General features: G+C 70.1%; 53 protein-coding genes (2 of these 53 running past the window's edge). 41 read left to right on the top strand and 12 right to left on the bottom strand.

Features of this window, described 5'->3' with window-relative positions; genetic code table 11:
• The 4 genes from ACFVBH_RS37510 to ACFVBH_RS37495 all read left to right on the top strand — a co-directional run.
• Positions 1-1,080, top strand: partial view of a ubiquinol-cytochrome c reductase iron-sulfur subunit gene (locus tag ACFVBH_RS37510; RefSeq protein WP_354991686.1) — the 3' portion only. 75 nt of this gene lie to the left of the window's left edge; the window shows 1,080 of its 1,155 coding nt (coding positions 76-1,155); its start codon lies beyond the left edge, outside the window; its stop codon occupies positions 1,078-1,080.
• Positions 1,077-2,699, top strand: a complete 1,623-nt coding sequence (locus ACFVBH_RS37505; protein WP_354991685.1) for a cytochrome bc complex cytochrome b subunit — start codon at positions 1,077-1,079, stop codon at positions 2,697-2,699. The genes ACFVBH_RS37510 and ACFVBH_RS37505 overlap by 4 nt, the downstream gene beginning before the upstream one ends.
• A 126-nt stretch (positions 2,700-2,825) precedes the next feature.
• On the top strand, positions 2,826-3,128 hold the full coding sequence (locus ACFVBH_RS37500; protein WP_379009203.1) for a hypothetical protein: 303 nt from the start codon (positions 2,826-2,828) through the stop codon (positions 3,126-3,128).
• Positions 3,121-3,465, top strand: coding sequence for a hypothetical protein (locus tag ACFVBH_RS37495; protein WP_379009201.1), 345 nt, complete (start codon positions 3,121-3,123; stop codon positions 3,463-3,465). The genes ACFVBH_RS37500 and ACFVBH_RS37495 overlap by 8 nt, the downstream gene beginning before the upstream one ends.
• Positions 3,466-3,562: 97 nt before the next feature.
• Here ACFVBH_RS37495 and ACFVBH_RS37490 read toward each other — a convergent pair whose 3' ends face one another.
• Positions 3,563-5,377, bottom strand: coding sequence for a DEDD exonuclease domain-containing protein (locus ACFVBH_RS37490; protein ID WP_379009199.1), 1,815 nt, complete (start codon positions 5,375-5,377; stop codon positions 3,563-3,565).
• A gap of 631 nt (positions 5,378-6,008) precedes the next feature.
• Here ACFVBH_RS37490 and ACFVBH_RS37485 point away from each other — a divergent pair.
• From ACFVBH_RS37485 to ACFVBH_RS37440, 10 genes are all read left to right on the top strand, one after another.
• A complete protein-coding gene (locus ACFVBH_RS37485) occupies positions 6,009-6,608 on the top strand; it encodes a C40 family peptidase (protein WP_354991844.1) in 600 nt (199 codons plus the stop codon).
• Between the two features lie 133 nt (positions 6,609-6,741).
• Positions 6,742-7,815, top strand: a complete 1,074-nt coding sequence (locus ACFVBH_RS37480; protein WP_379009195.1) for an NlpC/P60 family protein — start codon at positions 6,742-6,744, stop codon at positions 7,813-7,815.
• 25 nt (positions 7,816-7,840) lie between these two features.
• Positions 7,841-8,851, top strand: a complete 1,011-nt coding sequence (locus tag ACFVBH_RS37475; protein ID WP_379009193.1) for a peptidase MA family metallohydrolase — start codon at positions 7,841-7,843, stop codon at positions 8,849-8,851.
• A gap of 85 nt (positions 8,852-8,936) precedes the next feature.
• A complete protein-coding gene (locus ACFVBH_RS37470; RefSeq protein WP_379009190.1) occupies positions 8,937-10,082 on the top strand; it encodes a glycosyltransferase family 4 protein in 1,146 nt (381 codons plus the stop codon).
• A gap of 15 nt (positions 10,083-10,097) precedes the next feature.
• Positions 10,098-10,484, top strand: coding sequence for a polyketide cyclase / dehydrase and lipid transport (locus ACFVBH_RS37465; RefSeq protein ID WP_354990942.1), 387 nt, complete (start codon positions 10,098-10,100; stop codon positions 10,482-10,484).
• A gap of 65 nt (positions 10,485-10,549) precedes the next feature.
• Positions 10,550-10,987: an SRPBCC family protein gene (locus tag ACFVBH_RS37460; RefSeq protein ID WP_354990941.1), complete on the top strand. Its 438-nt coding sequence runs from the start codon at positions 10,550-10,552 to the stop codon at positions 10,985-10,987.
• Between the two features lie 38 nt (positions 10,988-11,025).
• Positions 11,026-12,423, top strand: a complete 1,398-nt coding sequence (locus ACFVBH_RS37455; RefSeq protein WP_379009187.1) for an ArsA family ATPase — start codon at positions 11,026-11,028, stop codon at positions 12,421-12,423.
• Positions 12,420-13,364, top strand: coding sequence for a hypothetical protein (locus ACFVBH_RS37450; protein WP_379009182.1), 945 nt, complete (start codon positions 12,420-12,422; stop codon positions 13,362-13,364). The genes ACFVBH_RS37455 and ACFVBH_RS37450 overlap by 4 nt, the downstream gene beginning before the upstream one ends.
• Positions 13,361-14,365 carry an ROK family glucokinase gene (locus tag ACFVBH_RS37445; RefSeq protein ID WP_354990938.1) on the top strand — a complete coding sequence of 335 codons (1,005 nt, stop codon included), beginning with the start codon at positions 13,361-13,363 and terminating at the stop codon, positions 14,363-14,365. Before ACFVBH_RS37450 ends, ACFVBH_RS37445 begins: the two co-directional genes overlap by 4 nt.
• A gap of 148 nt (positions 14,366-14,513) precedes the next feature.
• Positions 14,514-15,239: a lysophospholipid acyltransferase family protein gene (locus ACFVBH_RS37440; protein ID WP_354990937.1), complete on the top strand. Its 726-nt coding sequence runs from the start codon at positions 14,514-14,516 to the stop codon at positions 15,237-15,239.
• A gap of 61 nt (positions 15,240-15,300) precedes the next feature.
• Here the strand turns inward: ACFVBH_RS37440 and ACFVBH_RS37435 are convergent, their stop codons facing one another.
• On the bottom strand, positions 15,301-15,798 hold the full coding sequence (locus ACFVBH_RS37435) for a polyadenylate-specific 3'-exoribonuclease AS (protein ID WP_354990936.1): 498 nt from the start codon (positions 15,796-15,798) through the stop codon (positions 15,301-15,303).
• Between the two features lie 237 nt (positions 15,799-16,035).
• Between ACFVBH_RS37435 and ACFVBH_RS37430 the strand changes: the two genes are divergently transcribed.
• On the top strand, positions 16,036-17,424 hold the full coding sequence (locus ACFVBH_RS37430) for a class II 3-deoxy-7-phosphoheptulonate synthase (RefSeq protein WP_354990935.1): 1,389 nt from the start codon (positions 16,036-16,038) through the stop codon (positions 17,422-17,424).
• Positions 17,425-17,559: 135 nt separating this feature from the next.
• Here ACFVBH_RS37430 and pknB read toward each other — a convergent pair whose 3' ends face one another.
• Positions 17,560-19,548 carry a Stk1 family PASTA domain-containing Ser/Thr kinase gene (pknB, locus tag ACFVBH_RS37425; protein WP_379009178.1) on the bottom strand — a complete coding sequence of 663 codons (1,989 nt, stop codon included), beginning with the start codon at positions 19,546-19,548 and terminating at the stop codon, positions 17,560-17,562.
• A gap of 104 nt (positions 19,549-19,652) precedes the next feature.
• Between pknB and ACFVBH_RS37420 the strand changes: the two genes are divergently transcribed.
• On the top strand, positions 19,653-20,021 hold the full coding sequence (locus ACFVBH_RS37420; protein WP_354990933.1) for an Rv2175c family DNA-binding protein: 369 nt from the start codon (positions 19,653-19,655) through the stop codon (positions 20,019-20,021).
• A gap of 147 nt (positions 20,022-20,168) precedes the next feature.
• Here the strand turns inward: ACFVBH_RS37420 and ACFVBH_RS37415 are convergent, their stop codons facing one another.
• The 4 genes from ACFVBH_RS37415 to ACFVBH_RS37400 form a co-directional block, all read right to left on the bottom strand.
• Positions 20,169-21,146 (bottom strand): phytoene/squalene synthase family protein, encoded by a 978-nt coding sequence (locus ACFVBH_RS37415; protein ID WP_379009175.1) that lies wholly within the window; start codon positions 21,144-21,146, stop codon positions 20,169-20,171.
• A complete protein-coding gene (locus ACFVBH_RS37410) occupies positions 21,143-22,684 on the bottom strand; it encodes an alpha-(1->6)-mannopyranosyltransferase A (RefSeq protein WP_354990948.1) in 1,542 nt (513 codons plus the stop codon). The genes ACFVBH_RS37415 and ACFVBH_RS37410 overlap by 4 nt, the downstream gene beginning before the upstream one ends.
• Before the next feature lie 151 nt (positions 22,685-22,835).
• Positions 22,836-24,449 carry a phytoene desaturase family protein gene (gene crtI, locus ACFVBH_RS37405; protein WP_379009173.1) on the bottom strand — a complete coding sequence of 538 codons (1,614 nt, stop codon included), beginning with the start codon at positions 24,447-24,449 and terminating at the stop codon, positions 22,836-22,838.
• Between the two features lie 141 nt (positions 24,450-24,590).
• Complete coding sequence (locus ACFVBH_RS37400) at positions 24,591-25,730, bottom strand: polyprenyl synthetase family protein (protein ID WP_379009169.1); 1,140 nt, start codon at positions 25,728-25,730, stop codon at positions 24,591-24,593.
• 475 nt (positions 25,731-26,205) lie between these two features.
• Between ACFVBH_RS37400 and ACFVBH_RS37395 the strand changes: the two genes are divergently transcribed.
• Both ACFVBH_RS37395 and ACFVBH_RS37390 read left to right on the top strand, forming a co-directional pair.
• A complete protein-coding gene (locus tag ACFVBH_RS37395; protein WP_379009166.1) occupies positions 26,206-27,204 on the top strand; it encodes a methylenetetrahydrofolate reductase in 999 nt (332 codons plus the stop codon).
• Between the two features lie 136 nt (positions 27,205-27,340).
• On the top strand, positions 27,341-28,225 hold the full coding sequence (locus ACFVBH_RS37390; protein WP_379009164.1) for a hypothetical protein: 885 nt from the start codon (positions 27,341-27,343) through the stop codon (positions 28,223-28,225).
• Positions 28,226-28,254: 29 nt separating this feature from the next.
• Here the strand turns inward: ACFVBH_RS37390 and ACFVBH_RS37385 are convergent, their stop codons facing one another.
• The 5 genes from ACFVBH_RS37385 to ACFVBH_RS37365 form a co-directional block, all read right to left on the bottom strand.
• Entirely contained in the window at positions 28,255-29,412 is a 1,158-nt protein-coding gene (locus ACFVBH_RS37385; RefSeq protein WP_379009923.1) for a glycosyltransferase family 2 protein, read from the bottom strand.
• The gene (locus ACFVBH_RS37380) at positions 29,412-30,101 is read right to left on the bottom strand and encodes a DUF3153 domain-containing protein (RefSeq protein WP_354987309.1); all 690 of its coding nucleotides are present in this window, start codon (positions 30,099-30,101) and stop codon (positions 29,412-29,414) included. The genes ACFVBH_RS37385 and ACFVBH_RS37380 overlap by 1 nt, the downstream gene beginning before the upstream one ends.
• 102 nt (positions 30,102-30,203) lie before the next feature.
• Positions 30,204-30,995: a carotenoid biosynthesis protein gene (locus ACFVBH_RS37375; protein WP_379009915.1), complete on the bottom strand. Its 792-nt coding sequence runs from the start codon at positions 30,993-30,995 to the stop codon at positions 30,204-30,206.
• A gap of 253 nt (positions 30,996-31,248) precedes the next feature.
• Positions 31,249-32,823 carry a phytoene desaturase family protein gene (locus tag ACFVBH_RS37370; RefSeq protein WP_379009161.1) on the bottom strand — a complete coding sequence of 525 codons (1,575 nt, stop codon included), beginning with the start codon at positions 32,821-32,823 and terminating at the stop codon, positions 31,249-31,251.
• Entirely contained in the window at positions 32,820-33,431 is a 612-nt protein-coding gene (locus ACFVBH_RS37365) for an N-acetyltransferase (protein ID WP_354987296.1), read from the bottom strand. The genes ACFVBH_RS37370 and ACFVBH_RS37365 overlap by 4 nt, the downstream gene beginning before the upstream one ends.
• Before the next feature lie 384 nt (positions 33,432-33,815).
• On the opposite strand from ACFVBH_RS37365, the gene ACFVBH_RS37360 reads away from it, so the two are divergent.
• The 23 genes from ACFVBH_RS37360 to ileS all read left to right on the top strand — a co-directional run.
• Complete coding sequence (locus ACFVBH_RS37360; RefSeq protein WP_354987295.1) at positions 33,816-34,256, top strand: SAV_6107 family HEPN domain-containing protein; 441 nt, start codon at positions 33,816-33,818, stop codon at positions 34,254-34,256.
• Between the two features lie 124 nt (positions 34,257-34,380).
• Positions 34,381-34,806, top strand: coding sequence for a DUF3040 domain-containing protein (locus ACFVBH_RS37355; RefSeq protein ID WP_354987294.1), 426 nt, complete (start codon positions 34,381-34,383; stop codon positions 34,804-34,806).
• Between the two features lie 439 nt (positions 34,807-35,245).
• Positions 35,246-35,677: a division/cell wall cluster transcriptional repressor MraZ gene (gene mraZ, locus ACFVBH_RS37350; RefSeq protein WP_354987293.1), complete on the top strand. Its 432-nt coding sequence runs from the start codon at positions 35,246-35,248 to the stop codon at positions 35,675-35,677.
• Positions 35,678-35,927: 250 nt separating this feature from the next.
• Positions 35,928-36,914, top strand: coding sequence for a 16S rRNA (cytosine(1402)-N(4))-methyltransferase RsmH (gene rsmH / locus ACFVBH_RS37345; protein ID WP_354987292.1), 987 nt, complete (start codon positions 35,928-35,930; stop codon positions 36,912-36,914).
• Between the two features lie 103 nt (positions 36,915-37,017).
• Complete coding sequence (locus ACFVBH_RS37340) at positions 37,018-37,692, top strand: hypothetical protein (protein WP_354987291.1); 675 nt, start codon at positions 37,018-37,020, stop codon at positions 37,690-37,692.
• A 140-nt stretch (positions 37,693-37,832) separates the two neighbouring features.
• A complete protein-coding gene (locus ACFVBH_RS37335) occupies positions 37,833-39,632 on the top strand; it encodes a penicillin-binding protein 2 (RefSeq protein WP_354987290.1) in 1,800 nt (599 codons plus the stop codon).
• Between the two features lie 229 nt (positions 39,633-39,861).
• Positions 39,862-41,484 carry a UDP-N-acetylmuramoyl-L-alanyl-D-glutamate--2,6-diaminopimelate ligase gene (locus ACFVBH_RS37330; RefSeq protein WP_379009152.1) on the top strand — a complete coding sequence of 541 codons (1,623 nt, stop codon included), beginning with the start codon at positions 39,862-39,864 and terminating at the stop codon, positions 41,482-41,484.
• Complete coding sequence (gene murF / locus ACFVBH_RS37325) at positions 41,481-42,995, top strand: UDP-N-acetylmuramoyl-tripeptide--D-alanyl-D-alanine ligase (RefSeq protein ID WP_379009150.1); 1,515 nt, start codon at positions 41,481-41,483, stop codon at positions 42,993-42,995. Before ACFVBH_RS37330 ends, murF begins: the two co-directional genes overlap by 4 nt.
• Positions 42,992-44,068 carry a phospho-N-acetylmuramoyl-pentapeptide-transferase gene (mraY, locus tag ACFVBH_RS37320; protein WP_354987287.1) on the top strand — a complete coding sequence of 359 codons (1,077 nt, stop codon included), beginning with the start codon at positions 42,992-42,994 and terminating at the stop codon, positions 44,066-44,068. The genes murF and mraY overlap by 4 nt, the downstream gene beginning before the upstream one ends.
• Positions 44,069-44,132: 64 nt before the next feature.
• Positions 44,133-45,575: a UDP-N-acetylmuramoyl-L-alanine--D-glutamate ligase gene (murD, locus tag ACFVBH_RS37315; protein ID WP_354987307.1), complete on the top strand. Its 1,443-nt coding sequence runs from the start codon at positions 44,133-44,135 to the stop codon at positions 45,573-45,575.
• Entirely contained in the window at positions 45,572-47,128 is a 1,557-nt protein-coding gene (ftsW, locus tag ACFVBH_RS37310; RefSeq protein ID WP_379009146.1) for a putative lipid II flippase FtsW, read from the top strand. Before murD ends, ftsW begins: the two co-directional genes overlap by 4 nt.
• The gene (locus tag ACFVBH_RS37305; RefSeq protein WP_354987285.1) at positions 47,125-47,253 is read left to right on the top strand and encodes a hypothetical protein; all 129 of its coding nucleotides are present in this window, start codon (positions 47,125-47,127) and stop codon (positions 47,251-47,253) included. Before ftsW ends, ACFVBH_RS37305 begins: the two co-directional genes overlap by 4 nt.
• Positions 47,254-47,308: 55 nt before the next feature.
• Positions 47,309-48,808 (top strand): UDP-N-acetylmuramate--L-alanine ligase, encoded by a 1,500-nt coding sequence (gene murC / locus ACFVBH_RS37300; RefSeq protein WP_354987306.1) that lies wholly within the window; start codon positions 47,309-47,311, stop codon positions 48,806-48,808.
• Positions 48,809-48,814: 6 nt separating this feature from the next.
• Positions 48,815-49,660 carry an FtsQ-type POTRA domain-containing protein gene (locus tag ACFVBH_RS37295; protein ID WP_354987284.1) on the top strand — a complete coding sequence of 282 codons (846 nt, stop codon included), beginning with the start codon at positions 48,815-48,817 and terminating at the stop codon, positions 49,658-49,660.
• A gap of 324 nt (positions 49,661-49,984) precedes the next feature.
• Complete coding sequence (gene ftsZ, locus ACFVBH_RS37290) at positions 49,985-51,253, top strand: cell division protein FtsZ (RefSeq protein ID WP_354987283.1); 1,269 nt, start codon at positions 49,985-49,987, stop codon at positions 51,251-51,253.
• A gap of 183 nt (positions 51,254-51,436) precedes the next feature.
• Positions 51,437-51,832, top strand: a complete 396-nt coding sequence (locus tag ACFVBH_RS37285) for a hypothetical protein (RefSeq protein ID WP_379009140.1) — start codon at positions 51,437-51,439, stop codon at positions 51,830-51,832.
• A 63-nt stretch (positions 51,833-51,895) separates the two neighbouring features.
• The gene (gene pgeF / locus ACFVBH_RS37280) at positions 51,896-52,636 is read left to right on the top strand and encodes a peptidoglycan editing factor PgeF (protein ID WP_379009137.1); all 741 of its coding nucleotides are present in this window, start codon (positions 51,896-51,898) and stop codon (positions 52,634-52,636) included.
• Positions 52,633-53,406, top strand: coding sequence for a YggS family pyridoxal phosphate-dependent enzyme (locus tag ACFVBH_RS37275; protein ID WP_354987280.1), 774 nt, complete (start codon positions 52,633-52,635; stop codon positions 53,404-53,406). Before pgeF ends, ACFVBH_RS37275 begins: the two co-directional genes overlap by 4 nt.
• 104 nt (positions 53,407-53,510) lie before the next feature.
• The gene (locus ACFVBH_RS37270; RefSeq protein ID WP_354987279.1) at positions 53,511-54,311 is read left to right on the top strand and encodes a cell division protein SepF; all 801 of its coding nucleotides are present in this window, start codon (positions 53,511-53,513) and stop codon (positions 54,309-54,311) included.
• Positions 54,312-54,814: 503 nt separating this feature from the next.
• Positions 54,815-55,117, top strand: a complete 303-nt coding sequence (locus tag ACFVBH_RS37265) for a YggT family protein (RefSeq protein ID WP_181585602.1) — start codon at positions 54,815-54,817, stop codon at positions 55,115-55,117.
• Between the two features lie 73 nt (positions 55,118-55,190).
• Positions 55,191-56,015 carry a DivIVA domain-containing protein gene (locus ACFVBH_RS37260; protein ID WP_354987278.1) on the top strand — a complete coding sequence of 275 codons (825 nt, stop codon included), beginning with the start codon at positions 55,191-55,193 and terminating at the stop codon, positions 56,013-56,015.
• A gap of 97 nt (positions 56,016-56,112) precedes the next feature.
• A complete protein-coding gene (locus ACFVBH_RS37255; protein ID WP_379009130.1) occupies positions 56,113-56,316 on the top strand; it encodes a hypothetical protein in 204 nt (67 codons plus the stop codon).
• 285 nt (positions 56,317-56,601) lie between these two features.
• On the top strand, positions 56,602-57,671 hold the start of the coding sequence (gene ileS / locus ACFVBH_RS37250) for an isoleucine--tRNA ligase (RefSeq protein WP_379009127.1). The gene runs 2,101 nt beyond the window's last position; 1,070 of the gene's 3,171 nt are visible here — the first part of the coding sequence; it begins with the start codon at positions 56,602-56,604; its stop codon lies off the right edge, out of view.

The raw sequence follows: 57,671 nt of genomic DNA, 5'->3' as shown, positions 1-57,671 counted from the left end.
ATGTCGCGCGACGAGCTCGTCGCCCTCGGCACCAAGCTGGACGGCGTCGACGTCGCCTACCGCGCACCGCGCTGGCCCATTCCCGGCACCAAGGCCGAGAAGCGCGCCGAGCGTCAGGTCGCGATGTGGTTCGGCATCTCGGCGCTGGCCGGACTCGCCCTCATCGGCGTATTCCTGTTCTGGCCCTGGGAGTACAAGGGCCGGGGCGAAGAGGGCAACGCGGCGTACACGCTGACCACCCCGCTCTACGGCATCACCATGGGCATCGCGGTGCTGGCCATCGGCGTCGCCGTCGTCCTGATCCGCAAGAAGTTCATCCCGGCCGAGATCTCGATCCAGGAACGCCACGACGGCATGTCCTCCGAGGTCAACCGCCGCACCCTGGGTGCGCAGCTGTCCGACGCGGTGGAGACCTCCACCCTCGGCCGCCGCAAGATGATCACCCGCAGCGCCTCGGCGGGCGCGGGCATCCTGGGCATCGGCGCGATGCTGGTGTTCCTGGGCGGCTGCGTCAAGAACCCGTGGGCCAAGGGCGACAAGTCGCCGCTGTGGGTCTCGGGCTGGACCCCGGACTACGCGGGCCAGACCATCTTCCTGCGCCGCGACACCGGCCGCCCCGAGGACATCGTCCTGGTGCGCCCGGAGGACCTGGACGCCGGCTCGATGGAGACCGTCTTCCCGTGGAAGGAAGAATGGCGCGGCGACGAGCACGCCACCTTCCAGTCGCTGCGCGGTATCCGCAACGCGGTCATGCTGATTCGCCTGCGGACCGCCGATGCCGAGGCCGCCATCAAGCGCAAGGGCCAGGAGAGCTTCAACTACGGCGACTACTTCGCCTACTCGAAGATCTGCACCCACCTGGGCTGCCCCACCTCGCTCTTCGAGCAGCAGACCAACCGAATCCTGTGCCCCTGCCACCAGTCGCAGTTCCTGGCGACCGAATGGGGTAAGCCGATCTTCGGTCCCGCCGCTCGTGCGCTGCCGCAGCTGCCGATCACCGTCAACTCCGAGGGCTACCTGGTCGCCGTACACGACTTCATCGAGCCCCTCGGACCGGCCTTCTGGGAGCGTCGTTCATGAGTCCTAGCAAAGCGGTCCAAGCGGCCAACAATGCTGACGAGCGGTACCACGCCGCGGCCTTCCTGAAGCGGTCGATCAACAAGGTCTTCCCGACCCACTGGTCCTTCCTGCTCGGTGAGATCGCGCTCTACTGCTTCATCATCCTGCTGCTGTCGGGTGTGTACCTGACGCTGTTCTTCGACCCGTCGATGAGTGAGACCGTCTACAACGGCGCGTACCAGCCGCTGCGCGGTGTCACCATGTCGCGGGCCTACGAGACCTCGCTCAACATCTCCTTCGAGGTGCGCGGCGGTCTGTTCGTGCGCCAGGTGCACCACTGGGCGGCGCTGCTGTTCGCGGCGTCGATCATCATCCACCTGTTCCGCATCTTCTTCACCGGCGCTTTCCGCAAGCCGCGTGAGGCCAACTGGGTGATCGGCTCGCTGCTGCTCATCCTGGCCATGTTCGAGGGCTTCTTCGGCTACTCGCTTCCCGACGACCTGCTCTCGGGAACCGGTCTGCGCGCGGCGTTCTCGGGCATCACCATCGGCGTCCCGGTCATCGGCACCTGGCTGCACTGGCTGCTGTTCGGCGGCGACTTCCCGGGCAACCTGATCATCCCGCGCCTGTACGTCCTGCACGTGCTGCTCATCCCGGGCATCCTGCTGGCGCTGATCGCGGCGCACGTCGCCCTGGTCTGGTACCAGAAGCACACCCAGTTCCCCGGACCGGGCCGCAAGGAGACCAACGTCGTCGGCGCGCGCATCGTGCCGGTGTTCGCCGCGGACCAGGGCGCGTTCTTCGCCTTCACCCTCGGCATCATCGCCCTCATGGGCGGCGTGCTGCAGATCAACCCGATCTGGAACCTGGGTCCCTACAACCCGTCTCAGGTCTCGGCCGGTTCGCAGCCCGACTTCTACATGATGTGGACCGACGGCATGGCCCGCCTCATGCCGCCGTGGGAGCTGTACCTGGGCCGCTACACGGTTCCGGCCGTGTTCTGGGTCGCGCTCGTCATGGGCCTGGTCTTCACCGTCCTGATCCTGTACCCCTGGATCGAGAAGAAGCTGACCGGCGACGACGCCCGGCACAACCTGCTCCAGCGTCCGCGCGACGTGCCGGTTCGCACCGCCATCGGCGCCATGGCCATCGCCTTCTACCTGGTGCTGACCCTGGCCTGCGTCAACGACATCATCGCGCTGAAGTTCAGCATCTCGCTGAACGCGACCACGTGGATCTTCCGCATCGGTCTGCTGGTGCTGCCGCCGCTGGCGTACTTCGTGGCCTACCGCTTCTGCATCGGCCTGCAGCGCAGCGACCGCGCGGTGCTCGAGCACGGCATCGAGACCGGTGTCATCAAGCGCCTGCCGCACGGTGAGTACATCGAGATCCACCAGCCGCTGGGCCCGGTGGACTCGCACGGCCACCCGATCCCGCTGGAATACCAGGGCGCCCCGGTGCCCAAGAAGATGTCCAAGCTGGGTTCGGCCGGCAAGCCCGGCTCCGGTTCGTTCATGAAGGCCGATCCGCACGCCGAGATCGAGCAGAACGCCGCGCTGGCGCACAAGGAAGAGCACGACATGCTCGCCGCGCTGGCGAGCCAGCAGGACAACGTGGACGGCGACAAGCACGGCCACTGAGTTCGGTGAGAAAGGGAAGGCCCCGAGTCGATTACGACTCGGGGCCTTCCCCGTTTCGACATCACTGCACTTCGGACATAACGCCGACGGGCCTCATGCTGGTAGTCTCGGGAGTAGTCTCGCCCGGTGGCTGTCGAATGGTACTGGGCGTTGGCCCAGATGCTGGCGAAGACCGGCGTGGACATCAATGAGGTGTTCGACATGGTGAACGCGTGGCAGACCGGCACGCGCCGAGCACGGCTGGCGCTTGCCACGGATCCGGCGACCGGACTACGTGTGTTCGTGATTTCGGGACGGGCCGACAGCGGCCGGGCCGTTGCCGTGTACGCCCGCCACAATGGCCCGGACATCTACATTTTCGACGCGACCTATCTCACCCCAGAGCAGATCGCCGACTTCGCACGCTGGGAGGCGAACCACGATGACTGATCCATTCCATGACATGAGTCCCGACGAGGTCGCGGCGATCAAGGACCGCCTGGAACTCACCGGTGAAACCGTTACAGAAGCCGAACTGGGGATCACTGTCGGTCCCGGCAGCGAGCCGGTGTTCGTTCCTCGGTCGATCAAGATGCCCTACGAACTCGACCGGGCATGCAAGTCGAGGGCTCTGACACTGGGGTTGTCGCAGTCCGCCTACATTCGTTCGCTGATCGAGGCCGATCTCGCGACGGCCGGCGCCGGCGCGCAGCGACCGGCGTGGGTGCGTGAACTGCTGGCGGTGATCGCGCACCACGAGCACGACGATCAGTGCCGAGCATCCTGACTCGGCGTCCTCCACCGGTGGGGCGGCGGCTTGGGTCCCGCGGGAGTGGACTGGAGCGTTCGAGCGGGCGGGCCGGGATTGCTGGTGGCCTACATGCTCACGCTGGCGGGGGTGTATCTGGCTGTGGCAGTTGGGTGATCGGGTCGGGGTCGGCGGCGGCTTCGGCGCGGGCGGCCCAGGCGAGCCAGGGGCCCGCGCCGTGGCGGGGCTCGTGGTAGCCGTCGGTGGTGCGGACGATCCGGGTGCCGGGTTGTTCGAGCCAGCGGACCAGGAGGGCGGTTTCCTCGGGGAGGGCGCCGTGTAGTGGGGAATAGCGCGGCGGGTCGGGCTCGGGAGACGGGGATGAGATGAGTTCGGGCGCAGGGGGTTCGGGGGCGGCGGCGGGGAGCGGATTCAGGCGGGGCGGGATGACGGTTTCGGCGGCGGCCACCAAGCGGTCGACGGTGGGCATGGGGGAGATGCCGCGGGGAGCGTTGCCCGCGGAGGCCAGGCGGCCGTGGCGGATGACGGCGAAGTGCCAGCCGCCGGCGCCGTCGGGGTGGGCGGCGATCAGTTCGGGGATACGGGCCAGGGCCGAGAGGCGCTGGGTGCGGCGCAGTGCCCGGATCAGCGGGAGAGTGCGGTCCCGCAGGCGCGCGGCGGCCTCGAAATGCTCTGCGCGGGAGAGGGTTTCGAGCTTCTCCTGAATCGTTTCGAGAATCTCGGGGGAGTGGCCGGTGAACAGGACGCGGACACGTTCGGGAGCGTGCGCGTACTCCTCTATATATAGGGGGGTGTTCTCGGCGCTCGCGGGGCAGCCGCCGACCACCGCGGGCGGGCAGTCGTGCTGTCCGGTACGCGGGAGCCGGGTGGTGCAGGTGCGCAGGCCGGAGTTCTCGGCGACGGTGACGCCGATCTCGGTGGCCTCGGTGCGGGAATTGAAGGGGCCCAGCGCGTCCCGGGTCGGGGTGCGCGAGACGGCGAAGCGGGGGAAGGGCTCCTCGGTGAGGGTGAGCCACCACGCGCGCTGGGGGAACTTCGAGCGGCGGTTGTAGGGCGGGGCGTGCGCCAGCAGCAGACGCAGTTCGCGGACACCGGCCTCCAGGGCGTGCGCGCACTCCACATGATCGACGCGGGTGGCCAGCTGCACCATCTCGCGCATGCGCGGCCGGGTGTCCGATCCGGTGAAGTAGTTGCGCACGCGGCGGCGCAGATTCACCGCGGTCCCTATATAGAGGACTTCGTCCGACGGGCCGCGGAACAGATACACCCCGGGGGTGGCGGGCAGGTCCGCGGCGATCACCCGTTTGGCGCGCTGGCGGCGCGTCACCTCCGGCAGGTAGTCCAACAGCTCGGTGAGACTGTGCACGCCCTGATTCCCCACCCGTGCGATGAGCGCGTGCAATACGTCCACCGTGGCGCGCGCGTCGTCGAGCGCCCGGTGCGTCGGGCGGGTCTGCGCGCCGAGCAGTTCCGCGAGCGCCGACAGCTTCACCGAGGGCGCCTCGTCGCGCCCGAGGACCCGCCGGGCCAGCTGCACCGTGCACAGCACCTGAAAAGCGGGCCAGGGCACCTGCATCCGCGCCGCGGCGGCCCGCAGGAACCCGGTGTCGAAACGGGCGTTGTGCGCAACCAGCACGCATCCGGACGCGAACTCCAGGAATCCGGGCAGCACCTGCTCGATCCGGGGCGCGTCGTAAACCATGGCGGTGGTGATTCCGGTGATCTGCACGATCTGCGGGGTGATCGCCCGGCCGGGATTGACCAGGGTCGCGAACTCGCCCAGCACTTCGCCCCCGCGCACCTTCACCGCACCGATCTCGGTGATGGCGTCCCCATCCGGGCTGGTCCCGGTGGTTTCGAGGTCCACGATCACGAAAGTGGTCGCGTAGAGCGGGGTTTCGAGCTCGTCGAAGGCCAACTGTTCCGGCACGAGCCGAAATCGTAGGGCGGGGGTACGACACCCGGCACCCGTCCCGCCGCTACCAGCGGCGATACTTCTCCGGCCGGTCAGCGCGGCGGTTCGGGCCGCGCCTCGCCGCCCGGGACGAATCCGGGAAATGTCCGTTTATCTGCTCGAGATTCTCGAGATGCAATCCCCGGATTGCGAAAATATGCCAGTTTGTGACCAGGGTCACATTGATTCGGAAAGTGTATGAGTACCGACGGGTGTGGTGCAATCGCGATGACGATGGCGGGTGAGTGCTGTCTGAGAGGGCCCGCCTCGGTCCGGATGGCAAGTCGCCCGGTCAGAGCCTGATTATGCACGGCAGCGCTGAACTGCTGTTATAGGAGATCGTGCCTGCAAGGAGGGGTTGCCGCGCCCGGTAACTTACCGACGGGTAGCGGTTCGGACGCTCCTGGCAATTCGGGCGTTGTTATCTTTTCGTGATTGCTGTGACGTTTGTCGCAGCGAAATGACGGCGCCTAACAATTCCAGGCCATCCGGCGTTGGTCGCGGCTTTACAAAGCACCGTTATCGGCTCGTAATCTTCCTGAGACCTCGCGGAGTCCGACCCACCAAACCGGTGCGGCGTCGCGGGGCAGATTGGAAGTACCTCACCATGGCGACCAACACCGTCAAGCGGGCCCTCTCGGCCGGCGCCGTCGGCGCTGCCACGCTGAGCGCGCTGCTGCTGCCCGCTACGCCCGCCTCGGCGCAGCCGGTCACGATCCCCGGCGTCGGCACGTTCGATGTCCCGGACGCGGTCCAGCTGCCCCCGGGCATCCCTGGTGTGCCCGAGTCGATTCCGGTCACCATCCCCGCCATTCCCGGCGTCGAGATCCCCGGCGTCCCCGCCGCCCCGGCCGCTCCCCAGGTGAGCCCGCGCCAGGAAGTGGTCAACGCCGCGATGAGCCGCATCGGCTCGCCGTACGTGTACGGCGCCACCGGCCCGAACGCCTTCGACTGCTCCGGTCTGGTCAAGTGGTCGTACGCGCAGGCCGGAATCGAGCTGCCGCGCACCAGCTATGAGCAGCTCAACGCCGGTTACCCCGTGTCCGCCGACGCGCTCGAGCCCGGCGACGTGGTGTCGTTCTACGGCGGCGGCCACACCGGGATCTACGTGGGCGACGGCAACGTCGTGCACGCCTCGACCTCGGGTCAGCCGGTCAAGGTCGCCCCGATCTCGTCCATGCCGTTCGACGGCGCCCGCCGGATCTAGTACCAACCGCAGGTCTGTGACCTGCGGACGAAGCGGCGGCCGTAATGGTTCCGTGGCCTGCTGGACATATGCGGCCGCTGTTTCGTAATCTTATCGAGACCTTCTTTTCCGGCTTGGGGCAAGAGAACGGGACATGCCGACGGTGGCAGCGCAGCAGCGGAAGCAACGCACCAGACAACTGGTGGGTGGAGCCCTCACGGTGGGCGCCCTCGTGATCGGGAGCGCCGCGGCCGGGCCCGTCGTCGCGGATCCGGTGGCCGCGCCCACCACCGCGGGTGACGCCGTACAGCGACTGATCGACCTGTCCCGCCAGTCCGAGCAGCTCAATCAGGCCGCGCTGAACGCGCAGACCGATCTCGATACCAAGGTCGCCGCCGCCGAGGTCGCCGACACCGCCGCCGCCGACGCGGCCGGGGTGCTCGACGCCGCGCGCAACGAGATCAAACGCTTCCAGCCCGCGATCGATCGGGCCGCCACCGCCGCGCTCATGGGCAGCCGCACCAATCAGCTCACCTCGCTGCTGGTCAGCGATTCCCCGCAGCAGATGCTCGATCAGATGTCGGTCGTGGACCTGGTCGCCGCGCGCACGAACAATCAACTGAGCCAGTACAAGAAGGTGAGCGACGCCGCGGCCACCGCCGACGCCGCCGCCCGCGGCGCGGCCGATGCCGCGCGGGCAGCCTCCGCCGCGGCCGACGCGCTGCGCACCGATCTCGAACTCAAACGCTCGGAGCTGCAGGGCGCCATCGCGGGTGTCATCGCCGCGTGGGGCCAGCTGTCCGCGGGCGACAAGTCCGCGCTCGCCGGCTCGATGTTCCCGCCCGGCTTCGACCGCGACACCCTGCTGCGCGGGCTCGTGCCCGGCAGCGGAACCAGCGCCCTGGCCGCCGGTCTCACCCGCGTCGGCGCGCCGTACGTGTGGGGTGCGATCGGGCCCGATCAGTTCGACTGCTCCGGCCTGGTGCAGTGGGCGTTCAAACAGGTCGGCAAGAGCGTGCCGCGCACCAGTCAGCAGCAGTCGAATTTCGGCACGCCCGTGGCCGAACAGGACCTGCAGCCCGGCGATGTGGTGTTCTTCTACTCTGAGGTCTCACACGTCGGGATCTACGCGGGCAATGGTTTGATGCTGCACGCCTCCACTTTCGGAGTGCCGGTGCAGGTGGCGCCGATGGGCTCGACACCGTTCCATTCCGCGCGCCGGTACTGACGCCGCGCCCGAACACGAGGTGGCAATGAGCGCACTGCGACAGGTTCGCGGCTGGTTCTCGGCCAAGCGGCGTTTCGAGTTCTGCCTCACCCTCGTCATGGTGACCGGGCTGACCGCCGCCTGCGGTGCGCTGCTCATGCTGCCCAATTCGGTGCTGCCCACGTTGCGCGCGGTGGCCCCCGGGCCCGAGAGCGGCCAGGTCACCGCTTCGGATCCGCAAGTGCCGCAGGTCAAAAGGCTGATGGCGGGCTACGGGAAGGTCATCGCGGAATCGGTGACCACCGGATCGAACCGCAGCGGCATCGTGCTCGGGCACGCCACCCGCAGCGCCGACGTGGACGTGCTGGCCGGCGAACTCGCGGCCGCGACCGTCGCGGTGAGCGCGCTGTGGGGCGCCGACTGGTCCCAGGCCCCGGTGGTGGTCGTGGCCGCGAGCACCGCGGAGTTCGCGGCGCTGACCGGCTCGACCGGCGACGTGCCGGCGGAGGTTGCGGCCGTGACGGTTTCGGACGTGTTCCGGCCCGGCGACCGGCCCACCGGGCAGCGCGTGGTCTTCGGCCCGGAAGCCGGGCGCAGGCTCGGCGCCGACGGTCTGCGCACGGTGCTGCGCCACGAGCTCACCCACGTCGCCACCCGCGCGGTGACCGCCGAGGGTTCCCCGCAGTGGCTGCTCGAGGGCTTCGCCGAATACGCCGCCCATCGCGGGTCGGCCGACACCGTCGCCGAGATCGCCCCGGCGCTGACCGCCCGCGCCCGCACCGGCGCGCTGCCCGCGGAGCTGCCCGCCGACGCGGTGTTCGAACCCGCGAGCGGGCAGGCCGCCCTCGCCTACGAACAGGCCTGGTCGGCGTGCGCGTTCCTGGCCGATCGCTTCGGCGAAGGCCGATTGGTCACGCTCTACCGGGAATTGGCGCGCGGACCGCGCGATCACGCCGCGATGGACGCCGCGTTCCGCGAGGTCATCGCCACCCCGTACGCGGACTTCCTGACCGACTGGCGCACCTGGATCACCTCCCGCACCACCGAAGGCGCCTGACCGCACGGCGCCGCGCGCACCCGGACGGGGGTGCGAGGTTTCGGGGCGGGGATCGCGGTGCGCGCGGGTGCAGTAGGTTGGGCGTATGGGGCGAACCTTGCTGGTTACCAATGATTTCCCGCCGCGGCCGGGAGGTATTCAGTCCTACGTCCACGCGCTCGCGATGCAGCTGCCGCCCGATGATCTGGTGGTGTACGCGCCCCGCTGGAAGGGCGACAGTCACCGCAGGTTCGATGCCGAACAGCCGTTTCAGGTGGTCCGCCACCCCACCACGCTGATGCTGCCCACACCCCTGGTGATGCGGCGCGCGGCCAAGCTGATCCGCGACGAGCAGTGCGAGCAGGTGTGGTTCGGGGCCGCGGCGCCGCTCGCGCTCATGTCACCGCATCTGCGCAAGGCCGGGGCCGAGCGCATCGTGGCCTCCACCCACGGGCACGAGGTGGGCTGGTCCATGCTGCCCGGCGCGCGGCAGGCGCTGCGGGCCATCGGCGACGACACCGATGTCATCACCTACGTCAGCAAGTACACGCGCCGCCGGTTCTCCGCGGCGTTCGGGGTGAACGCGGCCCTGGAATACCTGCCCCCGGCGGTGGATTCGGAGGTCTTCAAGCCGGATCCGGCCGCCCGCGCCGCGCTGCGCGAACGCTACGGGCTCGGTGATCGGCCCACCATCCTGTGCCTGTCGCGGCTGGTCCCGCGCAAGGGGCAGGACGCGCTCATCGTGGCCATGAAGGACATTCGCGCGCAGATCGACGGCGCGGTGCTGGTCATCGCCGGCGGCGGCCCGTACGAGGAGAAGCTGCGCGGGCTCGCCCGGGCCACCGGCGTCGCCGATGACGTGGTGTTCACCGGCCGGGTGGCCGCGGCCGAACTCGCCGCCCACCACACCATCGCCGACGTCTTCGCCATGCCCTGCCGCACCCGCGGTCTCGGCCTGGACGTGGAGGGTCTGGGCATCGTCTTCCTGGAGGCCTCGGCCACCGGGGTGCCGGTGGTGGCGGGCGATTCCGGTGGTGCGCCGGAAACCGTGCGCGAGGGCGAGACCGGCCACGTGGTCGACGGCCGCTCCACCGCCGCGATCACCGCGGCCATCGTCGCGGTGCTGTCCGATCGCGACGCCGCGGCCCGCATGGGCGCGGCCGGTCGTGCCTGGGTGCAGCGGCAATGGCGCTGGGATCGCATGGGCGTGCGGCTGCGGGAACTGCTGGATACGAACGTGCGAGCGATCTGAGCTAGGCTCAGCCGAGTGAGCAGTATCCAGGTTGCCGACCAGACCTTCGTCGCCGCGCCCGGCACGGCCGTGGGTGAGCTGCTGGCGGACAAGGCCCGTTGGCGTCGCTGGTGGCCGGACCTGCAGCTGCAGGTGCGAGAAGATCGCGCCGACAAGGGAATCCGCTGGACCATCGCCGGCGGGGCCACCGGCACGATGGAGGTCTGGCTCGAGCCGATGCTCGACGGCGTCATCCTGCACTACTTCATGCACGCCGAGCCCAAGGGCGTGGAATCGATGTCCGCGCGCGAACTCATGGCGGCCAATCGTGCCCGCCGGGTTGCGGGCAAGAAGATGTCCTTCGAGGTGAAGGCACGTCTGGAGGCCGGCCGCAAGGCCGGCGTCGCGCCCGCCGCGCACTGAATTCCGCCCGGTTCTCACCGCTCGAAGATTCCGCCGCCGCAGCTGGAAAGGAAGCGTTGCCACCCATGGCCGATCGCACCCAACGGTCGATCGTGATCGACGCCCCCTCGGAACGAGTGATGGCAGTCATCGCGGACCTGGAGTCGTATCCGGAATGGGTCGCCGCGGCCCGTTCGGTCGAGGTGCTCGACAAGGATCCCGACGGTCGTGCCCGCACCGCGCGTTTCGTGCTGGACGCGGGGGTCGTGAAGGACACCTACACGCTGTCCTACACCTGGCGACCGGACGGTCGCGCGGTGAGCTGGACCCTGGTCGGCGGCGAACTGCAGAAGGCGCAGGACGGCACGTACGAACTCATCGCGCTGCCCGACGGTGGCACCGAGGTGGTGTACGAACTCACGGTGGACCTGAACATCCCGATGATCGGCATGTTCAAGCGCAAGGCCGAGAAGGTCATCACCGATACCGCGCTGAAGGAACTCAAGAAGCGGGTCGAAGGCTGACCGCGAGCACGACTGGACGCCCGTCGCGCGCCACCCGGGTGGAGCTGTTCGTCGGCAAGGGCGGGGTGGGGAAGACGACGCTGGCGTGTGCGACCGCGCTCGCCTACGCGCGCGCCGGGCAGCGGGTGCTGCTGGCCTCGCTCGATCAGGCGCATTCGCTGGGCGACGCCCTGGGCTTCCGGTTCCAGCATCAGCCCGGCAGCGTGCCCGGGGTCGCGGCGGTGCAGCCCGGTCTCGACGTGATCGAAGTGGATTCCCTTGCGCTGCTGGAGGATCGCTTCCGGACCGTGCTGTTGCTGCTGTCCGGGGCGGGTGACCGGCACGGGGTCGACATCTCGGCGCTGGATCCGGCCGAGCTGACCGGGCTGCCCGGCATCCAGGAACTGCTCGCGCTGCTGGAGATTACCGATTTCGCGGGCGTCGGGCGCTGGGACGTGATCGTGCTGGACTGCCCGCCGTCGGCCGACATGCTGCGCATCGTGACCGCCCCGGACACCCTGCTGGGTTATCTCGACCGCGTCTGGCCCGCGCACGCGCGCACCCTGACCGCGGTGGGCGGGGATTTCCGGCGGGCGATGATCGCGGTCTCGGTCGAGCAGATCGTCACCCTGGTCACCGCCGCCCGAGATCTGCTGGCCGATCGTTCGCGAACCACCGCGCGCCTGGTCACCGCCCCCGAACACGTCGCGGTGGCCGAGTCCACGCGGGTGCGGTCCGCGGCGGCGCTGCTGGGCCTGGAATTGACCGGCGTCCTGGTGAACAAGGTGCTGCCCGAACTGGAGGACGCGGAAAGCGCTGCGCTGCGGCAGGATCCGGCCGCGTTCGAGTCCGGCGCGCCCGCCCTGATCGGCCCGGACGACGACACGGCCACCGTCGCGGCTTGGACGACCCGCCGCGCCGGTCCGGCGTCCTGGTTCGGGACGCCCGCGCCGCCCGCGCATCATCCGGCCGTGCGGTGGTATTCCGAGCGACAGGCCGAGCAATCGGCCGTGGTCGAGGATTTACGCAAGCGAATGGGCGGGGTTCCGGTGCAGGTCGTACGGCACGCGGGCGCCGAACCGGTGGGTCTGGCGGCGTTGACGGCGCTGTCCCACGGGATCGATGCGAGTGGTGACTGGGTGGGCGGGGGGTCTGTCCCTATGCTTGGCTCAGATGCGGACGATGGGCTGTCCGTTTCCGGCGGGCCGCAGGTGCGGCACGAGTCGGGGACGGGTCCGGCTTCGGTGTTCGCGATGCGCATGCACCTGCCCGTGGTCGATCCGTCGACGCTGCAGCTGGGACGAGTGGAGGACGATTTGATCGTGGGAGCGGACGGGGTCAGGCGCCGGCTGCGGCTGGCGCCGGTATTGCGGCGGTGCACGGTCGAGGCCGCCGAACTCGACGGCGATCAATTGGTGATCCGGTTCCGCCCGGACCCCGAGGTCTGGCCGAAATGACCACGTCCCAGGAACATCCGCGCACCGGCCACCCGGACGACAATTTCAGCGAATTCGCCGAGGAACTGCGCCTGCTCGCCGAGGCCGTGCTCGAACGCGTGGAACCGGTGCTGCGCCGCACCGCCGCCGACGGCCGGGTGCAGTGGGACAGTTGCAGCTGGTGCCCGGTGTGCGCGGCGGCCGCGGTGGTGCGCGGCGAGCACCACGATGTGGTCGCGGCCATCGCCGATCACGGCACCGCGATCGTCACCGTCCTGCGCGAGGCCCTCGCGGGCGTTCCGGTGGAGCCGCTGATTCCGCCGGATCTGGATCCGGACTCGCCGGAATATCATGCGTGGCTACATGATTCGTACGGTCACGGGCACGCTCCGGAGCAGCGCTTCGGCATGCGGGATCCGCGCGCCGGGTCGGATTCCGCCGCGCCGGGCGGCGACGCCGGCACCGATTCGGCCGATTCGGCCGCTGATCCGGCCTTCGGCGCTGCCGATTCCGGCGCGCCCGGCGCGGATTCCGGCGCGCGCGGCGGAGATTCGAGTGCCCGGGGCGCCGCGCACGGGGGAGCGGTCGCCGGATTGGGCGATCTGCTGGCCAAATTCGCCGCCGGAGCCCAGGCGGTCGCCGCCGAACGCCGTGCCCGCGGCCATGATTCGGCTGCCGCCGGCTGGTCCGGCACCGCGGCCGCCCGGGACGCCGCGCCGGAGAGCGAAGCGGGCGCGCGGGAACGGCCGGATTCGGCCGCCACCGCCGAACCCGCCGCCGCCGAAACCACCGGCGAGGATCCCCTCGGCCGCGGCCCGGGCACCGCCCGCAGGCCCGGCGAGGCGGGGTCCGGTCGCTCGGACCAGCGGCAACCCGGTCCCGGCGCGGAGCGGCCCGCAGGTCGCGGCGGACGGGGGGCGCGGTCCGGATATGTTCCGATCGATGTGACCATCAAGGCATGAGGGGCCGGACGCCGGTGCCCCTGACGGTCGGAATCGATGTGGGCGGCACCAATATTCGAGCCTCGGTGGTCGACGGGGCGGGCGAGGTGCTCGACACCGTCACCGCGCCCACGCCGCAGTCGGCGCGCGCCCTCGAGGACGGATTGGCCCGCGCGGTGCGCGAATTGTGCGGCAGGCACGCCATCGGCGCGGTCGGGCTCGCGGTCGCGGGCTTCGTGGACGAGGACCGTGCCACGGTGCGGTTCGCCCCGCATCTGCCGTGGGAGGACGCGCCCGTCGCGCAGCGGCTCACCGATCGCCTCGGACTGCCGGTCATTCTCGAGCACGACGCCAACGCGGCCATGTGGGCGGAGTACCGCTTCGGCGCGGCCGCGGGCGGGCGCAACGTGGTCCTGGTCGCCATCGGCACCGGCATCGGCGCGGCGCTGCTGGTCGGCGGGCAGCTCTATCGCGGCAGCTACGGCGTCGCGCCCGAACTCGGCCATCTGACCGTGGTCCCGAACGGCCGGGCCTGCGCCTGCGGCAAACGCGGGTGCTGGGAAAGATATTGCAGCGGAACGGCGCTGGTGGACACGGCGCTGGAATTGCTGGCGACCGATCCGCAACGGTCGGCGCTGCTGAGCCGCGAGGCCGATCGGGATCCCGATTCGCTGACCGGCCGGCGGGTGGCGGGCGCGGCGCAGGACGGCGATCCGGTGGCCCTGGATGTGATGGCCGATTTCGCGCGCTGGCTCGGGCTCGGGCTGGCCGGGGTGAGCGATATCTTCGACCCGGATCTGATCGTGGTCGCCGGGGGTGTGAGCACCTCGGCGCCGCTGTTCCTGGACGCGGCGCGCGAGCACTATTCGGTGGCCATCACCGGGGCACGGCATCGTCCGCTCGCTCGAATTCGCACCGCGCAACTGGGTGAGGCGGCGGGCATGATCGGCGCGGCCGAATTGGCGCGGGCCGCGCTCGAAGTCGGGCGGGACGCGGTGCCCGCCGGTCCGTCGCTGCGCTGATATGTGACGCCCCGTGAATTCGGTGTGAATCACAGCTGTACACCGGTGGGCGGTTGGTCACCGCCAGGTCTCAGCGGTAGAGTCGGGATTTGAATGTGGTGCCCGCAACGAGGCCGGTCCCGGGTATCGAAACAGGGGAAAGGACGCAATGTTCTACTGGCTGCTGAAATTCGTTTTGGTGGGACCGCTCATCCAGCTGATCAACCGGCCCAAGGTCGAGGGTATGGAGAATATCCCCGCCGACGGCGCGGCGATTCTGGCCGGAAATCATCTGTCGTTCACGGACTGGCTGTTCACTCCCCTGGCGAGTCCGCGTCGCATCACGTATCTGGCCAAGGCCGAGTACTTCACCACGCCCGGCTTCAAGGGCAGGCTGCAGAAGTTCTTCTTCAGCGGCACCGGGCAGTACCCGATCGACCGCACCGGCGCGAGTGCCGCGGAGAGCGCGCTGAACACCGCGCGCAAGCTGCTCGGTGAGGGCCGGCTCGTCGGCCTGTACCCCGAGGGCACCCGCTCCCCGGACGGCCGCCTGTACAAGGGCAAGACCGGCGTGGCCCGGCTCGCCCTCGAGACCGGCGTCCCGGTGATCCCGGTGGCCCTGATCGGCACCGACGAGGTCTGCCCGCCCGGACCGTTCCGCTGGCGGCCGCGCAAGGTGACCGTCAAGTTCGGCAAGCCCATCGACTTCTCGCGGTACGAGGGCATGGGCGGCAACCGCTTCGTCGAGCGCGCGGTGACCGACGAGATCATGTACGAGCTCATGCAGATGGGCGAGCAGGAGTACGTGGACGTCTACGCCGCCAGCCTCAAGGACGGCGTGCCTTCGGGCAGCCGCCCGGACGCGGATCGCATTCCGCAGACCCTGGCGGGCTAGTCCCCACGACAATCGCGAAAGGCCCCGGGAGACTCGGTCTCCCGGGGCCTTTCGGCATTGCTCAGGTGGTGCGCAGGCGCCGGTGCGCCTCGATCGCCTCGAACTTCGCGAGATTGTGCCGGGCGTCGGCGAGCGCGTCGTGCGCGTCCTTGGGCACCGGCGGCAGTGCGGGTTTGCCGTGCTGCTCCCAGTGCTGGCGCAGCTCGTTGGTGTAGCGCGGCAGCGCCGAGGGCAACTCGACCATCGAACCCCAGAGCTGGCACAGCGCGACGTGATCGTAGGCGCTGGCCCAGGCCCACAGTTCGGGTTCCACCCCGGCGCGCGGGACCAGGAAGCGGTAGAGGTCCTCGCGGAGCTTCTCGCGGCTGCGCCACAGCGGCGACGACGGTTGCGGCAGCTGCGGCAGCACGTAGCGCCGCACGAACGGCCCGGCTTTCTCGGCGTCGAATTCGGTTGAGACGGCATAGTATTCGCGCCCGTCCTCGCACACCACGCCAATGGAGATCAGGTCGATGGTCGAGCCGTCCTCGATGAATTCGCAATCATAGAAATAGCGCAAAAGAGACGGTCCACTCCTCGGTCGGCGGCCGTTGGCGACAACCACCGGCGCGGGATGAGAATGATCAGGGAAGATCATCCGGGATCAGCCTAGGTTCCGGTTCCGGCGCGGGTCCGGGTGGGCGGACGGTACCGGCTCGCCGTCGCGCGGGTTCATCGAATTCGGCCTGCGACGGTGTGGTTTTTCTCAGCCCTGGGTGTAGTCCGCGCGGTTTGTCGCGGTCCGTATTCTGAACGGGTGAACTGGACCGTCGACGTACCGATCGATCGCCTGCCGGAACTTCCTCCGCTGCCCGCGGCGCTGCGCCGGCGTCTGGACGACGCGCTATCCCGCGAGGCCCTACAGCAGCCGAACTGGGATCCCGAACAGGCCGCCAAGATGCGGACCGTGCTCGAGAGCGTGCCGCCCATCTGCGTCCCCGCCGAGGTCGAGGAGCTCAAGCTGCGCCTGGCCGAGGTCGCGCGCGGGGAAGCGTTCCTCATGCAGGGCGGTGACTGCGCGGAGACCTTCGCGGACAACACCGAACCGCATATCCGGGGCAACATCCGCACGCTGTTGCAGATGGCCGTGGTGCTCACCTACGGCGCGAGCCTGCCGGTGGTGAAGGTGGCTCGCATCGCGGGCCAGTACGCCAAGCCGCGCTCGTCCAACACCGACTCCCTCGGGCTCATCTCCTACCGCGGTGACATGGTCAACTCGCTGGTGGCCGATCCGGCGCTGCGCGAACACGATCCGTCGCGGCTGGTGCGCGCCTACGCCAACGCCTCCGCCGCCATGAACCTGGTGCGGGCCATGACCTCGGCCGGAATGGCCGATCTGCACCAGGTGCACAACTGGAACCGCGAGTTCGTGGCGCAGTCCCCGGCCGGCGCCCGCTACGAGGCCATGGGCATCGAGATCGACCGCGCGCTCGCGTTCATGAAGGCGTGCCGGGTCAACGACCCGAACCTGTCGACCGCGCGCCTGTACGCCTCGCACGAGGCCCTCGTGCTGGACTACGAGCGCGCCATGCTGCGCCTGAGCGAGCACCCCGTCACCGGTGAGCCGCTGCTCTACGACCTGTCGGCGCACTTCCTGTGGATCGGGGAGCGCACCCGCGGGCTGAACGGCGCGCACATCGCCTTCGCCGAGCTGCTCGCCAACCCGATCGGGCTCAAGATCGGCCCGACCACCACGCCCGAACAGGCCGTGGAATACGTCGAGCGCTTGGACCCGAACAACGAGCCCGGCCGCCTGACCCTGGTCGCGCGCATGGGCAACGGCAAGGTCCGCGACGTGCTGCCCGCGATCATCGAGAAGGTGCAGGCCACCGGGCACCAGGTCATCTGGCAGTGCGATCCCATGCACGGCAACACGCACGAGACCTCGAACGGCTACAAGACCCGCCACTTCGATCGGATCGTCGACGAGGTGCAGGGCTTCTTCGAGGTGCACCACGCGCTGGGCACCCACCCGGGCGGCCTGCATATCGAGCTGACCGGTGAGAACGTCACCGAATGCCTCGGTGGCGCGCAGGACATCTCGGATCTGGACCTGTCGGACCGGTACGAGACCGCGTGCGATCCCCGCCTGAACACCCAGCAGTCCCTCGAGCTGGCCTTCCTCGTGGCGGAAATGCTGCGCTGAGCCACCGGGCCGGGCACCGGACGGCGCTCGGCGACAAGGTGATACGCGTGCGGCCCGATCCCTTCGGATCGGGCCGCGGTGTTTGTCGGGGTGCGGTGCTTGTCGGGGGTGCTCGAGCCGTATGCCGTCGCGCCGCTAGGGAATGGCGACCAGGGTGATGGTCGCGCCGGATTCCAGGTTGTTGCCGACGCCGGTGCTCTGGGAGATGACCAGGGACCCGTCGTTGGACGCCAGCTGGCGGACGGTGACCTGCAGGCCGAGGGCCTCCAGTTTGGCGCGGGCGACCGCGACGGTGTTGCCCAGCACGTTCGGCACCTCGATGCCGTTGTTCAGGATCAGGGTGACGGCGCTGCCGGATTCGACGGTGGAGCCCGCGGCGGGATCGGTGCTGATCACCTCACCGGATTTGATCTTGGGGTGGAATTCGTTCCGGATGCCGCCGACCGTGAGCCCGGCTTTCTCGAGCACCGCCCTGGCATCGGTCTCGCTCTTGCCGCTCAGGTCCGGGAGCTTCACCGGCAGGGAACCCTTGCTGCGGAACACCTTCACCTTCGCGCCCGCGGGCAGGATGGTCCCGGGCGCCGGATCCACCTTGGCGACCGTGCCTTTCGCGGCCGCGCTGCCGACCTCACCGGCGTCCACCGGCGTCAGCCCGGCGTCCTTGATGGCCTGATTGACGGTGTTCACATCCGCGCCGGCGGCGACCTCGGGCACCCGGGGCTTGCCGTTCGAGACCAGCACCGCGACCGTGGAGCCCTTGGTGAGCTTGGATCCGGCGGGCGGATCGGTGCCGACCACATTGCCCACCGGAATGATGTCCGAGGCCTTCTGCTTGGTTTCGGCCTGGAACCCCGCGGCTTCGATGGCGGCCACCGCGCGCTGGGTGTCGAGCCCGGCGATCGAGGGGACCGCCTCGTATCTGCCCATGCCCAGCCACCAGCCGCCGATGCCGAGCAGCAGCGCCAGGGTGATCACCACGCCCAGCCACACCATGACCGTGCGGCGGGATTTGCCGTTCTCGCTGCGTTCGGAGCGATAGTCCTGCCGGCCGGGCGGTACGCCCGCCGGCGCGGGCGGGGGTGCGAAGTTCGGCGGGATCTCGCGGGCCGCGGTCATGACCCGGGTGTGCTGATGCGGGGGCGGAGCCGGGGCCTCGGCGGGTAGCCGGGTGGTCAGGTCGGTCGCGCCGGCCGGCGGGGTGTGCTGACGTCGTGCGGGCGCCGCCGCCGGGGTCGCGACCTGGTAGCGGGCGCTGAGGTGTTCGGCCGAGTCCTGGGGCGCGGGCACCCGGTAGTCGGGCAGCCGTAGCTCGTGCGCGATGCGCCGCAGCTCACCCGCCATCTCGGTGGCGTTCGCGTAGCGGTGCCCGGGTTCGCGGGCGGTGGCGTGCGCGACCAGTTCGTCGATCTCCGGGGGTACGCCCGCGATGAAACGGCTCGGGCTGGGCACATCCTTCTCGACGCGCTGCAGGGCGACGGAGATGGAGGTGTCGCCGGTGAACGGGGTACGCCCGGTGAGCATTTCGAAGATGAGAACGCCCGCGGAGTACACGTCGCTGCGCGCGTCGGCGCTGCCGCTGGTGACCTGTTCGGGGGACAGGTACGCGGCGGTGCCCAGGATGACGCTGTCGGAGGTGATGTTGGCGGCGGCGACCGCGCGCACCAGACCGAAGTCGGCGATCTTGACTTCGCCGGAGTCGGAGATGAGCACGTTCTCCGGCTTGATGTCCCGGTGCACCAGGCCGGCCGCGTGCGCGACGCCGATGGCGGCCAGCACGGGCTCGGCGACCGCGCGCACCGCGTGCGGGGGCATGGGGCCGCGTTCGCGCAGCAGCTCGCGCAGGGTTCCGCCCTCGACCAATTCCATGACCAGGAACGGGTGGTCGCCGTCCAGGCCCTGGTCGTACACCGCCACCAGCGACGGATGCTTGAGCTTGGCGACCGCGCGGGCCTCGAGTTCGAAGCGGGTGAGGAACTGCGGATCGGCGGCGAACTTGGGATCCATCACCTTGATGGCGACCGGACGGTCGAGCCGGGTGTCCACCCCCCGGAACACCATGGACATACCGCCGCGCGCGATCGGCGCGTCGATGCGGTAGCGCCCTTCCAGCATCTGGCCGATCAACTGCAACCCTTCCGACGAACGGCCGCTCTCTGCGGCTGGACCCGATGGTAGTCGGGTCGGGGTGTGATGCGGCGGATGCGAGGCGACAGACTACCGTTGTCCGGGTGAGTGCCATCCCTTTCAGCGAAGATGTCCTGCCCGCGTCGGTGACCCTGATCCCGCTGCCCGATGTCGCGGACCGCATGGGCCTGGTCGTGACCCGGGTGCATCAGCTGCTGCGTGATCGCCAGGTCATCGCCGTGCGCCGCGACGGCGTGCTCGGGATTCCGGCGGAGTTCTTCGACGCGCACGGCAACATCGCCAAGCATCTGACCGGCCTCATTACGGTCATGCACGACGGCAAGTACACCGATGAGGAGATCCTCGAATGGGTGTACACCGAGGACGAGTCGCTGCCGGGCCGCCCGATCGACGCCCTGCACGGCGATCTGGCCCGCGAGGTCATCCGCCGCGCGGCCGCCGACCCGTTCTGAGCCGGCCCCGGCGAAGCATGACCGCCGTCCGGGATTGATCGCGACTACCCGGTCGGTGCGGGTCGCGACCGCCTGGTGGCGACCGATCGCGACCACCTGGCCGGTGCCGATCGAGCCACCCTGTCAGCACTGATCGTGACCCCTCGGTCAGTGCGCCGGGTGCAGGGTCCGGGTGGTGAATTCCCTTGCCGCCACGCGTAATCGGCGGTGGGTGGGCACCGTCGCGCGGGCGCTGAAGATCTCGTGGTCGCGGCGCTCGATTTCCTCGAGGATGCCGCCGTACAGGGTGGCGGCGGTGCGGATGGCCGGGCGGACGCGCGGGAGCAGCAGGTCTATGCCCGGTACCGCGCGGCGGTAGATGTCGCGGTTGACCGCGATCAGGTGGGACACCGCGCGGCGTACACGCGGGTCGGTCGTTCCCGTGCGGCGGCATTCGAGCAGCAGGTCGCGGTCCACGCCGAAGGCGGCCAGATCGTCGGCCGGCAGGTAGACGCGGCCGCGATCGAGATCCTCGGCCACGTCGCGCAGGAAGTTCGTGAGCTGGAACGCCTCGCCGAGCGCGGCCGCGGCGGGTTCGGCCTCGGCGACCGGGACCACCGTGCCCAGCACCGGCAGCAACTGCAGGCCGATGGCGGCGGCCGAACCGCGCATGTACTCGCGCAGCGCGGTCATGGTGGGGTAGCGGTCGCGGTACTGCGGGCTGCCGGGGATGTCCATGCGCATGGAGTCCAGGAACACCCAGAAGTGTTCGGGCGCAATGGCATACCGGCGGATGGTGTCGGAGACCGCGAGCAGCACCCGATCCTCGAGGGTGCCCGGATCGGTGTGATCCGCGCCGCCGCCGATTTCCGCCGGGCGCAGCAGTCGTCCGCGTAGTTCGTATTCGAGCCGGTCCAGGTGCGCGGCGGCCGCACCGGCGTGCGCGCCGTCGGAATTCGCCGCCACCGCACCGTCTTCGGCGGTGTCGACCAGGTCGTCCACCAGGCGCGCGAAGGCGTACAGCGCGTGCACGGCCGGTCTTCGCTCGGGCTCGAGCAGGCGGGTTGCCAGGAAATAGGTGCGGCCGTGGGCGGCGGCGATGCGGCGGCAGTCCCGGTAGGCGCGATCCAGCGTGGCCGGGCTCATGCCGGGCTGGGCGGGGTCCCCGCGTGTGCCTGCACGCGCGCGGGCGCCTCGGGGTGGGCGTGCGCGTTCAACCGCAGCGGATCCACCGTGCGCAACGACAGGGCAGCCACCACGGCCGCGAAAGTCGCCAGCGCCACGTGCGGGAAGTTGTAAAGGCCGATGGATCCGTCGGGCTGGAAGACCAGCATGAGCCAGGTGCAGAGCCCCACCAGCCACTGCAGCGTCGTGGTGGACAGCGCGAAACCGGCGGCCAGGGCCAGCGGCCACGAGTAGTACCAGGGCAGGGCGGCGGGGGACAGGATCACGATCGCCACGAACGCGATGAGAATGCCGAACACGGCCGCGCGCTCGCTGTTGCGGAACCGCCACCAGGTCCACACCAGCACCACGATCAGAGCCACCGCGCACAGCGCCCGGGTCACGTCCAGCACCGGCTCCAGGCGGAACGGGGTCACCCACGTGGTGATGTGCGCCATGACCGTCGGCAGCGAGAGCCAGTTGATGATCTTCTTCGAGCCGGACAGCGCGGTGAGCCAGCCGATGCCGACCCCGGCCAGCGCCGAGGCCACCGCGAACACGGCCGCGAACACCGCCACGCCGAGCCCGGCGATCTTGGCGAACATGAGCGCCGGATGCGGCAGCTCGCCCTCGCCGCGCGCGGCCCGGCGTTCGCGTTCGTGAATCATCCAGATCCACACCAGGAACGGCAGCGCGACACCCGCGGTGGCCTTCACCCCGACACCGATGGCGACCACCACGATGCCCGCCACGTGATGGCGCTCGAGCACCAGCGCGATGCCGGCCGCCATGAGTCCGACCATGAGCATCTCGTTGTGCACCCCGCCCATGAGGTGGATGAGCACCAGCGGATTGAGCACGGACAGCCACAGCGCGGTGGTGGGCTTACCGCCCAGGTGTTTGGTCAGATGCGGTACGGCCCAGACCATCAGCGCGAGCCCCGGCAGCATGACCAGGCGCAGCGCGATGGTGCCGGCCACCACGTTCTCCCCGGTGAGGGAGGTGATGGCGCGGGCGAGCAGCAGGAAGATCGGGCCGTAGGGCGCGGTCGTGGTGGTCCACACCGGGCTCACATTGTCCAGCAGCACACCGGGATTCACCACGGGGCCGACCTCGTACGGGTTGAACCCGTCGCGCAGCAGCGCGCCCTGGGCCAGGTACGAGTAGGCGTCGCGGCTGAACATGGGCACCGCGAACAACAGCGGGAAGATCCAGATGCCGACGATCGCGCGCAGCTCGTTCAGCGTGACGGTCACGTTCGGGACGTTGCCGATGGTGGCCCGGCCCAGGCGCACCCACGCGGTGATCATGGCCAGCACGCCGATCCAGACGAACACCGTCGACAGCGCGTAGCCGTGCCCGAAGCGCAGCCACGACAGGTGCGCGGCCTCGAGCAGCGGGTCGTTGCGGCGCACACTGCCCGCCCCGAAACCACCGAAGGTGATCATCAGGGCGCCGAAGCAGCCGAGCAGCGCGGCCTTGCCCTCGGGGCTGCGCGCGAAATCGGCGTAGGTGCGCATCCAGTGGTGCGATGCCGTGCCGCCGGTGATCCGGTCGGCGTGGGTGCCGCGCGTGGTGATGGCGGCGTCCGTATCGGGGGTCGGCATCGGTGGTCGTTCCCCCCGGAAAGATCGGCGGCGCCAGCCGCGTTGGTTCAGGACGCGGATGAGTCTAGTGCTTGTGCGGCGGTGCTACCGCCTCGGCAGGGGAGGTTCGGGCCCCGGCATGTCGTAGATCACCCGTGATTCGGGTCGCGGCGAGTTTTCCGGACAGCAGCACGGTCGGCACGCCGACCCCGGGGACCGTGCCCGAACCCGCCAGAACCACGTTGTCACGGCCCGGAACCAGGTTCCGGGTGCGGAAGGGTCCGGTCTGGCGGAACAGGTGCGCCGCGGCGAACGGCGTGCCCGCCAACATGCCCCGATCGCGCCACGTGCGCGGCGTGTCGACGTGGTCGATCCGGAAGTGCTCCGAAATACCTTGGTAGCCGCGGTCTTCCAGTACGCCCAGCAGCTCGCGCAGGTAGAACGGGGCGAGCCGGTCCCAATCCAGCGGGGCCGCGTCCAGATTGGGGCACGGGGCCAGCAGGGAGAGCGGTTCGTGCCGCACGGTGTCCGAGAGCTGCCCGGCGGCGTCGATATGCGTGCCCGGGCGGTCGATGTACAGCGCCGGATCGGTGAGGGCGGGCCGGGTGAGCAGCAGCGACGGATCGCTCATGAGCGATCCGCGGCCGGGGCGGGCGGCGATCTCGGCGAAGGTGCGATCCCATTCGCGGCCGAAGTCGATGGTGTGATGCGCCTGCACCGGCCAGCCGGCCGCGATGTGGGCCGGGACGGTTCCGTGCGCGACCACCGCGGAGGGCGAGGCGCGCAGGCCCCGGCGCCGGGGCAGGCCGAAGCGTTCGAGGCCGCCGATGTCGGCGGTGACGACCACCGCGTCGCACGGCACCGCGCGCCCGTCGGCGACGCGCACCGCGGTGGCCCGGCGGCCCCGGTACTCGATGCCGGTGACCTCCGCGTTCAGCTCCAGCACGCCGCCCGCGTCGGTGAAGGCGCGGGCCAGCGCGGCCGCGATGGCCCGCATGCCGCCCTCGGGGTAGTACACGCCGAGGCAGGTGTCCATGTACGGGATGGCGCCGTAGACCGCGAGGGCCTGATTGGGCGCGGTGCCCGCGAACAGGGCCTGGAAGCTGTAGAGCCGGGCCAGCGGCTCGTCGCCCACGAGCCGGCGAACACGCGGGCCGAGCCGCCCGAAACCGCCGAGCCGCACCAGTTTCAGCAGCGCCCGGCGCTTGTCCGGGTAGCGCACCATGTCCAGGGGCGAGTCGAAGTTGGTGTCCATGAAGTGCTCGAACTCGGACTCGTAGATGCCGCGCAGCCACGCGCGCAGCCGCCGATAGCGTTGCCCGGCGGCGGCATCGCGCACCCGGGTGATCTCGGCGGTCATCTGTTCCTCGTCCGAGTACACCCCGACTTCGGCGCCGTCGGCGAAGCGCGCGCGGTAGGCGGGCGCGAGTTCGAGAATCCGCAGGCCCGTGGACTCCCGGGTCGCGCCGACCGCGGCCAGGGCCTCGTCGATGAGTTCGGGCACGGTCAGAATCGTTGCGCCGGAGTCGATCTCGTAGTCGTCCCCGCGGTACAGCCCGACCCGGCCGCCCGGGTGATCGGCGCGTTCGAGCACGGTCACCGACCGCCCCGCCCCCAGCAGATGCAGCGCCGCCGCCAGCCCGGACAGACCCGCGCCGACCACGACGACCCGATCACTCGGCCCCGCAACCGTTTTCATGCCCATCACTGATTTCCCCGCTTCGATATCGGTGCCACACTGCTGCTTCGTGCCGCCACCCCGGCCGGACTGCCGTGGCCCGCGTCACGGGACTCGGCGCGCGCCATCCCGCCCGCGCGTGGCGTCCGCTCCGGATGCCCGTCAGTACGAGCGTGCGGTGGCGGCCAGGGCCATGGCGCGCAGCCTGCGTTTGGCGTCGGCGGTGGCCGTGCTGGCGTCCAGGGCGGTCAGGGCCTGGTCGGTCAGGCTCGAGATGCGCTGTTCGACCGCGTCGACAGCGCCGAGGTCGGTCAGGATCGTGCGCAGTTCGGCGACGAGTTCCGGGGAGACGTCGGTGCCCAGGTTGTCGCGGATCAGGGCCGCGGCGGCCGGGTCGGTGGCGTCGGCGCGGCGCAGGGCCTCGGCGATGAGCACGGTGCGCTTGCCCTCGCGCAGATCGTCGCCCGACGGCTTGCCGGTGACGGCCGGATCGCCGAAGACGCCGAGCAGATCGTCGCGCAGCTGGAAGGCGATGCCGATGTCGGTGCCGAATTCCCGGTAGGCGGCGATGAGTTCGGCGTCGGCGTCGGCCAGGGCCGCGCCCAGGTGCAGCGGTCTCTCGATGGTGTACGCCGCGGTCTTGTAGCGATTGATGCGCAGCGCGGCCTCGACCGATTCGTCGCCGCCGGCCTCGCCGTGGATGTCGAGCATCTGCCCGCCGAGCACCTCGGTGCGCATGGCCGCCCAGACCGGGCCGAAGCGGGCCAGGGCAGCCGGGGGCAGCCCGGCCTCGCGGGTCATGTCGTCGGCCCAGGCCAGGGCGAGATCGCCGATGAGGATGGAGATGGATTCGCCGTAGTGCAGGGCGTCGCCGATCCACCGCTCGCCGATGTGGCGCTGCTCGTACTCCACGTGCACGGTCGGGAAACCGCGCCGGGTGCGCGAGGAGTCGATGATGTCGTCGTGGATGAGCGCGGCCGCCTGCACGAGTTCCAGTGCGGCACAGGCCACCAGGACCGCGTCGGCCTCGGGATCCTCGGGGTCGCGGCCCGCGCCGAGCCAGCCGGTCCAGGCGAACGCGGGCCGGGTGCGCTTACCGCCGCGCAGCACGAACTGCTCGAGCACCCGCACCGCCTCCACCACGACCGGGCCCAGCGGCTCGACGATCTCGCGCCGGGTCTCGAAGAAGGCGGTCAGGCGCTCCTGCACGGCGGCGACGAGCGATTCCGCGCCGACCGGCTGGCGGGTCGGGGTACCGGTTCCGGCGGACAGCGGATCCTCCTCGGGGTGGGTGCCGCGCACTCGCGCGCGACGCGTTCGCGTCCCCGGCCACCGGCGCTCGGCGACCCGCCCGTGCGGTGCTGGGGGAGGTTCGCCGAACAGCCACACCGCGAGCCGACCTGGCCACGGGCGGGGTTCGGCACCGACTGTACCGAGCGGCAGGTTCCCGAAGCACATCCGCCCGCGCCACCCCCGCCGTCTCTGCCCGGTTCGGCGCCGACCCGGCTGTGCTCTACCCGCGCACCGCGCACGTCCCCGTGCCCGCGGCCGGGGCTCATGCCCGATCGGTTCCGATGCGGTGCTCGAGCGGTTCGCGGGTGTGGGCGGGCGTGAGAGTGGCGGGTTCCACAGGTGGGGTGCGCGGGGCGGGGTTCGGCCCGTCGGGGGCGGGTCCGGGGGTGAATATTTTCCTGCGCGGAGCGGAAAATGCCGGTAGGAGGGGTGGGCGGGGGCGGGTTCGGGGGTGGCGGGTGAGCGCGCCCCTTAAACTGGGGCCGTGAGTTTCGAGAATGTACGGGGATATTCGACCCCTGGCCGAGTTTCCCGCACGCCGCTCGTGTCCGGAACTCGCTCGATCGTGCAGCAGCTCGGGCCGCGCCCGGACGGGTCGGTGCCGTTCTCGGTGGAGTTCAACCCGCCGCGCGACGCCGCGGCCGAGGCCCGGTTGTGGCGGGCGGCCCGGGAGTTCGAACGCCTGCATCCGGCCTTCGTGTCCATGACCTACGGGGCGGGCGGGTCCACCCGGGACCGCACGATCCGCGTGACCGGCCAGCTGGCCCGCGAGACCACCCTGCTCACGGTGGCGCATCTGACGGCCGTGGATCACAGTGTCGCGGAACTGCGTTCGATCGTCGGCGCGTACGCGGACTCGGGTATCCGCAATCTGCTGGTGCTGCGCGGCGATCCGCCGGGAGATCCGCTGGGGGAGTGGATCAAACACCCCGAGGGCGTGGAATACGCCGAGGAACTGGTGCGCATGGTGCGCGAGCTGGGCGACTTCCACGTGGGTGTGGCCTCGTTCCCGCAGGGGCATCCGCGCTCGACGGACCTGGGGACCGACACCGCGCACCTGATCGCCAAACTCCGTGCGGGCGCGGAGTATTCGATCACCCAGATGTTCTTCGACCCCGAGCACTACCTGCGCCTGCGCGACCGCGCGCTCGCACTCGATCCGGTCGAGGGCGCCAAGCCGATCATCCCCGAGCTCATGCCCATCACCTCGCTGCGGACCGTGCAGCGCGCGGTGGAACTGTGCGGGCGGGAACTGCCCGCGGGAGTCATGGAGCGGTTGCAGCGGGCCGCGGGTGACGGCCCGCAGGAGAACAAGGCGGCGGTCCGCGCGGCCGGCATCGAGATCGCCACCGAGATGGCCCAGCGTCTCATCGACGAGGGCGCGCCCTGCCTGCACTTCATCACCCTGAATTTCGCCAAGGCCACCGGCGAAGTGCTGGCGAACCTCGGCTACGCGGTGGCTCCGGCGGCCGTGCACGCCTGATCGCGCGGCGCGCACCGAATCCGGCGCTGGACGTGTGCCGCGCTGAATCCGGCACCGGGCGTGCCGGGTGAAATGTCTGGAATGTGCTGATCAGCGGAGTAGCGTGCGACCTCGACCGCGACGTTGAGGAGCCATCATGTCCGTGCTGCCGCACCTCGTACGTGTCGCAGGCGTGCTGAGCGCCTGTGCGCTGCTCACCGCCGCCGGTCCGGCGGTAGCGGATCCCCTGGATCCCACCGCACCGGAGATTCGCAACTCTCCGGCTACCAGCTTGGGTCAGGGTTCGGCGGCCGATTCCGGCACCGCTGCGGGGAACGGAGTCGCCGCCGCCCTGGCCCAGGGCGTCGCCGCCGCGATGGCGAACGGCCTCGGCCCGCGGGAGACCGCGGCCGCCGCGGCGGCCCTGGCGGGCGCGACCGACACCGCCACCCTCGCGGGTGCGACCGACGCCGCCGCGCCCACGGACTGGCTCGCCGCCTACGGCGAGACCGTGAAGGGCCTGCAGCAGTTGGGCATTCAGCCCTTCCTGTACCCCACGGCCGCGCCCTACTGCCTGACCGGCACCACCCTGGGCCTGGCCCCGGCCGTCGCGGGCGCCATCCCCGGCCCCTGGCCGAAACAGGCCATCGCCGTTCCTGGACTGGATCTCTCGGCCGTCAAGACCGGCCAGACCATGTACGCGTTCGTCCCCTACGGGGTGAACGCGGACGGCGCCGACACCTCCGGCATGCAGGTGGTATGGCTGAACCTCGACACCGGGCGCAGCGGCTTCGCGCCCATGGGCACGCTCGCGCAGGTCGTCAACGGCATGATCCCCGAACAGGTTCCGCTCGAACTGCGCCCGATGGTGGAGCAGGCGGTCGCCCAGTTCTTCGCGGGCGCGCTCCCGCGCGGCGGGGTGCGGGCGGTCCCGGTGAACACCGGCTCGGGCACGGTGCTGGCCGCCATGTTCGGCGTGGTGCGCAACGGCGAGAACTCGTGCTTCTTCTTCCCGACGGTGGGCCTGACCCCGGTGCCGTAGTCCCGGGGGCGGACGCGCGTCGCCGAGGTTCAGTGCGCGTCGCCGAGGGCGCGGCCCTTCCAGGACAGCCGCCCGCGCGAGTGCGCGAGGTGTGAACGCGCGGACAGGCCCAGATAGGCCGCCGCCGAGATCGGATGTGCCAGCGCCGCAAGGGCATCCGCACGGGTCGGCGGCCCGCCGGTCTCGGTGGATCTGGCGAGCAGGCGGCCGGTGACGGCCGCGGCGTAGCCGAGCAGGCCCACGCGGCGGACTCGGCCCCGGCCCAGGAGCGCGGCCAGCGGCGGGCCCCAGTAGGCGAGTGCGGTGTACAGCCCGATCGCGGCGCTGCCCGCGGCCCCGCCGTAGGCCGACCACAGCCAGCGCGTATACCCGGCGTCGAGTTCGCGTGCGCCCCGGTACATCCGGGTCCGCGCCACCTGCCCGCCCGCCACGAGTTCGGTGCGTGTTCCGGCCCGCCGCAGCACCCGCGCGAGCGCGAGATCCTCGGTGATCCGGTCGGCCACCGCGGCGTGGCCGCCGATGCCCGCGTAGGCCGCGGCGTCGAAGACCAGGAACTGCCCGCAGGCCACGGCGGTGCTCGGCCGCAGGCTCCGATTGCCCAGCGGCAGCGGCAGGGTCGCGGCCCAGGACCAGGCCAGCAGCGGCTGCACCAGGCGCTCCAGCGCCGATCCGGCCTCCTGCCGGGGCCAGGCGCACACCAGACCCGCACGCCCGCGCCGCAATTCGGTGACCGCCGCCGCCAGCGCGCCGGGGGTCAGCCGCACGTCGGCGTCCAGGAAGATCAGGATCCCGAAGTCCTGTCCGGCCAGTTCGGCCAGCCGCGCGCAGGCGGCGTTCTTGCCGGTCCAGCCGGGCGGCGGCGCGATATCGGTGCGCACCACCGTGAATCGTTCGTCGTCACCGATCGCCGCCAGCGCGGCCGCCTCGGTGCCGTCGGCGGAGGCGTCGTCCAGGATCAGCACGCCCAGATCCGAGATACCGCGCTGCGCACGCAGATCCGCGATGAGCCGCGGCAGCCGGTCCGCCTCGTCCCGGGCGGGGACGCAGACGGTGACCACCTCGTCCACGGGCGCGGGAGCGGTGCGCAACTGCCGCACGGTGATTCGATTGAGCAGCGTGGTCGCCGCCCCGAACAGGGCGAGGGCAGTCCCGGCCCGCACCGCGAACTCGCCGGTGCGGGACACGATCACACCCGGTGTTCGTGGTCGGGGCGCACCCAGCGCATCGCGCGCACGAACGCCGGCGGATCGGGGTTCCGGTTCATGTACGCCAGCACCGCGACCATGGCCGCCACCGCGAGGGTGACGCCGCCGACGATGCCCGCCCAGCCCGCGAAGGAGCGGGTGTTGGGGTCGGCGTAGCCGACTTCGGCGCGCAGCTGGTTCACCTCACCGGCGGAGAGCTTCCAGACCACCTTCGAATCGCCCTCGCGGGTGCCGTTGGTGGTGGCGACGCGGGCCGGGAAGGCCACGGTGAACTGCACGTCCGAGCCGTGCGGCGGCAGGCTCTTCAGGTCCACCCGGCCGGTCAGGGTGACCAGATCGCCGACCCGGGTGAACTGCAGGTTGAACATGCCCTGCGTCTGATCCGAGAGCGCGCCGAGCTGGGACACCTCACCGAAGGTGAGATCGTCGAAGTACACCTGCGAGCCGACGTAGCCGTCCTGGCTGTACGGGTCGACGCGGACCTTGCCGGACAGCGCGTCGGGGGCGACCAGCTGCGGTCCCTTGTCCTTGTCGTTCTGCGGGACGGCCGCGGCCACGATGCGCCCGGACACCCGGTCGTTGGACGAGACGCCCATGGACGCCTGCACGCGCAGGCAGCCGGTCAGCGCGAAGGCCAGCGTGGCCAGCAGCAGGGCGGCCGATATTCGCAGCCACCGGCGGGATCGCCGCCGGGGAGCCGAGGCTCGCGGGGCTGCCGCGAGTTCGGGTTCGAGCGTGTCGTCTGCTGTGGAGATGATCGGACTCGGCACGGCTCACATCGTGCCATGGTCCAGGGGCCGCAGTGTGATTCGACGGGCCAGCAGCCCGCGAACGAGTGGAATCCCGAGCACCGCCATACCGGCGAGTCCGTAGCCGGCGGACACCGGCAGACCCAGGAAAACGGCGTGGGCCAGCGCCGACCCCAGCCAGGTCCACCCGAACACCGCGACCGGGACGACGAGTGCGGCCCGGCTGTCCGGCGCTGTCCGATCCCACAGCTGCAGCAGCCCGGCCATCACCAGCCCGACCGCGAACCAGCCCAGGTAGTTCGTGAACGGAATCGCCCCGAGTCCGGGCAGCCCCGGGAAATCCGAGCACCACGTCCACTGCCCGTCGGCCACCATCTGCGGATCCAGGAACAGGTCCCAGCCCACCGCGCCGAGCGCGGTCAGCGGAATCCGCACCCGGCCCGCCGGATTCAGCAGCCCCGCTACGACCCACACCGGATACACCCCGCCGGTCCAGGCCAGCGGCACCACCAGCGGCACCCCCGCGACCTCGGGTCCGAGCCGCCCGCTCGCGTACTCGTAGCACCCGAACGGGATCCCCGTCGCGATCCCCGCGATCTCCGCGACCAGCCCGGCCCCCGACACGATCACCAGCAGTCCCGCCGCCCACCGCACCCCGCGCGTCAACCCCGCGTGCACCAGCGCCGTCCCCGCCGACAACAGCACGACCGCGACCGTGACCCGGTCCCGGGCGACCCCGTGCACCAGCGGGTACGAGATCTGCACGAGGACCAGCAGGACCGCGGGCGTGATCGCCACCCACGTCGCCCGGTCCACCGCGAGCACCCCTGTCGGCGCCGCGCTCCGGCTCAACACGTCGTGCTCCGGCCGCCGGCCGCCGCACCCGGCGCGCGGGGGGCAGGCGGGTGCGTGGCCGGTCGGCGGCGAGCACGTCCCGAGTCATCGGCGGTGCCGATGCCGTCGTCGAGCCGACGCTTCGCGGGGGTGGTTGCGGAGCGGGCCGGGGGCCGTCCGGCCAGGGCGCACGCCGGGTGCGGAGTGGTGCGGAAGCGGGGTAGGGCGGCGTCTGTCATCGGCGGGGTAGGCGAAGCCGGAGGCGGGGGCGGCGCAGGTCGCGGTGGACCAGGGCCGCGGCGCTGCGGCCGCTGGCGCCGGAGACGCCGCCGCCGGGGTGCGTGGAGGCGCCGGTCAGGTAGAGGCCGGGGGCGCCGGGGACGCGGTGGCCGGAGAGTTCGGGCAGGGGGCGCCACAGGAACATCTGGTCCAGGGACATCTCCACGTGCATCACGTTGCCGCCGAGCAGGCCCATCTCGCGTTCGAGGTCGACCGGGGTCTGCACGTGGCGCTGGAGCACGGAATCGGCGAAACCCGGTGCGTAGGTGTCTACTTCGGCGATGATGCGGTCGCCCTCGCGGTCGGCGTGATCGCTCCAGGAACTGCCGTCGGCCAGCGCGTACGGGTGCCACTGCGCCCACAGCGACAGTTGATGCTCGCCCGCGGGCGCGATACTCGGATCGAGGGCGCTGAAACTCATGGCGAGCACCGCCGGGCGCGGGGGCAGCTCCCCGGCCAGGGCCGCCCCGTGCGCGGTGCGCAGCTGCGCGCGGTCGGTGACGAGCAGCTGCAGCCCGTGCGCGGATTCGGCCGTCTCGGCCCCCGCGTACCGGGGCAGCGCCGAGGCGGCGGCCCGGACCACCATGCCGATGCCGGGCCCGACGCGGATGCGCCGCCGCCAGTCCGTCAGCGTCTCGGCGTCGAAACCGCCCTGCTCCAGCAGGTTCAGCGTGGTGAGGATGTGGCTGCCCGCGATCACGGTGTCCGCGTGCACTTCTCGCCCGCTCGCGGTGCGCACCAGCCAGCCGCTGCCCGCTCGGGTCAGCGCGACGGCGGCGTCGCCGGGGGAGACCACCCCGCCGTCGGCGCGCAGCCGTGCCACCAGCGCCGCGCTGAGCGCGCCGCTGCCGCCGACCGCGCGCCCGGGCGGCAGGGTGTGCATGAGCGCGGCGAACCCGACCATGGGCGCGGACCCGGGCTCGGACATGGGCGGTCCGGACTGGGCGCCCCACCAGGCAAGCGCCGCCCGGAGCCGCTCGTCGTCGAAAAGGCTGTCCAGCAGGGCGTCTCCGCTCTGCAGGAACTCGCGGGAGAGCGCGCTGCCGCCGCCCCGGGCGTCAAGCCCCCAGAACGAGCGCAACAGCCGCCCGGGCGTGGGCGCGCCGCCGAACGAGCGCATGACGCGCGCGGTGCGCGGCCCCCACACCCGTACGAATTCCCGGTACGCCGCCGCGTCGCGCGCACCGCAGGCGGCCGCGATGGACGCGCAGGTGGCTTCGACATCGCGGTGGAACACCAGCGGCGGCGCGTCCGAGCCGGGTGGCGCCGGCGCGAAAGCCCAAGGGTCGCAGTCGATGTACCGCAGCCCGAAGCGTTCGAGTTCGAGCTCCTCGATGATCCCGGTGTGCCGGATCATGATGTGCGCGGACGACCCGCGATCGACCAGGTGCCCGGGGAACCGCTCGACCGTGGACACCGCGCCGCCCAGCACCGTGTCGCGTTCGAGCACCTCCACCGCGTGCCCGTCGCGCGCCAGGTAGCAGGCCGCGACCAGCGCGTTGTGGCCCGAGCCGATGATCACCACGCTCACAGCGGCAGCTGCCGCCCGAGCACGGCGAACTGCCGGGTGTCCCCGGCGAAGATGAAGCGCCGCACCACATCGCCGAAACCCTGCCGCCGATACAGCTTCCAGGCCCGGTTGGCCTCGTGATCCACCTCCGGGGTGGACAGCAGCACGCTGCGTTCGGGCCGGTTCTGCAGCAGCCGGGTGAGCAGGATCTCCCCGATCCCGCGCCCCTGCGCGGCCGGGTGCACGTGCAGCTCGGTGAGTTCGAAGTAGTCCGCGAGCAGTTCCCGCGCCGCGTGCTCGGGCCAGCCCGTGCGGCGCATACCGCTGTACACCTGCTGGTGCCACCACTGGTGCGGCGCACCGTGATACCCGTACGCGATGGCCACGATGGGCGCGGTGCGCAGGTCGAGCCGCCCGTCGTCGTCGGGCAGCACCGCGGCCACGGACTGCCAGCCGGGCCGGGTGGTGTGCTCGGTCCACATCGGCGCGCGCTGATGCTCGGTGCCGCGCGGATAGTCCATCGCCGCGACGTACACCGCGAGGGCGTCGTGCAGCCGGGCGCGCAGGGTCGCCGCCGACAGATCGACGACGACGGGTGCGGGCGTGGTGTTGGGGGTGACGGCGGTCATCGGGCAGGCGCGGCTCTCGTTGGCGACGGTGGGATTCGGCGAGGGACGGTGACTTCGCGGGGGTGACGGTGGGTTTCGGCGAGGCGGGCAGTGCCTCGGCGGGGGCGGCGGCGGGATTCGGCGAGGCGGAGCGACTCGGCGAGGGGAAGGCTCGGGGTTCGGCGGGGCGGGCGGTGACACGGACGGGTTCGACGATAGTGCCGATCGCGCGGCGTCCGCGATTCCATACCCTCTCGCGGGGTCGATTTCCGGAACTTGTCGGTGGGTGTCTCTATATTCAGTCACAATTGAAACCTTCGAATACCTGTTCGATCTTCGTGGTGGCTCATCTGCTTCGGAAGAGGTACCCGGCGAGGCGGGGTATTGCGAGTGGGGAGGTGCCCGATGTCCGGTACAACTGAACGCCCGCGTCATCCCGGCCGTGCCGGTGAGCTGCTCCGGCGGGCCGACGGCCTGCTCATGGAAGCCGCGGGTGAACACGATCCGACCGAACGGTTCCGCACCGCCTACCTGGCCGCGCTGCGCGGCGCGGGCGCGGTGCTCGCGCTGACGGGCGCCGATCGCGCGCCGCGGGCCCGTTCCCGCAACGCGTGGGTGCTCATGCAGAAGGCCGCGCCCGAGTTCGTCATGTGGGCCGACTACTTCACGGGTCAGTCCGAGACGCGCGCGGCGCTCGAGGCCGGTCTGCCGCGTGAGGTGGACGATTCGCGGGCCGATGAGTTCGCTTCGCGGGTAGGCGCATTCCTGCACGACGTGGAAGATCTGCTAGCTTCTACGTCTCGTTTGCGTCCCAGTACGGGATGGGTTGCGGGAATGCTGGCCTGAGTTCCGGCGAGTAGGTGGTAGCTCGCTGATCGAACTCGTATTATTGGGGCAGACAGCCGCCAACGCCGGCTATCTGTCGCTTACCCGGAGGCGACCGCCACCACCTAGTGCCGGGGGAGGTACCGTGCCACTCTCCGAGCACGAGCAGCGCATGCTCGAACAAATCGAGAGCGCGCTCTATGCTGAGGACCCCAAGTTCGCCTCGACGGTTCGGGGTGGACGCCTACGTTCCGCTACCGGCCGACGCAGACTCCAATCGGCGGCTTTGTTCGTCCTCGGTCTGTTCTTACTCGTGGCAGGCATAGCCGCGCCCGTGAAGCTGGGCGACTTCCCGATCATCAGCTTGATCGGCTTCATTGTCATGTTCGGCGCGGGAGTGCTGTTGCTGACCGGTGGCCCTGGGATGAACTCCCAGGGTGCGCGCGGCGACGAGCAGCACCCCGCGGCCGGGCCCGGTCCCGGCGGCGGCCGCGGCCGGCCGCGCAAGCAGGGCGGATTCTCGTCACGAATGGAGGACCGGTTCCGTCGCCGGTTCGAACAGGACAACTGAGCGATCCGCTCCGTTGTCATCGGAGCGGATCGATTCGCTGTAACTGAAGCAAGTGCGACACGCCGTGGCGCCACACCGATTTGAGGTGTGGCGTCACGGCGTTTCTCGTGAGTTGTGCATGGCGTGTCGGACTGCCGCCGAGATTCCCCACCTCCACCCACCGGGTGTCCCCACCGCGCCCCACCCACGTCGGAAATGGGCGCTATCTGCGGGTTTGCTGGCTGTTGTCGGGTCGCGGCCGAGGCGTGCCGCGCGTGTCGGGGGAACAGGGGCGAAAGTTCCCCACCCGCGTGATAGCTGGTGTGACCTGCGAAGTTCGCCAAGCGGGGACCGAGATCACCGCCGCTTTCGATTGAAAGTGGGGGAAAGTGGGGTAATGTGGAGCGCGCACTACAGGAGGCCAACAGTCGAGAGGTGATCCGGTAGGAGGTGGCGGGATTTGTTTCTCGGTACCTATACCCCTCGACTGGACGATAAAGGGCGACTCACGTTGCCTGCGAAGTTCCGTGACGAGCTGGCGGGAGGGTTGATGGTCACGAAGGGACAGGACCACAGCCTTGCCGTATATCCGAAGGACGAGTTCACCGCGCTTGCGCGGCGAGCCGCGGCCGCGTCGCGGAGCAATCCGCAGGCCCGGGCGTTCGTCCGAAACCTGGCAGCCTCCACCGATGAACAGCGCCCGGACGCTCAGGGCCGGATCGTTCTGTCGGCCGAGCACCGCCGCTACGCCAGTCTGACCAAGGATTGCGTGGTGATCGGCTCGGTCGACTTTCTCGAAATTTGGGACAAGGCGGCGTGGGAGTCCTACCTCGCCGAACACGAGGAGGATTACTCGCAGGCTGGAGACGAGTCGCTGGGCGGGATCTTCTAGCCCACAGCGAGGCGAGTGCCCTGCGGCCTCTGCCCGACGCGGACCCTGACGTACTTCCCCAACGCCAGGTGCCGGGTTCGGTCAGAGACCACGGGGCATTGGTCACCGACACTGAAGCTTTCGGTGCCAACCGAGCCGCATCTCAGTGCGACTGAATGATTCACAACTGGGTAGTTCAGTGCAGTCCGAATCGCGAGCGACCCATACGTGGCCGTGCGACGAATGTGAGGCAGGATCCGGGAGGTCGAAGGTGCACCGAGACAGTGACGGTCCCCGCCATGTTCCGGTTCTCCTCGATCGCGCCGACGAAATCCTCGGTCCCGCATTGGAATCGGGCGGTCCCGGCGCGGTGTACGTCGACTGCACGCTCGGCCTCGGCGGCCACGCCGAACACTTCCTGCGCACCTACCCGGACATCCGGCTGGTCGGTCTCGATCGCGATACCAACGCCCTGAAGCTGGCGGGCGAGCGGCTCAGCCCGTTCCAGGACCGAATCACCCTGGTGCACACCAGATACGACGGCATCGCCGACGCGCTCGACGAGGCGGGCCTGTCCCCGCGCGGGTCGGTGCACGCGATCCTCATGGACCTGGGCGTGTCCTCCATGCAGCTGGACGAGGCGGACCGCGGTTTCGCCTACTCCATCGACGCACCCCTGGACATGCGGATGGACCCGACCACCGGGCCCACCGCCGCCGATGTGCTCAACACCTACTCCCACGGTGATCTGGCGCGGGTCCTGAAGGTGTACGGCGAGGAGCGATTCGCCGGCAAGATCGCCTCCGAGGTCCTGCGCCGCCGCCAGCGCACCCCCTTCACCACCAGCGCCGCGCTGGTCGAACTGCTCTACGACACCATCCCCGCCGCCACCCGCCGCACCGGCGGTCACCCCGCCAAGCGCACCTTCCAGGCGCTGCGGGTGGAGGTCAATCGCGAACTCGAATCCCTCGAACTGGCCGTGCCCGCGGCGCTGGACGCGCTGGCGCCGGGCGGCCGGATCGTCATCATGAGCTACCAGTCGCTCGAGGACCGGGTGGTGAAGGCGGCGCTGACCAAGCGGTCGGTCTCGCGTACGCCCCTGGACCTGCCCTATGAACTGCCAGGTATGGGACCGGAATTCAAGATTCTGACCCGGGGCGCGGAGAAGGCCACCGAGCAGGAGATCGAGCAGAACCCGCGTGCCACCCCGGTGCGCATGCGGGCCGCGGAACGAATCGCAGGGGAGGCAGGGCAATGAGGCGGGAGCGGAGCGTCACCACGCGGGGGCAGATTCGAATGCGGCGGCGAACCGGGCATTACTGGAGGTGGCACGCCGGCCCGGCGTGGAACGGGGCCGGGCTATGACGATCAGGACGCAGTCCGCAGGCCGGGGGGCCCGGCGGGCGCAGGCGGCGGAGCAGGTGAAATCGGGTGCGGCACAGCGCGCCTACGCGCGCCGGCGCAGTCGCGCCCGGGCCGAGCTGCCGCAGCTGCTGCGCCGGACCGGCGGGCCCGCCCCGCGCGGCCGGATGTCCTTCGTGGCCAGCATCATCGCGCTGCTGGGCTGCGGTCTGGCTCTGACGCTGCTGCTCACCACCCGCGCCACCGAGGGCAGCTATCAGCTCGGCGACGCGCGCCGGGTGAACGAGCAGCTCTCCGACGAGCGGGCGGCGCTGCAGCGCGAGGTCGAGGCCGCCGATTCCGCACCCGAGCTGGCGGCGCGCGCCGCGCAGCTGGGCATGATCCCGGCCAAGGATCCCGCGCGCCTGCTGATCGGCCCGAACGGTGAGGTGACGGTGGTCGGCGATCCGGTTCCCGCACAGGGCAATCCGGCCGCCCCGCTGAACACGACGCCGCCCGTGGCCGCGGCCCAGCCGCCGCGTTCGGTGTCGGCTCCCGGCGCCGGTGAGCGCCTGGTGCCGGTGACCACCACCGCCAAACCACCGACGACAGCGCCCGCTCCGGCGCAGGCCCCGCAGCTTCCGGGCGCTCAGGTCCCGTCGCTGCAGGCCGCGCCGAACGGCGCGCCTCGATGAGCCCTTCCCGCGCCGGTCGTGACGGCCGGAGCCGCTCGGACTCCCCGCGTGCGCGGTCGGCCGCCGCCCGGAACCGAACCGGCTCCGGCCGTGCCGGTTCCGGACCGGGCCGTCGTCCGCGTCCGCGCAACCCCTCGGTCATGGACACCTCCACCCGGTTCCGCTTCGGCGTCGGCAGGCTGGTCATGCTCATCGCGCTGCTGGTCTCGGCCATCCAATTGCTCTGGGTGCAGAGCTTTTCCGCGCCCGAGCTCTCGGCCGAGGCCGCCAGCCAGCGCACGGTGAAACTGCCCGATCCGGCGACCCGCGGTCCCATCACCGATCGCTACGGGCATTCGCTGGCCTTCACGATCGCGGCCAAGGCGCTCACCTTCCAGCCGGTGCGGGTGCGCAAGGACCTGGCCGACGCGCACGCCAAGGATTCGACCAAGCCCGATCCGGACGACCGGATGAAGGCGATCGCGAAGTACATCCACGAGAAGCTCGGCATCGCCGCCCCGGAGAAGGACATGCTGGCGCTGCTGCAGAGCGATGAGCCCTGGACCTACCTGGTGCGCAACGTCGATCCGCGCATCGCCGCCGACATCAGCCTGAAGTTCCCCGAGGTCGGCACCGAGCGGCAGGACATGCGCGAGTACCCGGGTGGGTCGCTGGCCGCCAACGTGATCGGCGCGACCGGCTGGGACGGGCACGGGCAGATCGGCCTCGAGTCCGCGATGGACGCCATCCTGGCGGGGTCGGACGGTTCGATGACCTACGACCGCGGCTCGGACGGCGCGGTCATCCCGGGTTCGTGGCGTGATCAGCAGCCCGCGGTGAACGGCTACGGCGTGGAACTGACCCTGGATCAGGATCTGCAGTACTACGTGCAGCAGCAGGTGCAGCAGGCCAAGGAGAACTCCGGCGCGCAGGCGGCCTCGGCGGTGGTGCTGGACGCGCACACCGGTCAGGTGCTGGCCATGGCGAACGACAACACCTTCAATCCCGCACTGGGGTCCAAGTATTGGTCCACCTCGGACCTGGGCAACCCGACCGTGCAGGAGGTGTACGAGCCCGGCTCGGTCAACAAGATCGTGACCGCGGCCGCCGCCATCGAATACGGCCTGACCACCCCCGACGAGGTGCACCAGGTGCCCGGCAGCATCTTCACCGGCGGCGTCACCGTGCACGACGCGTGGGATCACGGCGTCGCGCCCTACACGACCACCGGCATCTTCGGTAAGTCCTCGAACGTGGGCACGCTGATGCTGGCCCAGCGCGTCGGCGAGGACCGCTATTTCGATCTGCTCAAGAAGTTCGGCCTGGGCCAGCGCACGGGGGTCGGCCTGCCCGGCGAGAGCGCGGGCGTGGTGCCCGCGCGCGATCAGTGGTCCGGCTCGACCTTCGCGAACCTGCCCATCGGACAGGGTCTTTCGATGACGACGCTGCAGATGGCGGCCATGTACCAGGCCATCGCCAACGACGGGGTGCGGATTCCGCCGCGCATCGTCAAGGCGCGTATCGCCCCGAACGGCGAGCGCATCGAAGAGGAGCAGCCCGAGAGCGTCAAGGTGGTGAGCCCGGAGACCGCCGCGACACTGCGCCGCATGTTCCAGTCGGTGGTGCAGCGCGATCCGCGCGGAGTGCAGACCGGTACCGGCGGCCCGGCGGCCATCGAGGGCTATCAGGTGGCGGGCAAGACCGGCACCGCGCAGCAGATCGATCAGAAGTGCCGCTGCTATTCCACGGACCGCTACTGGATCACCTTCGCGGGGATGGCTCCGGCCGACAATCCGCGCTACGTGATCGGCATGATGCTGGACGCGCCGGTGCGCAGCTCCGACGGCAGCGGCGGCGGTTCGGTCGCGCCGCTGTTCCACAGCATCGCCTCGTGGGCGTTGCAGCGCGATCGCGTCCCCCCGTCGCCACCGGTCGAACCGCTGGTTCTGCAGGCGAGTTAGCGCGGAAATCGATGGGCGGCACGTTCGGCACGGTCGGTGTGCGCGGCGGTGGGTGACCGAACTCCGCCGTGCCGATCGCCCGGTGATCCAACACAGGTAACCTGACACGTCGATCCGGATGAATGCGGAGGCTCGCAGTCGAGTCTCGATGCCGGATTTCTAACCAATGACCAGAGTCCCGGAGAGGAGCTTCGTGCCCGCGCAATCGGATCCGCGTCGCGGAGATTCGATGGAGCCGCGCAGCGGAAGTTCGATTCCGCCGCAGGTGCTTCGGCCCAGCACGCCCCCCGTCACCTCCTTACGGGCGGTGGCGGAACTGACGGGCGCGCGCCCGGCGGGTGCGGCCGAGGTGCCGGCGCAGGTGGGGGTCACCGGTATCGAGCAGCGGTCGAACGCGGTGCTGCCGGGTGATCTGTTCGCCGGTCTGGCCGGTGCGCACGCGCACGGCGCGCGTTTCGCCCGGGCGGCGGTGGAACAGGGCGCGGTCGCGATCCTCACCGATCCGGCCGGAGCCGAGCTCATCGGCGAGATCGACGTGCCGGTGCTGGTGCACGACGCGCCCCGGTCGATTCTCGGCGAGTTGTCCTCGGCCCTGTACGGGGACCCGTCCCGCACCCTGCGCATCGTCGGTATCACCGGCACCTCCGGTAAGACGACCACGTCGTACCTGGTGGAGGCGGGCCTGGCGGCCGCCGGTCTGCGTACCGCGCTCATCGGCACGATCGAGACCCGCATCGGCGGGGATCGGGTGCCCTCGGCGCTGACCACCCCCGAGGCCCCGCAGCTGCACGCGATGTTCGCGGTCATGGTCGAGCGCGGGGTACAGGCGGTGGTCATGGAGGTCTCGAGCCACGCGCTGGCGCTGGGCCGGGTGGACGGGGTGGAGTTCGCGGTCGGCGCGTTCACCAACCTGTCCCAGGATCACCTGGATTTCCACGCCGGCTTCGAGGATTACTTCGCCGCCAAGCGCCGGCTGTTCGTGCCGGACGGATCGGCGGTGGTGCCCGCGGCTCGATCGGTGGTCTGTATCGATGACGAGTGGGGCGTGCGGCTGGCCGGCGACATCGCCGTGGCCGCCGCCGCGACCGGTGATCGGGAGCTGATCACCGTGGCCACCCGGCCCGGCGTGCCCGCCGACTGGGTCGCGAGCGCGGCCCGGCCCGGCGCGGCCGGGACCCAGGAGTTCGCCGCGTCCGGTCCGGGCGCGAACATGGATGTGCGCCTGCGGCTTCCGGGCGCGTACAACATCGCCAACGGCCTGCTCGCGCTGGCCGTGTGCACCGCGGCGGGCGCCGATCCGGCGACCGCGGCGCGTGCGCTGGGTGAGGTGGATGTGCCCGGGCGCATGCAGCGGGTGGATCGCGGTCAGGGGTTCCTGGCCGTGGTCGACTACGCGCACAAGCCCGCGGCCATCGAATCGGTGGTGGCGACGCTGCGCGCGTTGCTCGCCGAGCAGGGCGGTGGACGGCTCGCGGTGGTGGTCGGCGCGGGCGGTGATCGCGATGCCGGCAAGCGCCCCCTCATGGGCGCGGCCGGGGCGCGCGGCGCCGATCTGCTCATCATCACCGACGACAATCCCCGCGGTGAGGATCCGGCGGTCATTCGCGCCGCGGTCCGTGACGGAGCCGAGGCGGTTCCGGCGGCAGAACGCGGGCAGGTCCGGGAAGTCGGGGACCGGGCCGACGCGATCACCGCCGTCGTCGACTGGGCGAGTGCGGGCGATGTGGTGCTGATCGCGGGCAAGGGACATGAGACAGGGCAGGAGATTTCGGGAGTGAAGTATCCGTTCGACGACCGTGAGGTGCTCGCGGTGGCCTTGTCGCGAAAGACGAGGGATCTGACGCATTCATGATCGAGATGACTTTGCGGGAGATCGCGGACATCGTGGGCGGCACGCTGCACGATGTTCCCGACCCCGAAGCGAAGGTCACCGGAGCGGTCGAATTCGATTCGCGCGCAATTGGTTCCGGTGACCTGTTTCTGGCGCTGCCGGGTGAGCGCGCCGATGGCCACGATTTCGCGGCCAAGGCGGTGGCCCAGGGCGCGGTAGCGGTACTGGCGGCCCGGCCGGTGGGCGCGCCCGCGGTGGTGGTCGCGCCGCGACCGCACGCGAGCCGCGCGATCGCGCTGGCGCACGACGCCGACGGCTCGGGCGCCGCGGTGCTCGAGGCACTGGGCAAGCTGGCCCGCGCGAGCGTGGACCGTCTGGTGGCGGCCGGCGGCCTGACCGTGGTCGGGGTGACCGGTTCCTCCGGCAAGACCTCCACCAAGGATCTGCTGGCGGCCGTGCTGGCCCCGCTGGGCGCCGTGGTGGCCCCGCCCGGGTCGTTCAACAACGAACTCGGGCACCCCTGGACGGCCCTGCGCGCCGACGCGAGCACCCGCTTCCTGGTGCTCGAGCTGTCCGCGCGCGGCCCCGGGCACATCAGGCACCTGACCGAGATCGCCCCGCCCAACGCCGGCGTGGTGCTGAACATCGGCACCGCGCACCTGGGCGAGTTCGGCAGCCAGGAGGTGATCGCGCAGACCAAAGGCGAACTGGTGGAAGCGCTTCCGTCCTCCGGTCTGGCCGTGCTCAATCTCGATGACCACCTCGTCGCAAAGATGGCCACCCGGACCGCTGCGCGCGTGGTCACCGTCGGCCTGAACTCGAACGCCGACATCCGCGCCACCGACGTGCACATGGACGATCGGGCCCGGGCGCGCTTCACCCTGCACGCCGGGGGCGGATCGATTCCGATCGAGCTCGCGGTGCACGGGGAACACCAGGTCGGCAACGCGCTCTCCGCGGCCGCCGTGGCCTTGGATCAGGGCGCGGATCTGGCGACCGTGGCCGCCGCGCTCGCCGGTGCGAACGCCGCCTCGGTGCGGCGCATGGACGTGCGCACCCGCGCCGACGGCGTCACCGTCATCAACGACTCCTACAACGCCAATCCCGACTCGGTGCGGGCCGCGCTCAAGGCGCTGGTCACCATGTCCCGTGCGGGCGGCGCCGACGGGCAGGGCCGCGAGATCGGACGCCGTCGCAGCTGGGCCGTGCTCGGCGAAATGGGTGAGCTGGGCGATGATTCGGTCATCGAACACGATCGCATCGGCCGCCTGGTGGTGCGCCTGGACGTGGACCGGCTCATCGTGGTCGGCACCGGCCGCCCCTCGCACGGCATGCATCAGGGCGCGGTCATGGAAGGGTCGTGGGGCGAGGAGTCGGTGCTGGTGCCCGACCTCGACGCCGCGATCGCACTGTTGGACGATGAGCTCGAGGCAGGCGATGTGGTGCTGGTGAAGGCGTCCAAGTCCGTGGGGCTCTGGACGGTGGCCGAACACCTGCTGGCCGCCCCCGCCGGTCGGGAGGCCGTGCAGTGACCCAGATTCTGTTGTCGGCGGCCATCGCCCTCGGCGTCTCCATCCTGCTGACCCCGGTCGTCATCCGCTATTTCGCGAAACAGGGCTTCGGCCAGGAGATCCGGGTCGACGGCCCGGAGAGCCACAAGGCCAAGCGCGGCACCCCCACCATGGGCGGCGTGGCCATCATCGTCGGCATGTGGGCCGGTTACCTGGGCTCGCACCTGATTTCGATGAGCTACGGCGAACCCGGCCCCTCGGCCTCGGGTCTGCTGGTGATGGGCCTGGCCACGGCGCTCGGCCTGGTCGGCTTCCTGGACGATCTGATCAAGCTGCGCAAGCAGCGCAACCTCGGGCTCACCGCGGCCGGCAAGTACATCGGCCAGCTGACCTCGGCGGTCGTGTTCGGCGTGCTGGCGCTGCAGTTCAAGGGCGCCAACGGTTTGACCCCGGCCAGCAGGCACCTGTCCTACACCCGCGACATCACCACGGTGTCGATGAGCGTGGTCGTGTTCCTGTTCTTCGTGGCCCTGGTCGTGGTCGCCTGGTCCAACGCGGTCAACCTGACCGACGGCCTGGACGGGCTGGCGGCGGGTTCGATGTCGCTGGTGCTGGGCGCGTACATGATCATCACCTTCTGGCAGTGGCGCAACGCGTGCTCCACCCATCCGGAGGCGGGCTGCTACAACGTGCGCGATCCGCTGGATCTGGCGCTGGTCTGCGCCGCGGGCGGCGCGGCCTGTATCGGCTTCCTGTGGTGGAACGCCGCGCCCGCCAAGATCTTCATGGGCGACACCGGTTCCCTCGCGCTGGGTGGTCTGCTGGCGGGCCTGTCCGTCACCACCCGCACCGAGCTGCTGATGATCGTGATCGGCGCGCTGTTCGTGGCCGAGGCGGCCTCGGTCATCCTGCAGGTGGCGGTGTTCCGCACCACGCGTAACCGACTGTTCAAGATGGCTCCGTTCCATCACCACTTCGAGTTGAGCGGCTGGGCCGAAACGACGGTGATCATACGGTTCTGGTTGTTGGCCGGCATCGCGTCGGCCGTCGGCCTTGGCCTGTTCTACAGCGATTACCTTTCTGCGGTCGGGTGAACTGATGGTTGAGCATTCACAGCATTCCCAGCACAATCCCCGGGTCCTGCGTTCGCCCGGGCCCATGCTCGAATTTCTGCGCGGCCGTGACGTTCTCGTCGCCGGGTGGGGGGTGTCCGGGCGCTCGCTGGTCGAGCCGCTGCAGGACATCGGCGCCCGCCCGGTGGTGACCGACGGCGGCGGCAAGGCGCTGGCCGAGGCGGCCGAGCTCGGCCTGGAGACCGCGACGCCCGCGGATCTGCTCGAACCCGATGCGCTGCAACGCTTCGCGCTGGTGATCACCAGCCCGGGCTGGCGGCCCGATTCCCCGGTGCTGGTTTCCGCTGTCACCGAGGGCATTCCGGTCTGGGGCGACGTCGAGTTCGCGTGGTGGGTCGATCAGGCCCGCATCTACGGCCCGGTGCGCAAATGGCTGGTGATCACCGGCACCAACGGCAAGACCACCACCACCCAGATGACGCACTCGATCCTGCGCTCGGCGGGCATTCCCAGTGTGGCGTGCGGCAATATCGGCCTGCCCATCCTGGACGCGCTGCGGCGCAGCCCGGGTCCGCAGGTGCTCGCGGTGGAACTGTCCTCGTTCCAACTGCATTGGGCGCCCTCGGTCCGGCCCGAGGCCGGCGTGGTGCTCAATGTGGCCGAGGATCACCTGGATTGGCACGGCGGCCTGGACGCGTACGCCGCGGCCAAGGCGCGCGCGCTGACCGGGCGCGTGGGCGTGGTCGGCCTCGACGATCAGGTCGCCGCGGCGCTGGCCCGAAAGTCCAAGGCGCGCCGCACCGTCGGCTTCCGCATCGGCGTTCCGGCCGACGGCGAGCTCGGCGTGGTGGACGGCAAGCTGCTCGATCGCGCCTTCACCAAGGCCGCGATCCTGGCCGAGACCGCGGACATCAGCCCGCAGGGCCCGGCCGGCATCGCCGACGCGCTCGCCGCGGCCGCGCTCACCCGAAGCATCGACGTGGCCCCGCAGTTCGTGAAGGAGGGCCTGCAGGAGCACAAGGTGGGCCCGCACCGCGCGGCCTTCGTGCGCGAGTTGTGCGGCGTGGAATTCGTGGACGATTCCAAGGCCACCAATCCGCACGCCGCGCGCTCCTCGATCCTGGCGCACCAGTCGGTGATCTGGGTCGCGGGCGGTCAGCTCAAGGGCGCGGGCGTAGAGGATCTGGTGGAAGAGGTGCGCGAGCACCTCGTGGCCGCCGTGGTTTTCGGCGTCGACGCGCCCGTGATCGCGGCCGCGCTGGCGCGACACGCGCCGGATGTCCCGGTTGTGGAGCTGAATTCGGGGGACGATGCAGGAATGGGTGACGCCTTCACCGAAATCGAGCCCGAAGCGGTGATGGCTCGTGCGGTCCGGGTGGCCGCCGGTTACGCCACCCGCGGCGACGTCGTGCTGCTGGCTCCGGCCGCGGCTTCACTGGATATGTTCGCCGACTACACCCATCGCGGACGGAGTTTCGCCGCCGCGGTGCAGGCCCTGGACGAGAAGGACATCGGGAGAACGGAATGACGGCGTCGCGGCGGACGGGTGACAAGCCGCTGCCGCGTGCCGACAAGCCGGCCCCGGCCCGGCGGACCAGGACCGCCTGGTTCGCCGCCTGGCTGGCCCGCCCGCTCGCCTCGTTCCACCTGGTGGTCACGATCGCCCTGCTGCTGACCGTGCTCGGTCTGGTCATGGTGCTCTCGGCCTCCAGCGTGGAGTCCTATGCCGTTGGCAAATCGGCGTATTCGCTGTTCATCCAGCAGGCGGTGCTGGCGGCGTTCGGCGCGGTGCTGTTCTACATCGCGCTGCGAATTCCCATGCGGCTCATGCGTCAGCTGTCGTTCCCGGTGTTCGCGCTCTCGGTGGTGCTGCTGGTGCTGGTGCTGATTCCGGGCATCGGCACCGAGGTGCAGGGTTCGCGGCGCTGGTTCGACCTCGGCGTGGTCTCGGTGCAGCCCTCGGAGATCGCCAAGGTGACGCTGGTGGTGTGGGGTTCGCATCTGCTGGCCTCGCGCCAGACCGAAAAGGCCGGGTACAAGGACATTCTCATGCCCCTGGTGCCCGCCGGTCTGCTGGTGTGCTTCCTGGTGGTGCTCGAACCCAACCTGTCCACCACGATCGCGCTGGGCATCGTGCTGTCCTCGCTGCTGTGGTTCGGCGGGCTGCCGCTGCGCATGTTCGTCACCATCGCGGTCTCGGGCGCGGTGGCCGCGGGCATCCTGGCGCTGTCGGCGGGCTACCGCTCGGATCGCATGCGCGCGTTCTTCAATCCCGGCGACGACCCCCAGGGCATCGGCTATCAGGCCCGCCAGGCGCTGTATTCGCTGGCGGACGGCGGGATCTGGGGTCGCGGGCTGGGGCAGTCGCGCGCCAAGTGGAGCTATCTGCCCAACGCGCACAACGACTTCATCTTCGCGATCATCGGCGAGGAGCTCGGCTTCCTCGGATGTGCGCTGGTGCTCGGGCTTTTCGCGCTCTTCGTCTACACCGGCCTGCGGATCGCGACGCGCTCGATGGATCCGTTCCTGCGCCTGCTGGCGGCCTCGGCGACCACCTGGATCACCGGGCAGGCGCTGATCAACGTCGGCTACGTGGTCGGCCTGCTGCCGGTGACCGGGCTGCAGCTGCCGCTGGTGTCCGCGGGCGGCTCCTCGCTCGCCATCACGCTGTTCATGTTCGGCATCATCGCCAACGCCGCCCGGCACGAGCCCGAGGCGGTGGCGGCGCTGCACGCCGGGCAGGACGGCCGGGTCAGCCGGATGCTGCGGCTGCCGATCCCCGAAATGTATTCCCCCGCACGGGCGCAGGCCGCCCGGGCGCGGGCCAAGGCCAAGGCCGGCAAACCCAGGCCCAAACCCAAGTCCGGCGCGAAGCCCAAGGGCGGCATGAAGGCCGCGCCCGCGCGCCGCGCCCTGCCGCCCAGCGGCCGGGGCCGGGCCGCGGACCCCAGAGCGAACCGCGCGGTGGACTCGGATTCGGCCCGCCGCAGCAGCCGCTCCACCGAATCGTGGCGCAGCACCCGGGCCTGGGAGCCCAGCTATCCCATGAAACACGCGAGAGAACGGGGAGATTCGAGGTGAGTGCGCAGCACGCGCTCTCGGCGGGTGCGGCCGCGGACGGCACCACGCGGCCGATGATCCGGGCCGGCGGTGGCACAATCGTCGCGGGAGCGCGGATCGTGGTGGAGGTGGCAGGTCGTGGCTGAGGTAGCGGGTAGCGGACAGGGTGTGGACGCCGGACAGGGCGCGGGCACAGCGGGTATGACACGGGCGAGTGACCTACCCGAGCTGCTGCAGCGGGTGCACATGATCGGGATCGGCGGTGCGGGCATGTCCGGCATCGCCCGGATCCTGCTCTCGCGCGGCGGCGCGGTCTCGGGGTCGGACGCCAAGGAGAGCCGGGGCGTGCTGGCGCTGCGGGCGCGCGGTGCGCAGGTGCGCATCGGGCACGACGCCGGTGCGCTGGATCTGCTGCCCGGCGGTCCGTCGGCGGTGGTGACCACCTTCGCGGCCATTCCCAAGACCAATCCCGAACTGGTGGAGGCGCATCGGCGCGGGGTGCCGGTGCTGCTGCGCCCGGCGGTGCTGGCCGCGCTGATGCAGGGCCACAAGACCCTGCTGGTGTCGGGCACGCACGGCAAGACCTCGACGACCTCCATGCTGGTGGTGGCGCTGCAGCACTGCGGCGCGGATCCGTCCTTCGCGGTCGGCGGGGAACTGAACGAATCGGGCACCAACGCCCATCACGGCACCGGCGGCATCTTCGTGGCCGAGGCCGACGAGAGCGACGGCTCGCTGCTGCAGTACGCCCCCGATGTGGCGGTGGTGACCAATATCGAATCCGATCACCTGGACTACTTCGGCACCGATGAGGCCTACACCCAGGTCTTCGACGATTTCGTGGATCGCCTGGAACCGGGCGGCCGGCTGGTGGTGTGCCTGGACGATCCGGGTTCGCTGGGGCTGGCGCGGCGCTCGGTGGTCCGCCTGGCGGACGATCCGCGCGGCATCGAGATCATCGGTTACGGTTCGGCCGATCCGAGCGAGACGGCGGATCCGGACGTACCGGTCGGTGCGCGACTGCTGTCGTTCGAACCCCGGGACGTCGGCGGCGTCGCGGTGTTCCAGCTCGCCCACGAGACCACCCCGCGCACGCTGCGGCTGTCGGTGCCGGGCAGGCATATGGCGCTCAACGCCCTGGGCGCGCTGCTGGCCGCCCTGGCCGCGGGCGCGGACATCGCCGAGATCATCCAGGGCCTGGAGGGTTTCGGCGGGGTGCACCGGCGTTTCCAGCTGACCGGCCGCGAGCACGGCGTGCGCGTCTTCGACGATTACGCGCATCATCCGACCGAGGTGCGCGCGGTGCTCAGTGCCGCGGCCGAACTGGTGGCGCAGGAGGCCCGCGACGGCGCGCGCTCGCGCCCGGGCCGGGTCATCGTGGTCTTCCAGCCGCATTTGTACAGTCGGACCGCCACTTTCGCGACGGAGTTCGGCACCGCGCTCTCGCTCGCGGACGAGGTGGTCGTGCTCGATGTGTACGGTGCGCGCGAGGAGCCGCTGCCCGGGGTGAACGGCGCCCTGGTGGCGAACTCGGTCACCAAACCCGTGCACTACCAGCCCGATATGTCACGTGTCGGCAAGCAGGTGGCCGGCCTGGCCCGGCCCGGCGACGTCGTGATCACCATGGGCGCCGGCGATGTGACCATGCTGGGCGGGCAGATCCTCGACGGGCTGCGTGCCCGGCCGGCACACGGTCGGTGAGCGGGCGTGCACTCGGGCGGGGGAACGGACGACGATTCGGCGGCCCAGGACCGGGCCGGGGACGACGCGTACGACGAGGCGGACACCGCCGGGGAGTCGGCGGCCCGCCGGGCCCGGCTGCATCGCGGGCGTGAGGGCCGGACACGCGCGCGGCGCACCGGATCGTCCGGTCCGGCGCTGTCGGGGGCGTGGCGGTCGCGGCCGTTGCGCATCGGCGTCGCAGTGGGTTTCGTGCTGCTGCTCGCGCTCGGACTGACCGCCTGGTTCACCCCGGTGCTCTCGGTGCGCACCGTGCGGGTGGACGGACTCTCGGCGGTATCGGAAGCGGAAGTGCTTTCGGCCCTGGAGGTACCGGACGGTCGATCCATGATGCGGATCGACACCACCGTCATGGCCGAGCGGATCGCGAAGCTGCCCAAGGTCCGATCCGCCCGCGTCCAACGGGTTTTCCCGTCCAGCGTGCGGGTCACGGTGGTCGAACGCGTCGCCGTGCTGTACTTCGACGCCCCGGACGGCACCCACCTGCTCGACGGGGACGGCGTGGAGTTCGCGATCGAGCCGCCGCCGCCCGGCGCCCCGAAACTGGTGACCGCCACCGCGGGTGGCGCGGACCCGCTGACCCGGGCCGCGGTGGCCGTGGTGGCCGCGATGCCGGGGGATCTGCGACTGCAAACGGGAGAGGTTGTGGCCCGTTCGGTTTCGGATATTGCTCTGGAGTTGCGCGATGGGCGTACCGTGCTGTGGGGTGGGACGAGTGACGGACAGCGCAAGGCAGCGGTGGTCGGCCCCCTGCTCACCCAGCCCGGCAAGGTGTTCGATATTTCGAGTCCCAATCTGGTCACGGTAAAGTGAGCGATACCCCTTGGGCCGCCCGGTGTTTGACGCCGGACAGGCTCGGCCACAGCTCGCCCCCGGCGATCTCGGCACCGGAGGGCAACCGTCCACGATACGATGCGAAGTGGGTCGGACGAGGTGGATCAACCAAGATTCTGCTACTCGTTGCGGCGCGCCTGCGCACGTAATGCGCTGGCTGCGAATACCGTTTCGGCCCAGTCGGATACTTGACATAAGGCTCGAGCTATGGTTGAGGGTTTATCGTCCCGAAACTATCGGCCCGGCGTACGGCGAGCATCTGTTAGACGACAAGCTTTTTGGATCTAAGGAAGGCGAGAGCCCATGACGCCCCCGCACAACTACCTTGCGGTGATCAAGGTCGTCGGTATCGGCGGCGGCGGCGTGAATGCCGTCAACCGAATGATCGAACAGGGACTCAAGGGAGTCGAGTTCATCGCGGTCAACACCGACGCGCAGGCGCTGCTCATGAGCGACGCGGACGTCAAGCTCGACGTCGGCCGCGAGCTGACCCGAGGTCTGGGCGCCGGAGCCGATCCCGAGGTCGGCCGCAAGGCCGCCGAGGACCACAAGGACGAGATCGAAGAGGTGCTCAAGGGCGCCGACATGGTTTTCGTGACCGCGGGCGAGGGCGGCGGCACCGGCACCGGCGGCGCCCCCGTGGTGGCCCAGATCGCCCGCAAGCTCGGCGCGCTCACCATCGGTGTGGTCACCCGGCCCTTCTCCTTCGAGGGCAAGCGCCGCAGCAACCAGGCCGAAGCCGGCATCCAGGCGCTGCGCGAGTCCTGCGACACCCTCATCGTCATCCCCAACGACCGGCTGCTGCAGCTCGGCGACGCCGCCGTCAGCCTGATGGACGCCTTCCGCTCCGCGGACGAGGTGCTGCTCAACGGTGTTCAGGGCATCACCGACCTGATCACCACCCCGGGCCTGATCAACGTCGACTTCGCGGACGTCAAGTCCGTCATGTCCGGTGCGGGCAGCGCCCTGATGGGCATCGGCTCGGCGCGGGGGGAGGGCCGCTCGGTGAAAGCCGCCGAGGCGGCGATCAATTCACCCCTGCTCGAGGCGTCCATGGACGGCGCGCACGGCGTGCTGCTCTCGATCGCCGGCGGGTCGGACCTCGGCCTGTTCGAGATCAACGAGGCGGCCTCGCTGGTGCAGGAGGCCGCGCACATCGAAGCGAACATCATCTTCGGTACGGTCATCGACGATTCGCTCGGTGACGAGGTCCGGGTCACGGTGATCGCGGCGGGCTTCGACGGCAGCGGCCCGGCCCGGCGCATCGAACCCGCGGTGGGCCGCACCGGCACCACGACGTCCTCCTTCGGCCGCGCCAGCGCCGGGGAGGTGGCCGCGCCCCGGGCGAGCGAATACACCGCGCGCACACCCGAACCGCCCGCGCCCCGCCCCGAACCCGTTGTCGCCCCGGTCGCCCCGGCGCCGGCCCCGGTCTCCTCGCGCGGCCCGGCGCCGTCCTACGACGCGCCGCGACCGGCGATCGATCCCACGATCAACGCCAATCCTCGCGACCACATCCTGCCCTCGGACGACGACGACGTGGACGTTCCGTCGTTCATGCGCAGGCAGTGACACCCGGCCCGGATTCCGACTGTCCGGGCCGTACACGGCGTTCCCCGCAGCCCGCACCGGGTCGATCCCGGTGCGGGCTGCGGGCTTTCGGCCACCCGAACGCGCGGGATTTTCCGGCGGACGCGCCCGCGCCGGGCCGATATCGCGTGGTCGAACGCCGCCCTTCTCGCTAACCTGGCGCCTGTGCGAGATGACGAGATCGAATTCCGGGGCCGCCGTGTCGAACTGGAGCGCGGATCGGATACCGCGGAGTTCCGGGTCCTGGTGGACGGGCGTCCGATCGCCATGACGTTCACCGAGACCGAGAGCAAGCTCTCGAACACGCGCAGCGGCACCCGCACCGTCCGCGAACCGGTCCCGGTGCAGTGGGCGCGCGCGAGCATCCCGCTCCCGGTGCCGCTGCGGCTGGACAGCTCGATCCACAACGACGAACTGCGGGTGCGGCTCCCGCTCGACCACCACGCGGTCGAAGGTCTCGGGACCGTCGTGCACACCTCGGACACGGTGTACCTGCGATTCGGCCCGGACTGCGCGGCCGTCGAGGTGGATCTGAACCACTACACCGACACGTCGAGCTAGGGGTGGCGATGGACACCCGGTCACGAGATGGGTTGCGGGGAATTGGCCACTAGGCTCGACGACATGACTTCGGCAGCACCGCTCTTTCGGACCAGACGAGTGACGACCACCCGGACCGGCGGTGTCTCCGCCGCCCCGTACGACTCGTTCAACCTCGGCGATCACGTCGGGGACGATCCGGAGGCCGTGCGCCGCAATCGAGTTCGCCTCGCCGAGAACATCGGCTTGGCGCCGGAGCAGCTGGTGTGGATGGAACAGATCCACGGCCGGAACGTGGAGATCGTGGACGGCCCGCGGGCCGAGCCCGTGCCTGCCACCGATGCGCTGGTGACCACCCGCCGCGATCTGGCGCTGGTGGTGCTGACCGCGGATTGCGTGCCCATCCTGCTCTCGGACGACGAGGCCGGTGTCATCGCCGCCGTGCACGCGGGCCGGATCGGCGCGCGCATCGGCATCGTGCCGCTCGTGCTCGAGGCCATGGTGTCCCTGGGCGCCGAGCCCGGGCGCATCGGCGCGTTCCTGGGCCCGGCCGCCAGCGGCAGGCAGTACGAGGTGCCCGCGGCCATGCGCGCGGACGTGGAGTCGCGCCTGCCCGGCAGCGCCACCACGACCGTGCGCGGCACCCCCGGCCTGGATCTGCGGGCGGGCATCCGGCGCCAGCTGGAGGCGGCCGGGGTGGGCGGGATCGCGGTGGACCCGCGCTGCACCATCGAGGACAAGACCCTGTTCAGCCACCGTCGCGGCGCGCCGACCGGCCGCCTGGCGGGTGTGATTTGGATGTCATCGGAGGGGATCGCGGAATGATCGAGAACTCAGCGGCCGCAATCGGTTCCGACGAGGCGCAGATCACCTCCGCGGGTGCTCGCGCCGCCGCGCTGGCGACCGCGCTGACGGCGCTGACCGAGCGCATCGACGCAGCCTGCCGTGCCGCCGGGCGCGATCGGGACACGGTGCGACTGCTGCCGGTGACCAAGTTCCACCCTGCTTCGGATATCGAGATCCTCTATGGGTTGGGCCTGCGCGAGTTCGGTGAATCGCGCGAGCAGGAGGCCGCGGCCAAGGTTGTCGAATTGAGTGAATTGTCCGGCGTGCGCTGGGAGTTCATCGGGCGGTTGCAGCGGAACAAGGCGAAATCGGTCGCACGCTGGGCGGATACGGTCTATTCGGTCGACAGCGACCGGCTGGCGAGTGCCCTGGACGCGGGTGCGGGGGCCGCCCTGGACGCGGGGGAGCGGACCGCGCCGCTGCGGGTGCTGCTGCAGGTGAGTCTGGACGAAGACCCCAAGCGGGGCGGAGTTTCCGACACGCGCATGCGCGCCCTGGCCGATCAGGTCGAAAAATCGGCATATCTCCAGCTCGCGGGCCTGATGGCGATCCCGCCGCTGGATCTCGAGCCGGACCGCGCGTTCGAGCGACTCGCCCGTCTGCACACCTCACTTTTGAGCACACATCCCGAGGCCAGAGACCTGTCCGCGGGTATGTCGGGTGACTTGGAGGCTGCGATCCGTCACGGATCGACGTGCGTGCGTGTCGGTACCGCTTTGATGGGCGCTCGACCGATAACCTCGCCGTAGCAAAGAAACCTCATCAGTCACATATGAAACATATGCTTGGTGACAGACGAGGACTGAGCAGGACAACACCCCAGGCCAACCGGGGCCGAAGGAAGGTCGACCAGATGAGCACGCTTCATAAGTTCAAGGCGTACTTCGGGATGGTTCCGCTCGAGGACTACGAAGACGACTATGTCGAGGACCGCGGCCCCCGCGGCGCCGTCGACGAGCGTGCCCCGCGCCGGTCTCGTCCCTACCCCGAGCGCGATTACGACCGCTACGAACACGAGCGGTACGACGATGAGCCGGCCTACGTGGAAGCCGATCAGTACAAGCAGCCGTACAAGCCTCCGTACAAGCCCGCCTACGGCGTGTCGCGCCGCGACGAATACGCGGACGACTACTCCGACGACCGTGACCGCTACGACGCGCCCCGCCGGCCCACCCGCATCGACACCGCTCCGTCCACCCGGACCCGGACCATGGCCGGTGGCGCGGGCGGCGCGGGGATGGTGCGCGGCACCACCCGCGGCGCGCTCGCGGTGGACCCGGAGGCCGAGCGCCGCATGGAAGAGCTGCGGATGGAGGAGCGCCGGCTGGAACAGCAGCCGCCGCGCCGTTCGCCGATCTTCGAGGACGGAGGCACCATGTCCAAGATCACGACGCTGCGCCCGCGCACCTACGCCGAGGCCGCCATCATCGGAGAGCGCTTCCGCGACGGCACCCCGGTCATCATGGATCTGGTCGAGATGAGCAACTCCGACGCCCGCCGCCTGGTGGACTTCGCGGCCGGATTGGCGTTCGCACTGCGGGGTTCGTTCGACAAGGTCGCCACCAAGGTCTTCCTGCTCTCGCCCGCGGACGTGGACGTCTCGGCCGAGGAACGCCGGCGGATCGCGGAGAACGGTTTCTACAACCAGAAGTAAGCTGCCACAACGGATGTAACCGGTTGTGGCAGCTCCGGCGCGGGCAGCGACGACCAAAAGTAAACGGTCGCAACAAAATGCGGTCGTGTAAACGGGGGTTTGCGAAGTAGTCGCTGCTGCCCGCCCGGCAGGAATTCGGTCGCCGTCGCCGCGATCACCCACGGGCGTAGAGCGCGCGAAGATCACGCGAAGATCAAGATCGCCTCTTATGGCTGACTTGTCTAAATGCCTACTCGAGTTTTCCGAACCCTCTCGAAGGGCCGTCCCCGAGTTTTCCGCCCCCTTGTCCGGCCGTCCCCACCCGGCCCGACCCCACCGGTCCTTTCCCGCCAGTTCGCGGCCCGTCTCGTTCTGGACTGAGTGGAGCGGGGGAGCGAAGCGGAGGAGCGGAGGGAGGGAAGAACGAGACTTCCAGGGCCGCGAACCCCGCCGTAGCGAAGCGGAGGCAAAAAACACACCCCGTCTTATTTTGCAGCGCAGGGTTTCTGAGGCAGAGTGAGCATGTGGCCCTGTTCCAGGTGTTGAACCTACTGCTGTTCCTCTTCTGGCTGCTGCTGATCAGCCGAGTCATCGTCGAGTTCATTCGCAGCTTCGCGCGGGACTGGCGACCGACCGGGTTCGTGGTGATCGTCCTAGAGGTCATCTTCACGATCACGGATCCGCCGGTGAAACTTCTGAGGCGTTTGATACCTCCCGTGAATCTTGGGGGAATTCGACTCGATCTGTCGATTATGGTCCTGCTTTTCATCGTCTTCATCTTGATGTCGATCACGGGCTCGCTCGGGCAGTCGGTAGCTCAGGTGTGACAGAATGTCTTCCAGAAGAATGCTTGCCCAGATCTACCGCTAGATCTCCAACGAAGCGTGAAGGGATCGTTCCATGCCGCTGACCCCTGCCGATGTGCACAACGTCGCGTTCAGCAAACCACCGATCGGGAAGCGCGGCTACAACGAGGACGAAGTCGACGCCTTCCTCGATCTGGTCGAGCAGGAGCTCTCACGCCTCATCGAAGAAAACGCCGATCTGCGCCAGCGTGTTGCCGAGCTGGACGCGGAACTGGCGGATGCCAAGAAGAACCGGGGCCCGGTCAACGCCGTGAAACAGGCGCCCGTCCCCGAGCCGCCCAAGGCCGCCCCCGTGCCGCCGCCGGCCCCGATGCCCGCGCCGGCGCCCATGCCCGTCAAGGCCGAGGCCCCCAGCGCGGACGCCAATCTACAGGCCGCCAAGGTCCTTTCGCTGGCCCAGGAGATGGCCGATCGGCTCACCTCCGACGCCAAGACCGAGGCCGAGCAGCTGCTCGCCAACGCTAGAGCGAACTCGGAGCGACTGGTCAGCGACGCGCGCACCCGCTCCGAGGCGATGATCGCGGATTCGCGGCAGAAGGCCGAGGCCATGCTGTCCGACGCGCAGACCCGTTCGGACAACCAGCTGCGTCAGGCCAAGGAGAAGGCCGACGCCCTGCAGGCCGACGCCGAGCGCAAGCACACCGAGATCATGGCCACCATCACCCAGCAGCGCAGCGTGCTGGAGAGCCGGATCGAGCAGCTCAAGACGTTCGAGCGCGAGTACCGGGTGCGTCTCAAGTCCTACCTCGAGTCGCAGCTGGAAGAACTGGAGAACCGTGGATCCGCGGTGCCGGTCGACGGCGGCGAGTTCGGTGAAGGCGCTTCCGGGAACGGCGCACTCCTCAAGGGCGGCAAGTAGAGTCGTAACCACGGCCATTGGTGCCGCGCTGACACCCCGTCGCGGGGCGGGCAGCGTGGCGCCGCCACCGTTTCGACTCGGACGCGAGGTGGTGTGAATGCTCGTGGTGACGCTCGGCCTCGCCGCCGTGGGCTTCGGCCTGCTGGTGACCGCGCTGACCACCGGATCGGTGATCTGGGCGTGGGGGTGCATCATCGTCTGCGTCCTGGGCGCGGTGCTGCTGCTGGTGAGCGCGCTGTCGCTGCGCGAGGACGATTCCGACTCGCAGTCCAACCCCGGCGGCCGCCATGCCAGGCACTAGCCCCGGCGGGTGCGGCGAATAAACGCTGGACCCGGGCGGTTATGATCTGAAGTAGTCATACGGCGTCGATCCGGCTATCACCGGGGAGCCTTCGGAAGAACGGCGTGACCTGCGGTCGCGCTCAGTAGAACCGAACGGGTGAGCCCGTCACAGCTCGCAACGAGAGGTTCGGCCGCGTGCGGCCGGACAAGCGGGGTGGTACCGCGGTACGACGCACCGGGCGTCGCCATCGTCCCCGTGCCCATCGGGTCTCCGGACCCACTGGCACGAGGAGCTGACGCCGAGATGTCCGGCGAGAACCCCACCACCGGCACCGCCTACCCCCGCGCCGACCTCGGCGTGGTCACCGGCCCGGTGTCCTTCCCCGAGCTCGAACAGCGCGTGCTCGCCTACTGGGCCGCCGACGACACCTTCCGTGCCAGCATCGAGAACCGTTCCGATGCAGAGGAATTCGTCTTCTACGACGGTCCCCCCTTCGCCAACGGGTTGCCGCATTACGGCCATCTCCTGACCGGTTATGTCAAGGATTTGATCCCACGATTCCAGACCATGCGCGGTAAGAAGGTCGAACGCCGCTTCGGCTGGGACACCCACGGATTGCCCGCGGAAATCGAAGCCGAGAAGCAGCTCGGTATCACGGACAAATCACAGATCGATGCCATGGGCCTCGCGGAATTCAATGCCGCGTGCAAATCCTCGGTGCTGCGCTACACCGGCGAGTGGCGCAACTACGTCACCCGTCAGGCCCGCTGGGTCGACTTCGACAACGACTACAAGACCCTCGACCTCGACTTCATGGAGTCGGTGCTCTGGGCCTTCAAGTCGCTGTACGACAAGGGCCTGATCTACCAGGGCTTCCGGGTGCTGCCCTACAGCTGGTACGAGCAGACGCCGCTGTCGAATCAGGAAGCGCGCCTGGATGATTCGTACCGCATGCGGCAGGATCCGGCCGTCACCGTCGACATGGCGCTGCACGTGCCGGCCGAGCATCCCCTCGCGGCCCTGGACGGCGCGAACGCGCTGATCTGGACCACCACGCCGTGGACCCTGCCCTCCAACCTCGCGATCGCGGTGCATCCCGACGTCACCTACGTGCACCTGCGCGCGAAGGACGGCAAGCGCTATGTGCTCGCCGCCGAGCGGGTTTCGCACTACGCGCGCGAATTCGGCGAGGAGGCCGACGGTTTCGAGGTGCTCTCCGAGCACGCGGGCGCGGCCCTGGCCGGGCTGACCTACCGCCCGCCCTTCGACTTCTTCCTGGGGCACCCGAACGCGCACCGGGTCCTCGAGGCCGACTACGTCACCACCGACTCCGGCACCGGCATCGTGCATCTCGCGCCCGCCTTCGGTGAGGA

This window comes from Nocardia sp. NPDC057668 (genome assembly GCF_042799795.1).
In the GTDB taxonomy this organism is placed as follows: domain Bacteria; phylum Actinomycetota; class Actinomycetes; order Mycobacteriales; family Mycobacteriaceae; genus Nocardia.
The sequence above is the reverse complement of the archived record's forward strand: the minus strand, read 5'-3'. Positions and strand labels throughout refer to the sequence as shown.

Coding starts and splice junctions, on each gene's coding strand:
- ACFVBH_RS37505 (WP_354991685.1), top strand. CDS start 1,077: ATGAGTCCTAGCAAAGCGGTCCAAGCGGCCAACAATGCTGACGAGCGG.
- ACFVBH_RS37495 (WP_379009201.1), top strand. CDS start 3,121: ATGACTGATCCATTCCATGACATGAGTCCCGACGAGGTCGCGGCGATC.
- ACFVBH_RS37485 (WP_354991844.1), top strand. CDS start 6,009: ATGGCGACCAACACCGTCAAGCGGGCCCTCTCGGCCGGCGCCGTCGGC.
- ACFVBH_RS37480 (WP_379009195.1), top strand. CDS start 6,742: ATGCCGACGGTGGCAGCGCAGCAGCGGAAGCAACGCACCAGACAACTG.
- ACFVBH_RS37475 (WP_379009193.1), top strand. CDS start 7,841: ATGAGCGCACTGCGACAGGTTCGCGGCTGGTTCTCGGCCAAGCGGCGT.
- ACFVBH_RS37470 (WP_379009190.1), top strand. CDS start 8,937: ATGGGGCGAACCTTGCTGGTTACCAATGATTTCCCGCCGCGGCCGGGA.
- ACFVBH_RS37460 (WP_354990941.1), top strand. CDS start 10,550: ATGGCCGATCGCACCCAACGGTCGATCGTGATCGACGCCCCCTCGGAA.
- ACFVBH_RS37450 (WP_379009182.1), top strand. CDS start 12,420: ATGACCACGTCCCAGGAACATCCGCGCACCGGCCACCCGGACGACAAT.
- ACFVBH_RS37445 (WP_354990938.1), top strand. CDS start 13,361: ATGAGGGGCCGGACGCCGGTGCCCCTGACGGTCGGAATCGATGTGGGC.
- ACFVBH_RS37440 (WP_354990937.1), top strand. CDS start 14,514: ATGTTCTACTGGCTGCTGAAATTCGTTTTGGTGGGACCGCTCATCCAG.
- ACFVBH_RS37415 (WP_379009175.1), bottom strand. CDS start 21,146: ATGAGCCCGGCCACGCTGGATCGCGCCTACCGGGACTGCCGCCGCATC.
- ACFVBH_RS37410 (WP_354990948.1), bottom strand. CDS start 22,684: ATGCGCACCTACGCCGATTTCGCGCGCAGCCCCGAGGGCAAGGCCGCG.
- crtI (WP_379009173.1), bottom strand. CDS start 24,449: ATGAAAACGGTTGCGGGGCCGAGTGATCGGGTCGTCGTGGTCGGCGCG.
- ACFVBH_RS37390 (WP_379009164.1), top strand. CDS start 27,341: ATGTCCGTGCTGCCGCACCTCGTACGTGTCGCAGGCGTGCTGAGCGCC.
- ACFVBH_RS37365 (WP_354987296.1), bottom strand. CDS start 33,431: ATGACCGCCGTCACCCCCAACACCACGCCCGCACCCGTCGTCGTCGAT.
- ACFVBH_RS37360 (WP_354987295.1), top strand. CDS start 33,816: ATGTCCGGTACAACTGAACGCCCGCGTCATCCCGGCCGTGCCGGTGAG.
- ACFVBH_RS37340 (WP_354987291.1), top strand. CDS start 37,018: ATGACGATCAGGACGCAGTCCGCAGGCCGGGGGGCCCGGCGGGCGCAG.
- ACFVBH_RS37335 (WP_354987290.1), top strand. CDS start 37,833: ATGGACACCTCCACCCGGTTCCGCTTCGGCGTCGGCAGGCTGGTCATG.
- ACFVBH_RS37330 (WP_379009152.1), top strand. CDS start 39,862: ATGGAGCCGCGCAGCGGAAGTTCGATTCCGCCGCAGGTGCTTCGGCCC.
- murF (WP_379009150.1), top strand. CDS start 41,481: ATGATCGAGATGACTTTGCGGGAGATCGCGGACATCGTGGGCGGCACG.
- murD (WP_354987307.1), top strand. CDS start 44,133: ATGCTCGAATTTCTGCGCGGCCGTGACGTTCTCGTCGCCGGGTGGGGG.
- ftsW (WP_379009146.1), top strand. CDS start 45,572: ATGACGGCGTCGCGGCGGACGGGTGACAAGCCGCTGCCGCGTGCCGAC.
- murC (WP_354987306.1), top strand. CDS start 47,309: ATGACACGGGCGAGTGACCTACCCGAGCTGCTGCAGCGGGTGCACATG.
- ftsZ (WP_354987283.1), top strand. CDS start 49,985: ATGACGCCCCCGCACAACTACCTTGCGGTGATCAAGGTCGTCGGTATC.
- pgeF (WP_379009137.1), top strand. CDS start 51,896: ATGACTTCGGCAGCACCGCTCTTTCGGACCAGACGAGTGACGACCACC.
- ACFVBH_RS37275 (WP_354987280.1), top strand. CDS start 52,633: ATGATCGAGAACTCAGCGGCCGCAATCGGTTCCGACGAGGCGCAGATC.
- ACFVBH_RS37270 (WP_354987279.1), top strand. CDS start 53,511: ATGAGCACGCTTCATAAGTTCAAGGCGTACTTCGGGATGGTTCCGCTC.
- ACFVBH_RS37260 (WP_354987278.1), top strand. CDS start 55,191: ATGCCGCTGACCCCTGCCGATGTGCACAACGTCGCGTTCAGCAAACCA.
- ACFVBH_RS37255 (WP_379009130.1), top strand. CDS start 56,113: ATGCTCGTGGTGACGCTCGGCCTCGCCGCCGTGGGCTTCGGCCTGCTG.